49 protein-coding genes, 2 pseudogenes and 1 other annotated feature are annotated in these 54,064 nt (G+C 44.2%); of the genes and pseudogenes, 18 read left to right on the top strand and 33 right to left on the bottom strand.

The window, feature by feature from the left end; translation table 11 throughout:
* Nucleotides 1–343, top strand: a pseudogene (locus G519_RS44145) (transposase); the annotation flags it as partial.
* A 376-nt stretch (nt 344–719) separates the two neighbouring features.
* Here the strand turns inward: G519_RS44145 and G519_RS44150 are convergent.
* Complete coding sequence (locus tag G519_RS44150; protein WP_051253607.1) at nt 720–2,198, bottom strand: MFS transporter; 1,479 nt, start codon at nt 2,196–2,198, stop codon at nt 720–722.
* Between the two features lie 550 nt (nt 2,199–2,748).
* Between G519_RS44150 and G519_RS53085 the strand changes: the two genes are divergently transcribed.
* Entirely contained in the window at nt 2,749–3,066 is a 318-nt protein-coding gene (locus G519_RS53085) for a helix-turn-helix domain-containing protein (RefSeq protein WP_051253608.1), read from the top strand.
* 948 nt (nt 3,067–4,014) lie between these two features.
* On the opposite strand, the gene G519_RS49205 is transcribed toward G519_RS53085, so the two are convergent.
* The 9 genes from G519_RS49205 to G519_RS44175 form a co-directional block, all read right to left on the bottom strand.
* Nucleotides 4,015–4,239 (bottom strand): hypothetical protein, encoded by a 225-nt coding sequence (locus tag G519_RS49205; protein ID WP_244280188.1) that lies wholly within the window; start codon nt 4,237–4,239, stop codon nt 4,015–4,017.
* Between the two features lie 135 nt (nt 4,240–4,374).
* Nucleotides 4,375–5,028 carry a carbohydrate ABC transporter permease gene (locus G519_RS44160; RefSeq protein ID WP_307720105.1) on the bottom strand — a complete coding sequence of 218 codons (654 nt, stop codon included), beginning with the start codon at nt 5,026–5,028 and terminating at the stop codon, nt 4,375–4,377.
* Nucleotides 5,025–5,192: a hypothetical protein gene (locus tag G519_RS53305; protein WP_307720104.1), complete on the bottom strand. Its 168-nt coding sequence runs from the start codon at nt 5,190–5,192 to the stop codon at nt 5,025–5,027. Before G519_RS53305 ends, G519_RS44160 begins: the two co-directional genes overlap by 4 nt.
* Nucleotides 5,193–5,307: 115 nt before the next feature.
* Nucleotides 5,308–5,910 carry an extracellular solute-binding protein gene (locus tag G519_RS52325; RefSeq protein ID WP_268633700.1) on the bottom strand — a complete coding sequence of 201 codons (603 nt, stop codon included), beginning with the start codon at nt 5,908–5,910 and terminating at the stop codon, nt 5,308–5,310.
* Nucleotides 5,868–6,032 carry an extracellular solute-binding protein gene (locus G519_RS53090; RefSeq protein WP_268633699.1) on the bottom strand — a complete coding sequence of 55 codons (165 nt, stop codon included), beginning with the start codon at nt 6,030–6,032 and terminating at the stop codon, nt 5,868–5,870. Before G519_RS53090 ends, G519_RS52325 begins: the two co-directional genes overlap by 43 nt.
* An 11-nt stretch (nt 6,033–6,043) precedes the next feature.
* On the bottom strand, nt 6,044–6,496 hold the full coding sequence (locus tag G519_RS52330; RefSeq protein ID WP_244280189.1) for a type 2 periplasmic-binding domain-containing protein: 453 nt from the start codon (nt 6,494–6,496) through the stop codon (nt 6,044–6,046).
* Between the two features lie 244 nt (nt 6,497–6,740).
* Nucleotides 6,741–7,310, bottom strand: coding sequence for a 50S ribosomal protein L25 (locus G519_RS44170; protein WP_051253609.1), 570 nt, complete (start codon nt 7,308–7,310; stop codon nt 6,741–6,743).
* 98 nt (nt 7,311–7,408) lie between these two features.
* Entirely contained in the window at nt 7,409–8,350 is a 942-nt protein-coding gene (locus G519_RS0122990; RefSeq protein ID WP_029196694.1) for a DUF1861 family protein, read from the bottom strand.
* On the bottom strand, nt 8,331–8,615 hold the full coding sequence (locus G519_RS44175; RefSeq protein WP_244280190.1) for a helix-turn-helix domain-containing protein: 285 nt from the start codon (nt 8,613–8,615) through the stop codon (nt 8,331–8,333). The genes G519_RS0122990 and G519_RS44175 overlap by 20 nt, the downstream gene beginning before the upstream one ends.
* Before the next feature lie 207 nt (nt 8,616–8,822).
* On the opposite strand from G519_RS44175, the gene G519_RS44180 reads away from it, so the two are divergent.
* The 3 genes from G519_RS44180 to G519_RS0123010 are packed head-to-tail and all read left to right on the top strand — an operon-like array spanning nt 8,823 to nt 12,221.
* Nucleotides 8,823–10,043 carry a glycosyltransferase family 4 protein gene (locus G519_RS44180; RefSeq protein ID WP_051253617.1) on the top strand — a complete coding sequence of 407 codons (1,221 nt, stop codon included), beginning with the start codon at nt 8,823–8,825 and terminating at the stop codon, nt 10,041–10,043.
* Nucleotides 10,043–11,149 (top strand): glycosyl transferase, encoded by a 1,107-nt coding sequence (locus G519_RS0123005; protein ID WP_051253610.1) that lies wholly within the window; start codon nt 10,043–10,045, stop codon nt 11,147–11,149. The genes G519_RS44180 and G519_RS0123005 overlap by 1 nt, the downstream gene beginning before the upstream one ends.
* A complete protein-coding gene (locus G519_RS0123010) occupies nt 11,142–12,221 on the top strand; it encodes a mannose-1-phosphate guanylyltransferase (protein ID WP_029196696.1) in 1,080 nt (359 codons plus the stop codon). The genes G519_RS0123005 and G519_RS0123010 overlap by 8 nt, the downstream gene beginning before the upstream one ends.
* A 10-nt stretch (nt 12,222–12,231) precedes the next feature.
* Here G519_RS0123010 and G519_RS0123015 read toward each other — a convergent pair whose 3' ends face one another.
* Complete coding sequence (locus G519_RS0123015; protein ID WP_029196697.1) at nt 12,232–13,437, bottom strand: MFS transporter; 1,206 nt, start codon at nt 13,435–13,437, stop codon at nt 12,232–12,234.
* Between the two features lie 288 nt (nt 13,438–13,725).
* The gene (locus G519_RS44185; protein WP_064743508.1) at nt 13,726–14,343 is read right to left on the bottom strand and encodes an SLOG family protein; all 618 of its coding nucleotides are present in this window, start codon (nt 14,341–14,343) and stop codon (nt 13,726–13,728) included.
* 167 nt (nt 14,344–14,510) lie between these two features.
* On the opposite strand from G519_RS44185, the gene G519_RS0123025 reads away from it, so the two are divergent.
* Nucleotides 14,511–14,753: a hypothetical protein gene (locus G519_RS0123025; protein ID WP_029196698.1), complete on the top strand. Its 243-nt coding sequence runs from the start codon at nt 14,511–14,513 to the stop codon at nt 14,751–14,753.
* Between the two features lie 58 nt (nt 14,754–14,811).
* On the opposite strand, the gene G519_RS0123030 is transcribed toward G519_RS0123025, so the two are convergent.
* Together G519_RS0123030 and G519_RS0123035 are read right to left on the bottom strand one after the other, a co-directional pair.
* The gene (locus G519_RS0123030; protein ID WP_029196699.1) at nt 14,812–15,837 is read right to left on the bottom strand and encodes a dienelactone hydrolase family protein; all 1,026 of its coding nucleotides are present in this window, start codon (nt 15,835–15,837) and stop codon (nt 14,812–14,814) included.
* Between the two features lie 23 nt (nt 15,838–15,860).
* Entirely contained in the window at nt 15,861–17,144 is a 1,284-nt protein-coding gene (locus G519_RS0123035) for a Gfo/Idh/MocA family protein (protein ID WP_029196700.1), read from the bottom strand.
* 171 nt (nt 17,145–17,315) lie between these two features.
* On the opposite strand from G519_RS0123035, the gene G519_RS0123040 reads away from it, so the two are divergent.
* Complete coding sequence (locus G519_RS0123040) at nt 17,316–18,137, top strand: helix-turn-helix transcriptional regulator (protein ID WP_051253611.1); 822 nt, start codon at nt 17,316–17,318, stop codon at nt 18,135–18,137.
* Nucleotides 18,138–18,251: 114 nt separating this feature from the next.
* Here G519_RS0123040 and uxaC read toward each other — a convergent pair whose 3' ends face one another.
* The 3 genes from uxaC to G519_RS0123055 form a co-directional block, all read right to left on the bottom strand.
* Nucleotides 18,252–19,652 (bottom strand): glucuronate isomerase, encoded by a 1,401-nt coding sequence (gene uxaC / locus G519_RS0123045; protein WP_029196702.1) that lies wholly within the window; start codon nt 19,650–19,652, stop codon nt 18,252–18,254.
* Nucleotides 19,653–19,845: 193 nt separating this feature from the next.
* On the bottom strand, nt 19,846–20,778 hold the full coding sequence (locus G519_RS0123050; protein ID WP_029196703.1) for a VanW family protein: 933 nt from the start codon (nt 20,776–20,778) through the stop codon (nt 19,846–19,848).
* A 115-nt stretch (nt 20,779–20,893) separates the two neighbouring features.
* Entirely contained in the window at nt 20,894–21,703 is an 810-nt protein-coding gene (locus tag G519_RS0123055; protein ID WP_029196704.1) for a phytanoyl-CoA dioxygenase family protein, read from the bottom strand.
* Between the two features lie 265 nt (nt 21,704–21,968).
* Here G519_RS0123055 and G519_RS0123060 point away from each other — a divergent pair, with 265 nt between their 5' ends.
* Complete coding sequence (locus G519_RS0123060; protein WP_029196705.1) at nt 21,969–23,201, top strand: aminopeptidase; 1,233 nt, start codon at nt 21,969–21,971, stop codon at nt 23,199–23,201.
* Nucleotides 23,202–23,268: 67 nt separating this feature from the next.
* Here the strand turns inward: G519_RS0123060 and ileS are convergent.
* Nucleotides 23,269–26,351 (bottom strand): annotated as a pseudogene (gene ileS, locus G519_RS44190) (isoleucine--tRNA ligase).
* 78 nt (nt 26,352–26,429) lie between these two features.
* Nucleotides 26,430–26,688: a binding site (T-box leader), on the bottom strand.
* A 358-nt stretch (nt 26,689–27,046) separates the two neighbouring features.
* Between ileS and rocF the strand changes: the two are divergent.
* The 3 genes from rocF to G519_RS0123085 all read left to right on the top strand — a co-directional run bounded on the left by rocF (nt 27,047) and on the right by G519_RS0123085 (nt 29,268).
* Nucleotides 27,047–27,964, top strand: a complete 918-nt coding sequence (rocF, locus tag G519_RS0123075) for an arginase (RefSeq protein ID WP_029196707.1) — start codon at nt 27,047–27,049, stop codon at nt 27,962–27,964.
* 210 nt (nt 27,965–28,174) lie between these two features.
* Nucleotides 28,175–28,882 (top strand): DUF1361 domain-containing protein, encoded by a 708-nt coding sequence (locus tag G519_RS44200; protein WP_051253612.1) that lies wholly within the window; start codon nt 28,175–28,177, stop codon nt 28,880–28,882.
* Nucleotides 28,879–29,268, top strand: a complete 390-nt coding sequence (locus tag G519_RS0123085) for a glyoxalase superfamily protein (RefSeq protein ID WP_029196708.1) — start codon at nt 28,879–28,881, stop codon at nt 29,266–29,268. Before G519_RS44200 ends, G519_RS0123085 begins: the two co-directional genes overlap by 4 nt.
* 328 nt (nt 29,269–29,596) lie before the next feature.
* Here the strand turns inward: G519_RS0123085 and G519_RS0123090 are convergent, their stop codons facing one another.
* Entirely contained in the window at nt 29,597–31,015 is a 1,419-nt protein-coding gene (locus G519_RS0123090; protein WP_084160287.1) for an aspartate ammonia-lyase, read from the bottom strand.
* A 523-nt stretch (nt 31,016–31,538) separates the two neighbouring features.
* Here G519_RS0123090 and G519_RS0123095 point away from each other — a divergent pair.
* Nucleotides 31,539–32,738 (top strand): ornithine--oxo-acid transaminase, encoded by a 1,200-nt coding sequence (locus G519_RS0123095; RefSeq protein WP_029196710.1) that lies wholly within the window; start codon nt 31,539–31,541, stop codon nt 32,736–32,738.
* Between the two features lie 167 nt (nt 32,739–32,905).
* Here G519_RS0123095 and G519_RS44205 read toward each other — a convergent pair whose 3' ends face one another.
* The 3 genes from G519_RS44205 to G519_RS0123115 form a co-directional block, all read right to left on the bottom strand.
* The gene (locus tag G519_RS44205) at nt 32,906–33,535 is read right to left on the bottom strand and encodes a carbohydrate-binding family 9-like protein (protein WP_084160288.1); all 630 of its coding nucleotides are present in this window, start codon (nt 33,533–33,535) and stop codon (nt 32,906–32,908) included.
* A gap of 9 nt (nt 33,536–33,544) precedes the next feature.
* Nucleotides 33,545–33,991, bottom strand: a complete 447-nt coding sequence (locus G519_RS0123110; protein ID WP_029196711.1) for a DUF2663 family protein — start codon at nt 33,989–33,991, stop codon at nt 33,545–33,547.
* Between the two features lie 119 nt (nt 33,992–34,110).
* On the bottom strand, nt 34,111–34,344 hold the full coding sequence (locus tag G519_RS0123115; RefSeq protein ID WP_051253614.1) for a cold-inducible protein YdjO-related protein: 234 nt from the start codon (nt 34,342–34,344) through the stop codon (nt 34,111–34,113).
* Between the two features lie 156 nt (nt 34,345–34,500).
* Here G519_RS0123115 and G519_RS0123120 point away from each other — a divergent pair, with 156 nt between their 5' ends.
* The 5 genes from G519_RS0123120 to G519_RS0123140 all read left to right on the top strand — a co-directional run bounded on the left by G519_RS0123120 (nt 34,501) and on the right by G519_RS0123140 (nt 42,406).
* Nucleotides 34,501–35,766, top strand: a complete 1,266-nt coding sequence (locus G519_RS0123120; RefSeq protein WP_029196713.1) for an MFS transporter — start codon at nt 34,501–34,503, stop codon at nt 35,764–35,766.
* 123 nt (nt 35,767–35,889) lie between these two features.
* Complete coding sequence (locus tag G519_RS0123125) at nt 35,890–38,259, top strand: helix-turn-helix domain-containing protein (protein WP_036633650.1); 2,370 nt, start codon at nt 35,890–35,892, stop codon at nt 38,257–38,259.
* A 600-nt stretch (nt 38,260–38,859) separates the two neighbouring features.
* Nucleotides 38,860–40,512, top strand: coding sequence for an extracellular solute-binding protein (locus G519_RS0123130; protein WP_029196715.1), 1,653 nt, complete (start codon nt 38,860–38,862; stop codon nt 40,510–40,512).
* 72 nt (nt 40,513–40,584) lie between these two features.
* A complete protein-coding gene (locus tag G519_RS0123135) occupies nt 40,585–41,514 on the top strand; it encodes an ABC transporter permease (RefSeq protein ID WP_051253615.1) in 930 nt (309 codons plus the stop codon).
* Between the two features lie 16 nt (nt 41,515–41,530).
* Nucleotides 41,531–42,406, top strand: coding sequence for a carbohydrate ABC transporter permease (locus G519_RS0123140; RefSeq protein ID WP_029196717.1), 876 nt, complete (start codon nt 41,531–41,533; stop codon nt 42,404–42,406).
* Between the two features lie 137 nt (nt 42,407–42,543).
* Here the strand turns inward: G519_RS0123140 and G519_RS0123145 are convergent, their stop codons facing one another.
* From G519_RS0123145 to G519_RS0123170, 5 genes are all read right to left on the bottom strand, one after another.
* The gene (locus G519_RS0123145) at nt 42,544–43,359 is read right to left on the bottom strand and encodes a type II CAAX endopeptidase family protein (RefSeq protein WP_029196718.1); all 816 of its coding nucleotides are present in this window, start codon (nt 43,357–43,359) and stop codon (nt 42,544–42,546) included.
* 192 nt (nt 43,360–43,551) lie between these two features.
* Nucleotides 43,552–45,309, bottom strand: a complete 1,758-nt coding sequence (locus tag G519_RS0123150; RefSeq protein WP_029196719.1) for a glycoside hydrolase family 2 protein — start codon at nt 45,307–45,309, stop codon at nt 43,552–43,554.
* Between the two features lie 179 nt (nt 45,310–45,488).
* Nucleotides 45,489–45,767 (bottom strand): hypothetical protein, encoded by a 279-nt coding sequence (locus tag G519_RS0123155; protein ID WP_029196720.1) that lies wholly within the window; start codon nt 45,765–45,767, stop codon nt 45,489–45,491.
* A gap of 317 nt (nt 45,768–46,084) precedes the next feature.
* A complete protein-coding gene (locus G519_RS0123165) occupies nt 46,085–46,438 on the bottom strand; it encodes a Ger(x)C family spore germination C-terminal domain-containing protein (protein WP_029196722.1) in 354 nt (117 codons plus the stop codon).
* Between the two features lie 19 nt (nt 46,439–46,457).
* Nucleotides 46,458–46,847 (bottom strand): GerAB/ArcD/ProY family transporter, encoded by a 390-nt coding sequence (locus tag G519_RS0123170; RefSeq protein ID WP_029196723.1) that lies wholly within the window; start codon nt 46,845–46,847, stop codon nt 46,458–46,460.
* 132 nt (nt 46,848–46,979) lie between these two features.
* On the opposite strand from G519_RS0123170, the gene G519_RS0123175 reads away from it, so the two are divergent.
* A complete protein-coding gene (locus tag G519_RS0123175) occupies nt 46,980–48,662 on the top strand; it encodes a DUF2339 domain-containing protein (RefSeq protein WP_029196724.1) in 1,683 nt (560 codons plus the stop codon).
* A 303-nt stretch (nt 48,663–48,965) separates the two neighbouring features.
* On the opposite strand, the gene G519_RS0123180 is transcribed toward G519_RS0123175, so the two are convergent.
* The 6 genes from G519_RS0123180 to G519_RS0123205 all read right to left on the bottom strand — a co-directional run bounded on the left by G519_RS0123180 (nt 48,966) and on the right by G519_RS0123205 (nt 53,745).
* The gene (locus G519_RS0123180) at nt 48,966–49,886 is read right to left on the bottom strand and encodes an MBL fold metallo-hydrolase (RefSeq protein ID WP_244280191.1); all 921 of its coding nucleotides are present in this window, start codon (nt 49,884–49,886) and stop codon (nt 48,966–48,968) included.
* 24 nt (nt 49,887–49,910) lie between these two features.
* Nucleotides 49,911–50,939 (bottom strand): ABC transporter substrate-binding protein, encoded by a 1,029-nt coding sequence (locus G519_RS0123185; protein WP_029196726.1) that lies wholly within the window; start codon nt 50,937–50,939, stop codon nt 49,911–49,913.
* Nucleotides 50,940–50,974: 35 nt separating this feature from the next.
* Nucleotides 50,975–51,730 (bottom strand): ABC transporter permease, encoded by a 756-nt coding sequence (locus G519_RS0123190; RefSeq protein WP_029196727.1) that lies wholly within the window; start codon nt 51,728–51,730, stop codon nt 50,975–50,977.
* Entirely contained in the window at nt 51,663–52,502 is an 840-nt protein-coding gene (locus G519_RS0123195; protein ID WP_029196728.1) for an ABC transporter ATP-binding protein, read from the bottom strand. Before G519_RS0123195 ends, G519_RS0123190 begins: the two co-directional genes overlap by 68 nt.
* Nucleotides 52,503–52,527: 25 nt before the next feature.
* On the bottom strand, nt 52,528–53,193 hold the full coding sequence (locus G519_RS44210) for a Crp/Fnr family transcriptional regulator (RefSeq protein ID WP_051253616.1): 666 nt from the start codon (nt 53,191–53,193) through the stop codon (nt 52,528–52,530).
* A 291-nt stretch (nt 53,194–53,484) separates the two neighbouring features.
* Complete coding sequence (locus tag G519_RS0123205; protein ID WP_029196729.1) at nt 53,485–53,745, bottom strand: PHP domain-containing protein; 261 nt, start codon at nt 53,743–53,745, stop codon at nt 53,485–53,487.
* Nucleotides 53,746–54,064 lie beyond the last annotated feature (319 nt).

A 54,064-nucleotide genomic window follows, 5' to 3' on the forward strand; every position in this document is an offset into this window, starting at 1 on the left:
CGACATGAAAATTTCTCCAACTGGGATTCCCATCTGTCCGGCAGGTAAAGAAATGAAGACTTATGGATACGACAACACGCGAGACCGCCAGAAATGGATATGTCCTATGATGAAAGACCGAACCACCAACACGTGCCCCACTCCAAGCTCCGTTGCCAAGTACGGACGAACCTACCATACATGCAGCAAGGACAATTCTCGCTTATTTTCTGGTGTCGTCAGAGGCACTGAAGAGTGGAAGCTTGTTTACAAACGCCGAACCACCGTTGAACGTTCCAACAAACGAGAGAAGATTGACTACAAGCTAGAGGCCGGTCGCCATCGCTCTACAAAGATGTGGTAAATCCGCATTTACGGCATTACGATGTGCCAGCACATTGATGCTTGGTACTCGGAGAATCGCCAAACCCTCGAAGCCATGAGGGATGATATTTTGCCTCAAAACGCTTAGTTTTTTTGACGACCTCTTAAAAGGTCTCTTTGTCATTCACATTTTTGGAAACAGGATGAAAATACCCTCCTGGTTATTTTTCAATCCAAATTTCCAGTTATTTTACCGTAATTCCGCCCATTTCCCCCTCTGAATTCCGAGAGTCTATTATTTATATGTAATTAATTATACCCTTTCAGGCTCAAAAGTTGGTGAATGATTTACTAACTCCAAATTTTAAAAAGCATGCTGAGCGGCAACATTCTTCTTCTTTATAATACGACATCCCTCATATGCCTTCGCCGATAAAGAAATCTGGATAGGGCTGATTCGTTTGCTTTCTAGTCGCACTGATGATTAGAGCAGCTATTCCTAATAATGTCATCGTAAAATACGTATACCGGAATGCAGAAATCATTACCTGCTCTCCTGTCTTGTGAACTTGCGTATTCAATGAAAAGAATAATTGATAAAATAATCCACCGAACGTAACACCGAAGCCCATCCCGAATGTTCTAGCCATATTTAGAATGCCTCCTGCAACCCCCAGACGGCTAGATGGCGCACTCCCCATCACGCTGCTGTTATTAGGAGGGGTAAATGTCCCCATGCCTACTCCCAAAAGGAACAAACCTGCTATCAACAAAATATAAGTGTAGTTCCCGCCTATAAATCCCAGAAGCAAACAACCTGTGCTCGCAAAGCTCATCCCTATAACAGTAGGGACACGAATTCCAAACTTATCTGCGATCATGCCGGATATGGGAGTAAATAGTGTCATTCCAAGGGGAATAATAGTTAAAATCAATCCAGATGTAATCGTCGTTACATGTAATATGCTTTCAATAAAATAAGGCGTTAACAACAAAACCGCATACATGATTGTGAATGAAAGCACACCGGTTATATTTCCGTAAGTGAATGAAGAATTTCGAAATAACGCGAAGTCCACTAAAGGGGCCTTACATCGAAGTTCCTCTCTCACAAAACCCGCGAAGCCAATGAAAGCCATCACTATACAAAGCAAAATGGAAGGCGAAGTCCAGCCCTGCTTCGTTCCCATGTTCAAAACATAAATCAAACCAATCAAGCTTGGTGTCAAAAACAGAAAACCCCAATAGTCAAAATGTCTGGAACTGGATTTAGCCTTATCTTTAGGCAGTAGAAGAAAAGCTAAAATAGTCCCAATGATACCGATTGGAATATTAACAAAAAACAGCCATCGCCAATCGAAATAAGTTAGGATAGCTCCTCCCAAGGCAGGGCCCAAAGTTAACCCGATTCCTTGTGCACTGGCCTGTATTCCGATTGCTTTCCCACGATCGCCAGATGGCGTTATTGCAGTAATAATAGCAACACTATTAGCTTGCAGCATGGCAGCACCAACCGCTTGAAAGACCCTCCAAAGGAGTAATGCTGAAAGATCTGTGGATGCCCCGCATAGAAATGAGCTTATCATGAAGACCAGGAAACCTGAAGCATACATCCAGCGGCGTCCGAACATATCAGCGATCCGACCAAACGTCACAATAAGGGAAGCCAGTGTTAATAAGTAAACTAAGCTAACCCATTCTACAGCATTCATTCCAATATGGAATTGTTGTTGTAGGGCAGGGAGCGCAATATTGACGATACTAGCATCTAGAGCTGCCATGAAAGCACCTATACATACGGTAAATACAACAAACCAATGGTAACCGCTCTTTCTGCTGACTGCAGATAAAGGTAACTGATCCCATAATGAATTGCGTCCAAATACTTGTTGCATGGAAGTCCCCCCTATAAATTCGTTCATGACAAAATTGATCGATCTCATTAAGGAAATACCGTAAGCAGAAGAAAACTTACCATTTTCCAGAAAATGCAGGCTGCTTGTACGAAACCTCCTTCACAATTGGATCAATCTCAAGAAGTCTAGATATGCTCATACGTCTGTCTGCCTTCCACCAGTAATTTTCTAACAATGATTCATTGATATCGGTGTTTTAAATGAATCCTTAGTGCTAGGGGTTAGTTCTATCCAATTCAAAAGATCTTACATTTTGGATTTGAGGTCCTACACCCGGTCGACATTCGGATAGTGAAATAACGCCCCTAATAAGATCTGATTCTTATATATACTTATTATAACCAACTTTAATTCATAATGGAATAAACTCATGTGTAATTGTTAGGTTTTTACACTAGTATTTATATACAAACCTATAGGTTTTCTCGTCTTAATTCCTTATTGAATTTATGTGCTTAGTAGGATATTTGACCATTTCCCTTGCTAGAAATAAATTATTGACCTTCTTACCGTTGCAGTTTCATTCACATTGGCTGTTTTAGCAAATCTAGAATCCTTTGTTGAAAATAAAAAAGAGGATAGCGACCATTTTCTCCGCGACCCTCGCATCACAGAAATGGAAGCAGAGACAATCAGGGAGCGAACTCATGCTGGATTACAAGCTGCACGGGCTAGGGGCAGGAAAGGCGGTCGTCCGCCCATGGATAAAAATAAAATTGACATGGCTCTGACTCTCTACGATAGCAAAAAATATACAATTAAGGAAATCACAGAACGTACGGGTGTGTCTAAAGCGAAAATTTATCAAACACTGAAAAACCGGACTAATCACCACATCAAGGTTTGAGATAATCAAATGACCTTTATGTTAGGCGAAAGGTGTGAAGTCGTTGAGAGGAAAAGAATTATTAACCGTAGAGCAGCAAGAAGAATTTATGCAGATCCCGTCTTTTAGGCACGTACTATACGTTTCTCAACATGAATCCAAATCGATTACGCCAGTTGTCCAAAGTTGGAGCGAGATATGAACCTCATTCCTTATAGATGCCTTTTATGCGGCGGATCAAGGAGGCGGAGCGCAGGGTTGCACAAATCAGCGAGTCTGTGGGTTACTTGGATGGTCTCATCCCAACCGAGTGACAGCTTGGCATTTATACTAGCGGAGTCGAGAATATGGGAGGATGGCATTCATCCGGTCTAATACTTTATAGTGCTTGGTTCGATTCGTGCCCAATTCTCTTTCGGAACAAGGTATTCAACGAAATCTTTATGCTGACGGCTGCCGACAATGGAAACGTCACCGGAACGAACGACCACGAGGAGCCACGATGACGCCCACAGATCCGTTCACGAGCACCGGCCGATCCCTTCCATGTAGCGTATGGTCAGGTAGAACTGACTCTTCAAAAAGCAAGCGGCCCTGCCGCTGACGATGCGAACATAGCCACTAGATCACCTACTAGTTGTACAAGAGTGGGGACCGATAAGCCACCGCCTGTAGGTGATTCCGATGCGCCTGGAATAGTTCCACAAGCCAGTTGTGATCGTTCATGCGCAACATTCCTTCCTTCCTTCCTTCCTTCCTTCCTTCCTTCGTTTCCTTTTTACTTATATGTCGTACGAAAGTGCAACACGATCGTGACATCGGGTGAAGGTACATAGATGACGGTTAATTCCTTCGCCCGCCAAAGCTGGGCCAGGCGATAACCGCCGAATTGGCGACCGGCTCAAATGCAGTGTCATTTCGGAGTACGATATTCGGGTCTAATACTGGGATTTTCGATTCGTTAGCCCTTCACGCTGCCTGCTGTATCGCCCTGAATAATTTGCCGCTGCAAAACACTATAAATCGCAATGGCCGGAACGACATCACGGATGCGGTAAGAGCGCCATAGTTCATTTGAAATTTATCCATAAAAGAAACAACCGCTAAGAATGCTGCAATGACAAACACCGAGAGTGGGATACCGCAAGCTGTATAAGGAACATTCAAGGCAAGAGGCGTATTGTAGATCCCCATATTCTTGATCATGATATACAAAGGAATGAGCAGCGATGCCGGATGATGCCGCTTGCGCTTCTTCTCATATTAGTATTCGACCTCCTCTGACCCTTTGGTAATAAAATGGAAGATGAGTGTCAATAGGACAGTGAATTAGAAAATGATGATCGATATCGCATTGGCGTAACCAAACAAGGACATGGAATAGGCCTGCTTGTACATATAAGTTGCCATAACCTCAGAGCTGCCGAATGGGCCCCCTTTTGACATAATAAACACGATATCCAGTGCTTTCATCGCCCCCGTAATGGATAGCATCAGCACAACAAGAATGACAGGACGTATAAGAGGAACGGTAATATGGCGCGACTTCAACCAACCGACAGCACCATCGATCTCGCCTGCTTCTTGAACATCTTTGGATATCGCAAAAATCGCAGCCAAAACGAGAACGATATAAAATCCGGTCCACTGCCAGGCATTCGTAACTAGAATGGCTAGCATCGAATAGCCTTCTTCACCCAGCCATAGATGTGTCCATTTCTCAAGCCCCATCGCGCGTAACAACTGATTCACTAAACCCGCATCAGGATGATAGATGAATTGCCAGATCACGCCGACAATGGCCGTCGATAGCACGCTCGGCAAAAAAACGGTCGTTTTGTAGAAGTCCAGAAACCTGCGAGCTCCACTAATCAAAATCGAGAAAAAGATGATGATTGGGATTTGTACAAACACGGAAAAAAGTACGAAATAAATATTGTTCTTGAGGGCGATCCAAAACTTCTCATCATGGAAAGCCTTCATGAAATTATCCAAGCCATTGAAGTCGGATCGTTAATTCCGTTCCAGCTTGTTACCGAGTACTTCAAGGAGCTGACCATGGGTAAGATGTAAAAGATCATGTAGAGCACCACGCCCGGAACGATGAACAGCGCGTAGGCAAGCGGATTGCGTAATACTTTATTCATGTTATCCCCCATCTTTCGATAATAATGACTTAATCTGTCACGGAGGCGCAGCTTCAATGACCATAAATCAGGACACCACCGCGTACGTGTGGTGCCCTGCGCTTTTATTCAATCTTTATGATTTAGCATCTTGTGCAGCTTGCATTTTCTCTGCAGCTTTCTGCGGCGTTACTTTACCGCCCATCAACTCTTCCATCGTACCTTCCAGCGTTTTCTTAACAGCTGGTGAAACCAGTGCGTCGAATGCTGGGAAAGCGCCTTTCTTAGCGGAAAGCTGACCTTTCACGACTTCTGCGACTAAACCTGAAGCATCACCGATATCAGCTAGCTTCATGGCTGGAATGTTGCCGGATTCTTTCAAAGCGCGTTTCTGATTCGATTCTGTATAGAAGTTTTTGATAAACGCTTTAACCGCTTTCAGTTCACTGTCGTTCAGCTTGGAAGAGAAACCGTAACCGTTTGACCAACCGCCGTTGATCATATCATCCCCTGCACCGCCCAGGTTCGGGAAGTTAAAGAAGCTTGCATCTGCAGCGACAGTGGAGTTTTTACCCATGATTCCACCTGCAGCCCAGCTGCCATCGAACAACATTGCCGCTTGACCTGTGTAGAATTTAGCTTGGCCGTCCGAATATTTCGTTGCGATCACGTTTTTATCAATATAGCCTTTTTGTTTCAACTCATCCAGCTTCTTGAACGCCTCGACGACAGGAGCCACGTTTTTGGAACCTGAACGCCTGCATCCTCGAACATTTTTTTGTTATAAAATACACCTTCAACATATCCCGCTCTTGGAAGACCATAGATCTTGCCATCAACGGTGAACTCGTTCAAGTTCATGAATTTGTCTTTCAATCCAAGCTCAGCGAGAATCGGGTCAGATCAAGCAGACGACCCGCTTTGGAATAGTTCTGAGTATCCGCTCCACCGAAAAGGTCAAAAATAGGCGGCGGGCTGCCCGCTTGCATCTCAGCTTTGAGCTTCGTATCGCGGTTGACAACATCTTCCACGCCATCCAGCTCAAATTTCAATCCAGGTATCTCAGCTTCTGTTGCTTTTACAACATCTTGCAAGATAGCAAGATTAGCTTTCGCCGTATCTTTGATTTCTATGTGGCGCAGAACCATCTTGAATTCTTTCGGCTTTGCCGTTTCCGCCGGTTTAACCGATGCAGCGGGAGCAGCTGAAGCAGGAGCGGTTGAAGAGGATGCTGTCTTTGTGTCCCCGCCCGAACCGCACGCTATGGATGTTGCTGCCATTGCCATAACCATTGCCAAAGATAATGCACTTTTCGTCTTTTTCATTCTTGACCTCCTACAGTTCGTTAACGATTTGCTTACACTTTGATTATAGAAATGGGGACTGGTAAATTATAGTCTGACATTTCGAGACTGAAGGGATAAAATTCTCTATTCTGCCTCATTTGGCATATTGAGGGAAACCAAAAAATCCCCTGCAAGCTGAGGAGTCTAAGTTTCAAGAACGTAGACACTTCAGCTTGCAGGGGATTTAACTATATTCTATATTTAATGTTTTTATTGATTTCTATTAGGCTGTTGCTTCAACTTCATCGTGCACAGTTTTGATTTGAATCATAACCGTATTCGCATCCGTCAACACTTCAATGCCATCTTTGAAAATCAGGTCGGAAACAAGAAGCTTATCTCCCGTATCAAGGCCACTGATATCCACTTCCATGGAAGTTGGCAAATCACCAGGCATACAACGGACTTCTACTTCATAGATTTCGATCTGTAGAACCCCACCGGATTTGACTCCGATTGCTTCTCCAGAAAACTGGATAGTAACTTTACTGTCCATGATTTGAGTCATGTTTACATGATGAAAGTCGATATGCAGCAGATTGCCCGACATCGCATCCCTTTGGACGCTCTGAACAATGACCGGAATGACTTTTTCATCGGATGTATTGCCTTGCAGGATAGCTCGTGGATTTTTTTTCAAAATATCCAGCATTTCTTTTTCATTTACTTCTACGGATAAAGTATCTTTACCAATCCCATACAACACAGCCGGGATGCGCCCCTGTTTTCTTGCTTGATTCATGTGGGACTTTGTTTCACCAGTGCGCTTGTTCAATTGAATAAATTTACTCATTTGTTTGTTTCCTGCTCTCTTTGACCATAAATTCTTGTCAAACGAATTATAACATGACCATAAAATCTAGTCAAACTTTGATGAAAGCCTGCTCGTTCCTATTCATACTCCATAAATGGATCAGGGATTTCAATCTGATAAGCCTCTGCATCACTAACGCCAACAGAAAGGACGGCAAGACCATTGCCTGACCGTATAAGCCCACCGCTAAAAATAACATCTTCAAGATCCGGCCGTTTACCAGGACCTCTTGGAAAATCACTTCTTGCCGCAATAATTTTCATGGGTGTTTTCTCACAGGTCTCAGGGTCTATCGCAAAGACCATGGAATAATAATGCTTGTTTCCTACGGTATCAAAGCAAGCTACATGCCCCAGAACGCCCACACGGCCATTCCCCAGTAAATGTGCTTCGTTCGCACCTCCCCATTCTTCGGAGACAAATTGCTCTCTAAGAATTTCCGCATTGATGAAGGTTTGCTCATTGAGTTCCTCCAGCGAATTGATGATTGTAAATCCGATTTGCCCTCTTCCACCTCTTGCTCCTTGCGGTCTAGTAAATACACCTACTCGACCATCGTTAAGCTCAATTATACGAATATCTTTCATCGTACCAGGTCCAGAAGCGAAGTGACATAAGGAATCTATTTGAAAACCACGATAAAATTGGGTAACCCACGACACAATCTTACTCGGATTATCGACAGCCGTAATGACTTCAACTCCGCCAATTATTAGTTCCCCTTTGATGATGGTCATACATGGATCCTGCAAGTTATAGGTGTGAGTATGTATTCGTGGACTCCACACCTGATTCTTGCATGTAAAAAAGAAGACTTGAGAGAACTCGCTATCCCGTTCCTCAACTCTTCCTAATAGGACTTCCTCCCCGTCGTACTGAAACGGGGCCGTTATATTATATACATCACGATTTCCAACCCCAGAGAAAGCTAGTTTCTGCACTTTTGTTATTCTGGGGTTTGCATAAAAGGTTTCTAGATGCTGTTTACAGCTCTCCGTTTTAATCGATTTCCTTGTCATTGACGTCCTCCTGATAATCCATCGATGCATCTATCGTCCAATCACTTTCCACATCCATTTCGATGCCAATGAGCTGCCCAGGCTGGACATTAAAATACAGACAAAGCTTTAGCAATAAATCCCTAGGATACTGTACCATCTCATCCTTATACATACGACGAACGGAGTCAAAGTGGTAGTTAATCTCTTTAGCGAGCCTACGTATCGATAATTTAGGATCATGATTCTCCATGACTTCTTTTAGTTTACTGCGTATGACTGACACACATACACCCCCTCCATAAATATATAGGGTACGCGATGGAGAGTCAATGAATTGACAAGAAAAAATGGTCATGTTATAGTGAAAACAGGAAATAATTTGGAATTTTCTGAAAATAATATACCCTTTCCCCCAAAAGAATTAAAGACCTATCTTTATATTCTTTTTTTTGTGTTCCAAAAATCGCGAACCAACATGGAGGCTTATTATATGAAGTATACAAGCAGCAATCGGAATATCGTTTTTCTAGGTACTAGCCTGCCGAGAGAATGCGGCATAGCTACATTTACACAAGATTTATTAGATGAACTCCAGAACATCAAAGGCTTTAACAAGCCTCGTATCATTGCCATCAATAACAACGAAGCTTACGACTATCAAGAGCAAGTGATGAGGGAAATTGACCAACATAAGCTATCGGATTATATAGAAACGGCCGATTATCTTAGCTCATCAGACGTTGATCTTCTCGTTATCCAGCATGAATTCGGTATTTACGGCGGAGAAAGCGGTGAATACTTGATTCCATTCGTCGAAAGACTGACTATTCCGTATGTCGTCATTTTTCATACCGTGTTAACCAAACCTTCTCCCAAGCAGCACCACATCATGAACCGAGTTGCAGAGCTAAGTGTTAAAGTTGTCACGATGGCGCAGTCTACAGTAACCGATCTGATCTCCATATATGGCGTTGATGCTGCCAAAATCGCTTTCATTCATCATGGTGTACCCCATGTCCAAACCGGATCAAGATCAGAACTTAAAGAGCAATATGGCTTTGCAGATCGAAAAATATTATCCACCTTTGGGTTTTTAAGTCCTGGTAAAGGAATTGAATACAGCATTGAGGCCATGCGCGGAGTGGTCAAACAGCATCCGGATTCTCTCTATATCATTTGGGGGAAAACACATCCGGTCGTTAAACAAGAAACAGGCGAGGTATACCGACAAAAGCTGATGAGTCTTGTGGAAGAATTTGATTTAACTCGTAATGTTCGCTTCGTTGACAAGCTTTTGACGCAGGATGAAGTCATTCAATCGCTAGTCATGTCAGACATTTATATGACTCCTTATTTAGGCAAGGATCAGGCCGTTAGCGGAACTTTGGCGTACGGAGTCGGTTATGGAAGGGTTATTGTCTCCACGCCTTACCGATATGCCGAGGAAATGCTGGCAGAGGGCAGGGGCTTACTTGCAAATTTCCACGATTCAGCCTCTTTGGAAGCTTGCATCCTTCAATTACTGAATGACCCTACTAGAATAGCTGAAATGGAAAGTCGTACGCTCGAACTCGGAAGAACCATGTTGTGGAACGAAATTGCCAAAACCTATGCCGCCATCTTCCAAGAGAAAATAATAGATTCAGAGTCTACTAAAGTAAAGAATCACGATGCCAGTTTCGCTAAAGTAAAACACATAGGAGTGATTTAATGCAAGTACAAAAGATACGGCAGTTTAAGTCCGATTATATGCGCAGGATAACGGATGATACAGGCATTTTTCAACATACCAAATTTGGCGTACCCGACCGCTCGAAAGGTTATACGACGGATGATAACGCACGGGCATTAATCGCAGCCATTTTATTGTACAGCAGTAATAAAGATTCCAGCACGTTAGACCTCATTCATACTTACGTTTCCTTCATTCACCATGCACAGAATACAGATGGAAATTTTAGAAACTTTTTAGATTATAACCGTTCATTCACGGAGGATAGCGGCTCTGAAGATTGTCAAGGACGCACACTATGGGCATTAGGATTCGCGCTCGCCCATTCCTCTTTGCTGCCCGATAATGTACTTAATACCTGTCGTTATTTAATCAATCAGGCATTACCGCATATCGAGAAGCTAGGTTCTCCTCGTGCTGGAGCTTATGCAGTAATCGGTCTAAGTTATTTAATAGAAACCCCTGGTGCTTTAACTTACTCCTTCCCCTATCTCCACACGCCAAGCACCGCAGAAGAAAAGGCTTTTCTACCTAGGGCATTCATCATCAATTTGATCGAAAAAATAGCGGTCCGACTGCACAATCAATATATTCGCAATAAGGGAAACGGCTGGAATTGGTTTGAAGACAGCCTTACCTACGGAAACTCCATGCTTCCATGGGCACTTTTAAAAGCATCACATATCTCTGATAACGTTAGTTTGAAGGAAACGGCTAAGGAAAGTCTGGAATTTCTAGTATCCAAAACCTTTGCAAAAGAAGGATATTATAAGCCGATTGGCAGCCATGGTTGGCAGTTGCGTGACGAAAAGGCCGCTCCCTACGATGAACAGCCGATTGAAGCCTGTGAAATGCTTCTTGCGTGTAAAGAAGCCGCGATCGTGCTCCAAAACCCAGCTTATCTGAAGATAGCAGCCTCATGCTATGAATGGTATTTAGGCCATAATTCATTAAAAATGTCTCTCATTGATCCTCAAACAGGAGCTTGTTACGATGGCATCCATGCCACAGGGCTTAACCTTAATCAAGGCTCTGAGAGTATCATTTCCTTCTCCATTGCTCATTTGGTGATGCATCATGAATAAATTTGCTACCATCCTTGCAGGAGGGGGCGGAACCCGCTTCTGGCCGCTGTCTAGACAAGAGATTCCAAAGCAGCTTCTAAATATTAGTGGAAATGATATTATGCTAAATGATACGATCGAACGCTTCAAAGGCATTATCCCTCAAGAAAATACCGTTATTGTTACGAATCGCTCTCAAGCGGTTCTGCTGGAAAGTATCATGCATAGCAGTGTATCGAAAAGTAACATTTTGATCGAGCCCGTTGCCAGAAACACGGCTGCAAGCATACTTTTCGCGGCGTTATCTATAGAAAAATCACACGGTGATTCCTTAATGGTTGTATTGCCTTCCGATCATTATATAACCGATGAAGAACAATTTCGGCTTACATTAGACGAAGCTTGTACGGTCGCAATGAAGACGGACAAAATCGTTACCATCGGAATTAAGCCGACATTCCCATCTACTGGGTACGGTTATATCGCCTTTGATAAAGAACCCATTTCTTCCAATCCTGTTGCCGTATACGAAGTAGCTGAATTTGTAGAAAAACCGAACTTTCAGAAAGCACAAGGCTATCTGTCATCCGGTAATTATTTATGGAATAGCGGCATTTTCATTTGGAAAACTTCCGTCATTATTGATAATTTCAAGCGTTACCTGCCTCGGCTGTATAAGACAATGCTTCCAATCAGCGATTATCTAGGCACGGATCAGGCAGAAGAAATCATTAATAACATCTATCCAACGCTTCAAAACATTTCGATTGATTACGGAATCCTTGAGCGGTCAGATGAAGTCGTTGTTCTGTCTGGTCAATTTGGCTGGAATGATATCGGCAGCTGGGATGCGCTCGGCGCGATCTTCCCTCCGGATCCATCAGGAAATATTATTAAAGCAAATCATATGGGCATAGATACACGAAATTCCATCATATACGGGAATGGCAGACTAATCACAACAATTGGCGTTGACGGCTTCATCATTGCGGACACTGGGGATGCACTTTTAATATGTCCCAAAGACAAGGCGCAATCCGTTAAAGATATTGTCGACCTGCTGAAGGAAAAAGGAATGACGGAGTATATTTAGCCCTTCTGCCTTACTCTGGTGAAGATAATGGAGCAGCCACCACTTTGGGACCGCGATATTTGAAGAAGAAGGCCACACAGATAAGCGCCAAGCCGTTGATGGCAAAAACGAGCGGAATACCGATCCAACCGCCCAAAAAACCACCGATAATTGGACCACTCATGGTTCCGAGCTGTGTAGCGGACTGATTTAAACTAAACGCTCGTCCTCTAAAGCTGGAGTCCGTAAATTTCACGATGAGCGCGTTTAATGCCGGATAGACGGCAGCAAAAAACAACCCATAGCTAAACCTCAGAATGCCAAACGCCAGCAAATGATGAGTACCCAACTGAAGCAGATTCCCTATTCCTCCGCCAATTAGGCCGATGAATAGGGTTTTGGAGTAGGTGATTTTCTGTCCGAGTTTCCCCCATCTCGGTGCTGCAATGACGGTTGCGATGCCCACCGCAGAGAAAATAATGCCTGAGCTCAGCGAAGCCGAGCTTTTGTTGCCGCCCATTTGCAGCACATAGATGGTAAGCAGCGGCTCGACAATCATGACCGAAGTTGCCACCAGCATGGTGACCCCTAGTATTATCATGAAAGGGCGATTATGAGCAGCCGACTTCAAATCATCCATAACACCCGACCTCACAGCCGAGCGATTAAAGTTCGTTTCCTTCGCCCCAAACAGCGCGATAAAGGCTGCGACTAAGACGACACAGCCGGAAACTAGGAACGATTCTCGGTTTCCCACCCAGTGGCTGACGAATCCGCCTACCAGCGGACCGATGACACTGCCGGCGGCTCCTGCCGTTGACATGACCCCCAGCGCATAACCAACTTCTTTTTCAGGCGTGTTCGTGGCCACTAAAGCGATGGAAGCAGGAACAAAACCGGCAAGCAGCCCCTGAAGAATCCGGACGACAAGAAATATGTAAGGATCATGAACGAAAAAAGTCGCAAAATAAAGCACGCTTAAGCTGAAACCCGAGCGAATCAACATCGGTTTACGGCCATACTTGTCCGCCAAAGAGCCCCAAAAAGGCGCAATTAAAGCACTAGCCAAAAAAGTGATGCCAAACGTAATACCAGACCAAGCTTCCAGGCCATTATCAATACCGAGCTCCGTATGTAGGAAGATAGGTAAGAAAGGAACTGAAATCGTATACGCCATGCCGCAGAAAAATACACCGATCCATAAAGTGATGAGATTACGTTTCCAGGAAAATGCCATGTGTTTACCCCCTGATGCTTAACGACTGAACGACCAAATACGAAAAACTCCCGACAACCGTGCTATGATATGTATATTTTATCATATTGTTTGAAGATTAGAAATTACATCGTGATTTATGAGAAAACCTCTATCGAGGCCATTCAAAGATGAGCGACCGCGTTTAGAGGTAAGTTTTATCGCCAATAAGAAAGCGGGTTTCGTGATCCGAAAACTTATACTTTCTTATGTGGTGAAAAAATAGCCGTTTCCCAAGGTCGATCACCTTTTGAGACGGCCATTTATTGTTTATATCTCATCAAAATCCGTATGGTTACCGTTGTCGGCGAAGTCGAGATCACCAGCAAGATCTCCCGACTGGTCACCTTGTTCATCTTCGGCGATATTTTGCAAATCATAAGCATTAATCGTGATAATCGGGTAAGCATGATTCGCAGCAATCTGCGCTGCCTGTTGTTTCATAAACTTGGGTGAACCCTCTGTATCTTCATCATAAACAAGAATGATGCCGTCCGAATTACGCAGCAGAAACTTGTCTCTTTCCTTGAACTGCCACGGTCCTTCGTATTTAGTCTTCGTCACGCTGTTCACGTAATTCGCGCGTTCCATGACGCTATTATAGCTATTTTTCTTATCATCGCTCCATTTTTCTTCTTGCTCAAGAAAAGGGGTAACGACAGCTAATTTCAGCTCTGGATAGGCGCCATCTCGAAGTTCAAGCACAGCCTCAGCCGCCCACAATTCAACCCCCCATTGTCCGCTGACAACGACCCACTCAAGTCCTTCTTCCATAAGTGCGATGAGTCTCTTCTTGATCGCTTTTTTGATAATTGGAATGCCTGGGTGCTTTAAAGAAAAAATGCCCAGCTCAGATGCTTTATAACCCGTTATTAAGACTCGTTTCAAAAGAGGTACACCACCTTGTTGACTCTACCTAACAGGTTAGCATAGTTATGCCTCGATAGAAAGATGAGGGGTATAAAATACAATTCCAAATCAATTGATCTAGCACACACTCATATAAGTCGGAAACGCATATAATAGATTACCACTACTTGAGAGGAGGAAATTAGTTGAACACTTCAAATAAATATCGGGTTTGTAAAAATTATGTTGGGCGTAAAGTCATGATAAAAACGACTCAAGGAACCTACCAGGGTACAATAGTAAAGGTAGATAAGAGTAGAGTTTATTTAAAAACAACTCGCAACAAAAATAAGGCTCAAGTCTCGTTTATCCCATTTATCTTACCGCTTGTACTTTTCGATTTATTAGCCATAATTCTGTTGGATACAAAGCCAAGACCATATATTTAATATCAAAAACCCCATCTTTTGATGAGGTTTTCTTTTTTTACAAGCTTAAGTTTTTAAATTAAGATTCTAAAGCCTCAACCAACCAAGGGTAGGCCTGACTCCCATTCACTTCATGAACACCTTCAAAGAGATGAACCCCCAGCTTCTCACCCGCACCCGCTTCATCATACACATTTCGCAAATACTGAATCGCCACTTCCACTGTTTCTATCGGAAAAATAGGATCCTGCTGGCCAGATGCAATGAACAGCGGACGAGGAGCAAGTAACCCGAGTAATTCGGGGAGCTCCGAATATTCCAAAACCCCAGGTAAGTAATTATCAATGCAGTGGTGAACATGCATAATGCTTCCTTTGAACGTATTCACAAAGGCGCAGAGTACCGTGGCTTTGATTCGTTCATCTATCGCTGCGGTATATGCGGCGATAAGCCCGCCTCCCGAAAAGCCAAAGGATCCCACTCTTGCTGGATCAACATCCTCTCGAGACAACACATAATCGAGCGCCCGCCGCGCCTCTTGAACACGTAACCCCGCCAGCGAGATGCCATATAAAAACAGATGTGATGCAAGTGTTTGACAGGATGAATTCCCGACTTTCCCATCCTTCTGATCCGCAGCCAGTCTTCGATCCCCGAATCCGATCATCTCAGGTACGACCACGATGAAGCCGCGTCTCACTAATTCCAAGGCATAATTGCCATGAAGATCCGGCTTACCTGTGTTATCAGTTCCATCCGGATGGAGTCCAACAATCTGGCGACTACCGTAACCATGTCCGTGCAGAGCCAGTACCGCTGCAGTTCGCTCGGTCAATCTTTTAGGTAATAACACATAGGCCGGAACTCGAAATCCCAAGACCGTTCCGAATTCGATACGCTCTCGAAAATGATCTTCGAGCTCAATGCGCTCTAAGAGAACAGGACGAAGCTCATCCTTTTCTTCCAAAGCTATATCTAGCGACTTGATCAGGCGCTGCTTCAATTTAATCTTAGTCTGTTCGGCATTCTCGGCCTGTTTCTGCTGCCAACGTTTAATCTCGTAGGAGTGATAGAGATTTTCCATGATTGAATCTGGATTCCACAACCAACCCCACCTCCATCTATTTTTTAAAAAGTAACAAGCTTATCCACCGCAACCGGTTGCCCCGTACGCATGGAAATATTACCTGCAATACCGGTCAAAATCGACATCGCCCCGTCAACATGAGAAGCAGCTCGCTCGAAGCGATCATTGGATGGCTGATCAAAAATGTCTTTCAAGAGGACAGGATCCCCGCCGCCATGACCGCCGACGCCTTCTTCAATTTCCACTTTATAAGGAGCCGCGAACATTGGAAATACCTTGATCGTCTTTTCCTTCAAAGCACCTTCGTCCTCTTTAAGACCACCGGAATTGACGTATGATTTCTCGACAACTCTCATTTCAATCCGCCCCTTGCTGCCATTGAATTGCACATTGAAGCCTTCCCAAGGCATATAAGCATTAAGCGAGTAGGTGAGAATGGCTTTGTTTTTATAGCGAACCATAACGCCCATTGTATCTTCAATACTAATTCCATCGCCAAAAACGCTTTGATCGCGTTGGTAGCCATCCTCGTGTTCCGCATCCAAATACAGACCCTTGAGATGTTCATTTTCATCTAAATGAAGCGCAAAAGGATCACCCTTCGCATTTTCATTCCCTGTCGCACGTTGATAAAAGTTAGTCACGCCGCGCTTCTCGGCATTTTCCCTGCCATAGAACATCAAGCCGCCCATAGCAAAAACAGTCTCAGGACGCGTCCCTAACCAGAAGTTCACAAGATCAAAATGATGCGTTGATTTGTGCACCAGCAGACCCCCGCCATTACGTTTATCGCGATGCCATCTGCGGAAATAGTCTGCCCCATGCTCCGTATTCAGCAGCCACTCAAAATGGACAGAATGCACATCACCAATCGCACCGTCCATAATTAACTCACGAATTTTCGTATTATGCGGAGCGTAACGGTAATTGAAAGTCACGCGAAGCTGCCGCCCTGTGCGTTTAATCGCATCAAGAATTTCTTGACATTTCTCTTCATCCACTGTCATCGGTTTCTCCGAAATGACATCACAACCAAGCTCCATCGCTTTAATAATGTAGGTATGATGTGTGCGATCAACTGATGTGACAATGACATAATCAGGCTTTTCTTTACGAATCATTTCCTCGAACTGATCCGCTTTATATGTGGGAACAGCATTATATTCATATTTATTGACGAGTAAACCATTCGTGAAATTCATTCTCGTTTGATTGATGTCACAAATCGCAACTAGCTCTGATGTTTCTTGAAAATCCTTCACGATAGCGCCATAGAAAAACTCCGCTCTTCCTCCGGTACCGACTAGTGCATAACGCTTTTTCATAAAAGTGAACCCCTCTCGCGTATATGGATATGTCTTCCTGTTCGAACGTCCTATTTCAAGATTAATACAATATTTGTTGTGTTTCTAATCAAATCTTGCTTATTGACTTTTATTCCTTGCATATTTTGCTATATAATTCGTATTAAAAGACCGAACGAAGAGGTGTCCACTTTGCTACTCTACGAAATTGAAAGACTGCGCAGAGATCAACCCTTCTCAATGACAATGAATCATTTTCATGATCACTATGAAATTTATTATTTACTCAGAGGGAAACGCTACTATTTCATACAGGACCGTTCCTACCTGATTCAAGAGGGCGACCTCGTCTTTATCGATAAAAACGAGCTTCACAAAACACGAAATGCAGATATTCACCTTCACGAGCGTATTCTACTTAACTTTGATGATAGTTGGATACGTTCCATTGATGAGAAAGCATCAACACATTTACTTGTTCCTTTTCAACAGAAACAGCATATTTTTTCCCTAACTGGTGCGAATCGCACTTTTGTTGAGAACCTTCTTTTCAGCTTATTGCGCGAAAAGCACCAGGCACTAGGCGGCTGGCAGCTGAACAGCAAAGCTCTGCTCACGCAGCTACTCTTCTTCTGCTCGCGTATCACTGATAAGATAAGCTCCGCTCAGGAAGACCCGCCAGCGTACAATCCCAAAATATTCGAAATCGTCGCTTATATCAACGAACAGTATAGAAACCGCCTGACATTAGCTTCGATCTCCGAAAGCTTTCATATCAGTCCAAGCTATTTTTGCCGTACTTTCAAAGAAACGACCGGCTTTTCGTTCATCGAATACTTGAACAACGTTCGCATCCGAGAGGCCCAGCGGCTGCTGCGGGAAACGAAGTTGAAAGTCATTCACATCGCTGAGCAATCCGGCTTCGATAGCGTCGCTCACTTCGGCCGCGTGTTCAAACAAGTGACCACACAGACTCCGCTGGAATGCCGCAAATTTATACGCCATAACGTGTAAAAAGCTCAGTTTCCGAGCTTATCTCACTCTGCCGTCCCTCTCAGCAGCCAACGCTGCACTGCCCCATAACAAAAAAACCTTCGAGCAGGCACAACCTGCTCGAAGGTCTCTATTTTAAAACCCGAAATATTGCTTAGCATTATTATACGAAATCCCTTGAACCAGCTGTTTCAGCAGCTGTTCGTCGTTCGGGAATTCTCCAGCTTCAACCCATTCGCCTAACATGTTGCAGAGGATTCTGCGGAAGTAATCATGTCTTGTATAGGACAAGAAGCTTCTGGAATCGGTCAACATACCGACGAAGCGGCCAAGCAGACCAAAATTCGCCAGCGATTTCATCTGCGAAACCATACCATCTTTGGTATCGTTGAACCACCAAGCGGATCCTAATTGAATTTTGCCGGGAATACCATCGCCTTGGAAGCTGCCCATGAGGGAAGCGAGAATTTCATTGTCACGTGCGTTTAACGAGTACAGAATCGTTCTAGGCAGCGAATCAGCAACAGCCAGAGAGGATAACAAACCTGTTAAAGCGCTTGCTACCGGGCTATCGTTAATAGAGTCGAATCCGGTGTCCGGGCCCAGCTGCGAGAAAGCTCGTCCGTTATTATTGCGGGAAGCATTAATATGGTACTGCATCGCCCAATCCAGCTTCTTGTACACGCCCCCTAAGAATAACAACGTGAACGCCTTATATTTCTTTTCGTCTTCCAGACTAACCGCGTTGCCAGCCAGAGCTGCTTTAAAAATCTGATCCACTTCTTCTTTGGTAGCTGCAGCGTAAGGCACATAATCCAAGGCATGGTCAGACACCTTACAGCCAACTGAATCAAAAAACTGCGCTCTACTTTCTAATCCAGCCAGCAGGTCATCGTAGGAACTAATCGTGATGCCAGCGGATTGCTCCAATTGGCCGATCCATGGAAGGAAAGTGGCGCGATTGATTTCAAGCGCTTTGTCTGGACGGTAGGAAGGCAGAACTTGTGTGTTAAAATCTGTAAGCTCTTTAATTTTGATGTGATATTCTAGCGAATCCACCGGATCGTCCGTTGTGCAAATGACCGTTACTTTGGAATTCGTAATGAGATCTCTAGCACGGGAACCGCCTTCTGCGAGCTTTGCGTTCACTTTTTCCCAGATGGCAGGCGCATTCTGCTCGTTAATGATGTCATAAACACCGAAATAAGTACGAAGCTCCATATGAGACCAGTGGTACAGAGGGTTGCCAACAGCCATAGGAACCGTTCCAGCCCATGCCAAAAAGCGCTCGTAATCGCTAGCGCCACCAGTGATTTTAGCTTCCTCCACACCGTTGGCACGCATCATTCTCCACTTATAATGGTCGCCGTACAGCCAAGCTTCCGTGATGTTATTGAATTGTTTATTTTCATAAATTTCCTTAGGACTTAGATGGCAGTGATAATCAATAATCGGCAGATCTTTGGCAAATTCGTGGAATAGATGAACCGCGGTATCGTTCGTAAGCATAAAATTCTCATCTAAAAATGTTTTCATAAAGCTAAATTCCACCCTTCTCAAGCTGAATGATCTGCCCTCTATTCTAGCGAAAGGCGACTCGAAAATCTTGTGATTTTTTGCTTTCATTTTGTAAAATATGCATATATTGACCTCAAATTCGCCATAACTCGATCCTAGGCAAACAAAAAGCCCCATACACCAACAATCACGTTGGAACGGAGCTTCTCATTTATGGAACAGACTGACCTACATTGGTCCCCGCTTGTATTTCCTCTGGCAGATCATCAGATGCACTCGGAACATGCCGCGGCTTATAATTTATGACATCGGAAGACGAAATACTAACGAAAACCCGGCCAGGTAAAGCCTGAGCCCTTATCAGAATAGGTTGATTGTAGTTGTTCTTAAAGCTGAAGTCAGGACCTCCCCAATTCACAGTAGCATCCCTACCTGGCGGAACATAGGGGACAGATCGGCTGTGCGAATATCTTTCTACAATTTTGAGACCAGCGCGATCCACCGCGTTAAACAAAGTAGAAGAAATTTGGCAAATGCCGCCGCCAATCCCTTCCGAGAATTCACCCCTTACAATGATCTTTGCCGGCATGTACCCCTTGCCTCGCGTCCGAACACCAACAACACGGTTGAAGGAGAACGTCTCATTCGGTTGAACGACATAATTATTAATCGCTTGGGTGGCAAGCTTGATGTTCGTAAAACGATATTTATTATTCGCATTAAAATAGGTCACATAATAACCGATGGGTCGCACACGTATATTCGCCAGCAACTCGCTGTCCACTTTGGGATATACAGATAACTGAGGCACTTCAAATCTCATCGGACCCTCTCGATAGTAATGTTCATAAAATTGCTCCACAAAAGCTTGACGATTCAGCCTTGCGCCTGCAATCTCCTTCACGATTCCTCCCTCATCATTAATGGTTGCATTAATCGGTTTGCGATACATATTCTTATCGATCACGTCCGTAAGCCGCTCTAATCGTTCGTTATCAATGATCGGCACATCAAGAAGATTGACCGTATACGATTCCCGCTGCACATTTGCTATGTTATGACCCATATTATCATTCGTTATTCGAAATGGTACATCACTCTGCTGCGCAAGAAGCAACAAACCCATTATCCAACTATAACTCATACATTCAATCACCCCTCCTCTAGTGTAAACAATTGAAATGATTCCATACTATGTAAAATGGGACCAGCCAACACCCATGGATGTTAGACTGATCCCTTATGGCTAAACGAAAAGATTAATGAGGATAAAACGCTTGGAATTCTTCGCCGCAAGGCCCCCCATTAGGGTTGACCTCTAAATCTACGATCGTTCCATTCTGGCGATGCAACGGTCGATAGTGATTGCTAATATGGGTTGCCGATTCGTTCACATAATGGCAGATGAACGCCCGACGAAATCGGTCCTTCGTTTTGTTTCGATAGGAGCCATGGATGAGATTCCCGTTAAAAAAGAGAACGTCGCCTCGCTGCATGATGACTGGCATGGCTTTTTCATCCTTCGGCGGCTTCACGTAGTGATTCGTGAATGATTCATTGGCATCCGCGATATCCGGACAAGCAATTTCAAACGTATTCGTTTTGGGCACAACAAGTAAGCCGCCATTCTCATCATCTGCGGCATCAATTGCTGTCCACGCCGCTATGCAATTACCAGGCTCGACCTGCAGGTAGAAATTATCCTGATGAAGCGCTTGGCCGCGAGAGCCCGGTGGCTTATAGTAAAACATGCTTTGCGCGGCTAAGGCCTCTTCATCATACAAATCTGCTAACACTTCCATGACCGGCTGGTGCAGCATATATTTCTTCGCCGTCTCATTAAAGCGGTGCGGATGCATAACTCGCGGATATCTTTTTAACGGATCAGACCCATCCGCTTGTAAATCCGGCTCAAAAAAGCCTGGTACCGCATGATGGCTAATTCCCTCAAAAGTATCATCGATTTCGGCCAAATTTTGCTCAGAAAACAATCCTTTTACAATTAAATATCCTTCTGATTCGAAGTGCTGTTTTTGTTCTTTTGAAAGCTTAAGCATTGTCCGTGACATGTTGGTCCCCTCCACGATTAAGTTAGGATGTATTCCCTTATGACATCATCATATCGAAAGCGCCATAGACATTGAAGTAAGGATGATGCTAAATACTCATACAATCCTGCTATTTCCGGATATATTTAGAGTTAATTGCCACCAGTGACGAGAGGGACCCTTTGATCATGACTGGGCAGAGCGCTTCGACTGTAAAATTTATTTGACAGTTGACTCTTGGCAGGATAAACTGCTAGCAAGTTCAAGAATAAAAAGGAGGTTTCCTATGACTTTTGAAAGTAATCTGGATAAATATGCGGAGCTAACCGTTCGCGTCGCTGTGAACATTCAATCCGGCCAAACACTTTGGATTAACGCACCCATTCATCTTCCCGAATTCGTTCGACTCATTGCCCGTAAAGCTTATCAAGCTGGGGCCAAACACGTACATATTGAATGGCAGGATGAAATCTGCACCCAAATTAAATATACCTATGCGCCTGATGAAGCGTTTCATGAATATCCATCATGGAGAGCGCAGGCGCTCGATGAGCTAGCCGATAATAACGGCGCCTATTTATTTATCGATGCCGATGATCCTGAATTGCTGAAGGATATCGATCCAGCTCGCATTTCCGCAAATTCCAAAGCCGCAGGCGCGAAATTAGAGAAATGGAGAGAAAGCATGTCCTCCTATCGGATGACATGGTCGATCATCGCGGCACCTTCTTCTGCTTGGGCGAAGAAAGTCTTTCCTCATTTGGAAGAGGAGGCCGCGATTACTGCTCTATGGGACGCCATATTTCAAGCTACACGCGTAGATCAAGAAAATCCAATCCAGAATTGGATGGAACACAACGCGACGCTTCGGAGCAAAAGAGAACAGCTTAACGAGAAGCAATTTCGTAAGATCCATTACCGTGCCCCAGGAACCGAGCTTACTGTCGAACTGCCAGACAACCATATTTGGCGAGGTGGTTCCGCCACCAACGAGACAGGAGGCTTCGATTTCAACCCGAATATCCCGACGGAGGAAGTCTTTATTTCTCCTCATCGAATGGGTACTCAGGGTACAGTGCGCAGTACGAAACCCTTAAGCTATCGTGGTAATTTGATCAACAATTTCACGATCACTTTCGAAAGCGGGCGTGTCGTTGACTACACCGCTGAACAAGGCTTCGAGTCTCTTAAAGCCATGATCGAAATGGATGAAGGAGCACATTATCTGGGTGAAATCGCACTTGTGCCGCACATATCACCAATTTCGAACTCCAACCTGATCTTCTTTAATACGCTGTATGATGAGAATGCCTCAAATCACTTGGCACTAGGCAGAGCCTTCCCTACATGTATAGAGGGCGGAACTTCGATGTCCAAGGAGGAGCAAGAAAGCGCCGGCCTTAACAACAGTTTGATCCACGTTGACTTTATGATCGGCTCTGCTGAAATGGATATTGACGGCGAACATGCAGACGGCACGATTGAACCCATTTTCCGTAAGGGGAATTGGGCATTCTAGAAATGAAAAAGGGGCAGTACCTAAAGTCATGATCATCATGTCTCTAGGTGCTGCCCCTATTTTTCGATTATTCGATAAGCAGGCGTAAATGGTTATCCCCAATCAAGATGGATTCCATTTTTTTTTCTTTCGCATATCTTACACTAGCAAGCAGTACGTTCTCTTGCAGAACATGATCAAAACGCTCCAACGCTTCTTTCAACGTTAAATTGACATCGAGAACAAGATGGACTCGTTTATCAATCGGCAGCTCCAGCTTTTTACGGTAATCCTGAATAGCGCGTATGATTTCCCGTACTAGTCCTTCTTGTTCCAACTCTTCTGTTATTGCTGTGTTTAAGGCTACCGTGATCTGGTTACTGGAAGCCGAAGCAAACCCTTCTTTGGCTTGTTTTTCCACGAGCATCTCATCAAGCGTGATATGAAACTCCTCTCCGTCGATCATTACTTCAAGCAAACCGTTATCGACCGCTCGCTTGGTTTCTGTTGTAGACAATTGTTTCAAGTGGTTTTGCAGCGGACCAACGAATTTGCCATACTTTTTCCCGGCGACCTTAAGATTTAGCTTCACGTTGAAGTCAACAAAGCCGCTGTCGTTTTGTTCTATGCGGATTTCCTTGATGTTTATTTCATCTTTAATGATTTCTCCAAAACGGCTTATGTCGAAATGACGATCTAGCGAAACGATTAACTCCGAGAGCGGCTGACGGGTCTTGATGCCTGTATCATTCCGAATCGTTCGAGCCAACTCAACAATCTGCCGTGCGGTTTCCATTTCACCTTCGAGCTTTGTATCGATAGCTAAATGGTTCTCTCTCGGATAGTCAGCCAAATGTACGCTGCCTTCGCCGCCGAGGTTACCGTATATGTCCTCAGCAATGAGCGGCGCATACGGCGCTATCATCCGCGAGACTGTCAGCAGCACTTCACGCAGTGTTTGATAAGCAGACACTTTATCAACGGTCATTTCACTGCCCCAGAAACGGTCGCGAGAGCGACGGATATACCAGTTGCTCAGCTCGTCGACAAACAATTCGATTTGCTTCGCCGGGTTTAAGAAGTCGTTAATTTCCAAGCCCTTACCTACATTTTGCAGCGTGCTGTTCAATCTTGATAAAATCCACCGATCCAATTCGTTCGCGTGCTCTTGAGGCGGATGATCTTCATGCTTAAAGTGGTCAATCGTTGCATATAACGCATAAAAAGCATGTGTGTTATTGATCGTATCCACCACTTTGGATTTCGCTTCGGCAACAATTTGCTTAGAGAACCGCTTGCTGTTCCAAGGTGCGCTGTCCGACAACAGAGCCCATCGAAACGCATCCGTGCCAAATTCATCGATGATTTCCCATGGATCGATGCCGTTGCCTTTGCTTTTAGACATTTTTTGCCCATTCTCATCCAACACATGTCCGGTAGAAAGAACGGCTTTGTATGGCGATTTACCGTTATACAACGTTGAAACAGCAAGTAAACTAAAAAACCAGCCCCTTGTTTGATCAATCCCTTCGCAGATCATATCCGCTGGGTACTGCCCACCAAACAACGACGTCTCGTCTTCGAATGGATGATGATACTGCGCAAAAGGCATAGAACCGCTATCGAACCACACGTCGATCACCTCAGGAGTTCTTTCCATGATGCCGCCACATGAGCAGCGCAGTTTCACTTCATCAATGTAAGGCTTATGCAGCTCCAAGCTTTCGTCAATTGGTGTAATTGATTTTTCCCGCAAATCTTGATGGCTTCCCGGCGCATATTCTCCTCCGCAATCCCCGCATGACCAAACGTTAAGCGGGGTACCCCAATACCGATTGCGGCTGATGTTCCAATCGACAAGCTCTTCAAGGAATTTGCCGAAGCGCCCTTCGCGAATGTGAGAAGGATACCAGTCGATTTTACTGTTGTTTTCGATCAACTGCTCTTTGATCGCGGTCGTTTTGATAAACCAGCTCTCCATCGCGTAATAAAGCAGTGGAGATTTACAGCGCCAGCAGAAAGGGTAACTATGCTCATAGCGCTCTTTGGAAAATAGCAGGCTGCGTTCCGACAAGTTTTTCACGATATCAACGTCACAATCTTTGACGAAGCGTCCGGCGAAGTCAGTGATTTGATCATTGTAACGTCCTGCCAAGTTCACAACATTCACAAAATCCAGCTCGTGTTGGCGGACTGTTCGGTAATCATCTTCACCATGAGCAGGAGCTATATGGACGATTCCCGTACCACTCGTATCCATAACATAGTCAGCGTCTACGACGATATGCCCTTTGTTTGGGCTAATATAGCCGAAAGGAGGCTCATAGGCCGTGCCGACGAATTCCGATCCCTTATGCACAGTTAAAATTTCGAAGTCTTCTTTGAAGACTTTTTCCGCGAGATTTTTCGCGACGATGTACACTTCGCCTTTATGTTTCACTTTGACGTAATCCAAATCTTTATTTACCGCCAACGCTATGTTCGCAGGCAGCGTCCATGGGGTCGTCGTCCAAGCCAGAAAGATTTCACTCGCACTTTTACTTCTGAATTTCACGTGGCGCTTAAATCCTTTACATCTTCATAGCCTTGAGCCACTTCGTGAGAACTGAGCGTTGTTTGGCAGTCTGGACAATAAGGGCTTACACGGTGCCCCTTGTATAACAGTCCTTTGTTATGGATTTTGGATAAAATGTGCCAAACACTCTCGATGTAGCCGTTATCCAATGTAACATAGGGGTTATCCATATCTGTCCAGTATGCGATGGCTTCCGTTAGCTCACGCCACTGCTTTTCATATTCAAATACACTGCTTTTGCATTTCTCAACAAATTCGGCTACTCCGTATTTTTCAATCTCTTGTTTCCCCGAGATGCCCAGCTGCTTCTGCACGCCAAGCTCGACGGGCAAGCCATGCGTGTCCCACCCAGCTTTGCGGATGACTTGGTACCCGGACATTGTTTTATAGCGGCAGATGAAATCTTTTACAACACGACCAAGCACATGTCCGATATGGGGTGATCCGTTTGCCGTCGGCGGTCCTTCGTAAAAGACGAAATTCGGTTTGCCTTTTCGATTGTCGATCGACTTGCGGAACGTACCATTCAATTTCCATTGCTCAAGAACGCGCAGTTCGCGGGTTCTCGCTTTTTCTTTCACATCAATTTTTCTCATGCGCAACACACACTCCTTTAATAAAATGATAGAACTAGTCGGAAATCATCGTTATTGAAAAACAAAAAATCCCGCCCCGTAAGGGACGAGATTACATCTCGCGATACCACCCTAGTTCCGTAACGATCATAAGAATATGATCATTATAGCTCTCGATCTACGTACTATCATACGCGGCCCTTGTAACGGCGGGATCCCGGGTCAGCTTACTAAACTTCCTTCAGCTTACCTTCTCGGAGGGGATTTTCGGCTAAGTCTTGAATATTGGCTTTCAGCACTAGGCCAACTCTCTGGAAATCAAGGGGGATAGCGTACTCGTTCTCGTCAGTGAATTTAAAGTTAATTAAAATCCTCAGTTCATTTATTTTCACATCAACTTCATGGAATGTCAAGTTTACTTTGTTTTATAACGACACCATTTCCAAGCCTTCACAGCATGGGTACCCTTCGCTTCTTCAAAGACAAGATTCCCTCTGCTCCAGGCAACCAGCACTTTGCACCCTAATTCCTTCCCTATATAAGGGGTATGCTTATGGCGATACAATAAGTGCTCCGTTATTGGGTAAAATAAGGACCTGTTCTCCAACCCCATGAGCCACAGGAACCAAATTAAAATCTCCAATAATGAGCTAGGTTATGATAATCTAATTACAAGCGAAGCTTTATCTGAAGCCCGACATAGAGGAGCTGATCGAATGAGAACCAAGCCAACAATTGCTGCGATTACTGTGCCATTTGATCTTGGAGCAGGTCGACGCGGAGCGAGCAAAGGGCCAAAAGCCATATTACAAGCAGGATTAATTCGAGGTTTACAGCAAATGGATATCACGATCGATCACGTTGCTGATATCCGTCTGCCGAACGATACAGCGACTCCCTTGGCGGCTGAAGTTGATCAAACCAACCTCAAGTATTTGGCGGAAGTAATCGAGGTAAATACACGTCTTGCTGAGCAAGTCTCTCAGGTTGTGGAGCAAGGACGCTTTCCACTCGTCATCGGCGGTGATCATAGTATAGCGATCGGGACATTAGCAGGGTTATCCAGCCACTATCAAAACTTAGGCGTCATCTGGATCGATGCACATTCCGACTTAAATTCAGCCGATACAAGCCCGTCGGGTAATATTCATGGCATGTCGTTGGCCGTCAGTCTAGGGATGGGGCACCCCTTATTAACCAGCATTATGGGTAATCATGACAAAGTGAAAGCAGAGAATATCGTCCTTATTGCAGCGCGTTCCCTTGATGAGGGCGAGAAGAAGCTCATTCGCTCTTTGGGGATCAAATGCTATACCATGTATGACATTGATCGCAAAGGGATGGCTTCCATTATGCAAGATGCTATTGACTATATAAGCAGTAAAACAGACGGCGTACATGTTAGTTTTGACGTCGATTCTCTAGATCCGCTTGAAGCACCTGGAACAGGCACGATTGTAAAAGGCGGACTTCATTACCGCGAAGCTCATTTGGCCGTAGAAATGCTGCACGAAGCAGGCATTGTAACCTCAGCCGAATTCGTTGAGGTGAATCCTCTTCTCGACGACAATAACAAAACGTCCCAATTAGCCGTCGGCTTAATTAGCTCCTTGTTGGGCAAGCAGATTCTATAGGTAGATACTTTTGAAAGACGAAAGACGATAGACGAATTGGCAAGGCTAACAAATGTCCGAATAAACAAAACCCGTTACTCTCCGCTTTACTGTGAGGATAACGGGTTATTTGCTTGTTACACGCAGTAAATAAATGTAAGATATAGACATCATCTTGGATGGGGCAGCATCACTCACTGCCAAATACATAGACCAAGTGTGGAGCCTATAATGAAGAACTTAAATCAATGGTACCTGCATCTCTTTCTGATCTTGCTCTCACTTTCCACAGTTGGGGTCTACTTTTTGTTCAAAAACCAGACCTATTTTGCATTTCTAATTTGGAACTTATTTCTCGCTTGGATTCCGTACATCCTTGCCGTGATAGCCCAATTTATACACACTAGTACATATATGATTTTGAGAAAAATCATTTTAATCGCGGTCGGATTAGCTTGGTTGTTATTCCTGCCTAACTCTCCGTATGTCTTGACGGACTTCATTCATTTAACGATTTTGAAGGACTCCTATGTAGAAAAAGGAGCGCTCTCCTTTACCTATTGGTATGATTTTTTCGTCATCTTCTTATTTGCATGGAACGGTCTATTGCTAGGATGCAGCTCCATGTACATCATTCAAAAAATATGGAAAGAGCGATTCAATCCCTTTGTTTCATGGTTGATCATAGTATTGACCGCGTTGCTATGCGGGTACGGCATACTTTTGGGAAGAGAATACCGCTTAAACAGCTGGGACGCTTTCCACACGGAAAGAATATTGGAAATCCTGAGAGAAACTCTGCATCAAGAAGCCTTCGTTTTCTGCTTATTAGTCGGATTTGTTATCATGACAGTCTACGTAACCTTTTATGTACTCGTAAATAGCATAGGCAGCTCAAGACATTCAAGTCCTTACACAAACGAAAAATCAAGGAGATGATTGCTATAACAACTGTTAAAGGCGTCACGCCGATTTTTAGAATGTTCGATGAAAAGAAAGCAAAGGAATTCTACCTAGATTACTTGGGTTTTTCGTTAGAGTGGGAGCATCGTTTAGAGAATGATATGCCGCTTTACATGGAGATACGATTAGGCGAGTGTAAGTTGCACTTATCCGAGCATTATGGGGATTGCAGCCCGGGTGCAGCTGTTCGAATAGAAATCGTTGACATAACAGCATTTCATACTGGTTTATTGAAAAAGGAATATAAGTATTCTCGCCCCGGTATTGAAACGAGCCCCTGGCATACCAAAGAAGTCTGCGTCACGGATCCGTTCGGGAATAAGCTAACCTTTTTTGAATCGATGAACGACCGTTTGGATTAAGTCGTCGCAGTTAGTGTAGGAAGATGATGTAAAAAGTGCAGCTAATCCAAGCTGTTCCTCAACGTTTTCTTTGGATTTACTGCAAAAAGTGCATCAAATCAGGTACCATTTAGACAATATTGGTTAAAATGAACATATTTGATGCACATAATACATCATCGCTCGTCTAAATGAAAAAAAGACTGAGATTTGCTGCACTTTTTGCATCTTCATCCTCGAATGTTAAAAACGCCCCTAACTCATCTATCGATGGGTCGGGGGCGTTCGTTTTTATGAGCAGACTTTAGCCAACTGTTGTAGACTGCACAGGTTACTTCATCCAGCAGCCTTAGTCGGCAGGCTGCAGCAATCTCTCGCCAGCGATACCCGGCGTGGTCATCTGAATGGGATTGAGGATTTCTTCAATCTCCTCAGGAGTAAGCAGCCCGCGCTCTAGGATAAGCTCTTTGAGCGTCATGCCTGTGCGCACAGCTTCTTTCACTAATTGCGCGGCGACTTCGTAGCCGAGATGCGGGTTCAAAGCTGTGACGATGCCAAAGCTTTGCTCGACATAAGTTGCGCAGCGCTCGCGGTCGGCTTCCAAGCCCTCAATCGCAAAGCGCTCGAAAACGTCTGCCGCGTTCCGCAATATTTTCAGCGATTGTAGAAGGTTGAACGCAAGTACGGGTCCCATTACGTTAAGTTCAAATTGTCCTGCTTCGCAGGCCAAGCAGATCGTATGATCGTTGCCAATGACTTGGAACGCCACTTGATTCACAACTTCAGGCATAACAGGGTTTACTTTACCTGGCATAATGGAAGATCCCGGTTGTCTCGGCGGCAGTTTCAGTTCCCCTAAGCCTACGCGAGGACCTGAAGCCATTAATCGGATATCATTGCATATTTTTGAAAGGTTAACGGCGCATACTTTCAAGGAAGCGGATAGCTCCGTGTAGGCATCCATGTTTTGGGTACCGTCGACCAAATGCTCGGCTAGTTCAATGGGGATTCCCACTTGCGCTTTTAGATGAAACATTACGCGTTCCACATACTCAGGCTTCGCATTAAGCCCTGTTCCTACGGCAGTAGCTCCCATATTTACAGTCAAAAGCCCTTTAGAAGCATGACGGATACGATTGATATCACGCTGGATGACACGTGCATAAGCGCCGAATTCTTGGCCCATACGAATAGGAACTGCGTCCTGGAGATGCGTTCGCCCCATTTTAATAACATCATCAAATTCCGTTTCCTTACGGGCAAAAGCACTTTGGAGTGAAGTCATAGTCTCTGTCAATTGCTCAGATAAACGGTAGGCGGCAATTTTGATGGCAGTAGGGATAACGTCGTTTGTGGATTGCGACATGTTGACATGATTGTTCGGATTACAATGAAAATAATTGCCTTTTTCCTCGCCCAGCAGCTCCAACGTCCGATTAGCAAGCACTTCGTTCATGTTCATATTGATCGAAGTTCCCGCTCCGCCTTGAATAGAATCAACAATAAATTCCTCAAGTAACTGACCTTGTCTCACTTCTTCGGCTGCTTTGACTAATTGTTCGCCGATTTTTTTGGGCAGCATATGTGTTTCCATATTCGCTATTGCAGCTGCTCTCTTTACTTCTGCCAAAGCTGTAATGAGCTCTGCATGAATTTTAACTCCCGTAATTGGGAAATTCTCTAATGCACGCATCGTTTGAATGCCGTAATAAGCTTGGGTTGGAACTTGTTTTTCACCAATAAAGTCTTTTTCAATGCGATGAGTCATCGTAGACACCATTCCTTTTTTCTACAAAGTATATAGCTCGATGTTGCGAAGTAGGTGTTTCGAAAATCCTTCTAACTCTCTGCCGCTAGACCCATTGCATGCCATGCAATGACATTCATAAGCGCTCATCTGAAGAATTCGCGACCGCTTTCAATAATCCTGCAATATCTGACACGTTCTGTAATATTTTTTTGACCACTGATCAATTTTGACCGCTTCTCTTAATATTTCCTATTTTGATAATTCAAGTCTTCTCATCTATGCAACAACTCATAAGGCTTTGCACATCATGATTGAACTTGGCCAAATTGGCTAAGACTTGTATCAATGTCTAAAGCTATGTATTTATATATGCTAGGAGCAGCACAAACGCAAAGGGATTTACCTCATAGGATTTATATTGCAACGTTCAGGAGTTGAAGAATACAATGGATTATACAAGCTCGCTATGTGAAACAATTAAAAGGATACAGGGAATGCCGGCGAGTTTGGCTTACAAGCTGCACGTCAGGGAGGGATTCTTATGGATACAACGAGTTCGATGATTATTGAAAAAACGGAAAAATACGGGGCCCGCAATTACAATCCGCTGCCTATCGTGATATCGAGAGCGGAAGGCGTATGGGTCGAGGATCCGGAAGGCAACCGCTACATGGATATGCTTAGCGCTTACTCCGCCTTAAATCAAGGACATCGTCATCCTCATATTCTGAGAGCGCTTCTTGAGCAAGCCGAGAAGGTTACACTGACATCTAGAGCTTTCCATAGCGAGACATTAGGTTCGTTTTATGAGAAATTAGCGAATTATACCGGTAAGCCGATGATTTTACCGATGAATACCGGAGCCGAAGCGGTCGAGACCGCTGTAAAGGCCGTTCGTCGTTGGGGCTACGATGTGAAAGGAATCCCGGCCGATCAAGCAGAAATTATTGTCTGCCAAGGAAATTTCCACGGTCGGACGGTGACGATCACTTCCTTCTCATCGTCGCCGGAATATAGGCGTGGCTTCGGACCTTTTACGCCAGGGTTCCGCATCATTCCCTATGGGGATACGGCGGCGCTGCGTGAGGCTATCGGGCCGAACACGGCGGGTTTCCTGTTCGAGCCCATTCAAGGCGAGGCTGGTATAGTGATTCCGCAGGCCGGTTACCTGCGGGAATGTTATGAGCTATGTCAGGCGAATAACGTGTTGTTCGTCGCGGACGAAATCCAGACGGGATTCGGCCGCACGGGTCGCCGCTTCGCCTGCGACTGGGAGGGCGTAACGCCGAACCTGTACGTCATGGGCAAAGCCCTCGGCGGCGGTGTGTTCCCGATCTCGGCGGTCGCCGGCGATCGAGAGGTTCTTGATGTTTTCGAGCCGGGCTCCCACGGCTCGACGTTCGGGGGTAATCCGCTCGGCTGCGCCGTCGCAATCGCGGCGCTGGAGGTCATCGAAAACGAGCAGCTCGCAGAGCGCTCGGATGAGCTTGGCACTTATTTCCTGAAGCGGCTTCAGGAAATCCAATCTCCGCAGATTACGGAGATTCGCGGCCGCGGGCTGTTCATCGGTATTGACCTTAAGGTTTCAGCTCGTCCATTCTGTGAAGAGCTGAAAGCGAAGGGTCTCCTGTGCAAGGAGACACATGAGCACATTATACGTTTGGCTCCGCCCCTCACGATTACGAAGGAAGAGCTCGATTGGGCTTGGCAGCAAGTCAATGACGTACTGAGTGAAGCTTAGCAATTAAGTAGAATAGGCTAATAAGCCCTCTAGCTTTTGTTGAAGCTAGAGGGCTTTGTTTTAATTTGTTTTAGATTGTTTTTCATCGTTACGAAGCCACTTTTGCGCGCCTCTGCCACTTTAGCGATGAAAAACATCGTTACAGCCCTCCGACTATTCTGCACTATCTACTCTTTTACAAAAACAAGTGTCCCAAATCGATGCGGCATATGGAAATCGACTTTGCCTGTAGGGGACCAAGCCCAATAGTGTCGATTCCCATCGATATCATCATCAATTCGATATAAATTCCAACGCCACTCAGTGCCATGATGTGGTGTCTGGTTTTCTCCCAACTCCCAATCCAAATCAGCAAAAGGAATCCTTAGATCGTAAGTCTTCCATCCATCGGTCCCATCCAAAACCTCGGTATGAAATCCCTTCGCATCCCATGCAACATCCACTTCTTTATCCCCGCCATTGTAGTGGATCAAAGCATCGAAAACGACATTGCGCGGACTCACTTCGAACTCGTAATAAACCTCTCCGGTACCGGTTTTATCGAGAAATACCTCAACCACATCTTCCAAATAAATAGGATCATCTCGCCGCTCCATCGTTGCTACGACGTGATCATCCTCACATTCGAATCGGATATGCAGAGCATCAGCTGTCCAACACGCGCGAAAGCGAGTCTTGAGCCGAGGCTTCTCCCCCGTGACAACTTCCCTTAAATCATTGCCTATGATCTCTTCCCATTTCACAATTCCGTTCAATGCATCAACATAGCGGCATTCATACCTCATCCGTTCTGTCATCCTCGCTCCCTACTTACTCTTATATATTATATTAATATCATATTCGTTATCTAGAAAGCTAGAAATTTGATCCCGAGATTCCGACTTCACGTCCTTTAACCAGGAAGCGTCAAACTTCTCGATGACTTCTATTCTTAAATTCTCGTATTTTGTCTTTGCTTTTTCAATCCTAGACACACGATTTTGTGTAAATAGGAACAAGGATATACAAGCTAGAAGCGAACCTGTTAGAAGCTTATTAGAAATAAGCAAATCGAGGATGGCTAATGCATTGCCGCCTGAAACTAATATTACCTTTCGATAGAAAGAGATCATAAAATAAAGAATCAGGCCGCCTGTTAGAATGGCGAATAAAGGCTGCGTATTTTTGAGCTTGTCCCATTCTTGCTTCCTATCCCGAAGTTTGTAAAGCATCTTGGTCGCATCGTCACTTAGATTAAGTTCAGGCCATTGCATTAGATATTCCCCCTCTCTACCATCCTATGCTTGGACACTTCTATTCTTTCCAAAAAAAAAAGACCAAGAGCATCTCTCTTCACGCTAGGTCGAAGATGCTATTGATCTTTTGAATTTTACTAGAAACGTTTTTTTCCAACTAAAAACTTTTTATTTCCTTTTTTAGCTGTCACAGGCACATGCTTATAGCTGCGCACCATCGGATTTTTACATAATGGACAAGTTGGTAAAGCTTCCGTAACGAATTCTTTGCGAACCCATGCTTTACAATCTGTCTCTTTACATTTCCAAATTTCAATCTGTTCGACTTCTGGCTTGTTATCTTCGGTCACGGTACTCGTTGGTGTAGACATTTCAATTATGTGCTCCCTGCTTCGTAGATTAGACTACTTATTATTATACAGATCAGATCGAATATCAAGTCTTTCCCGTGTTCAAAATTATTTACCGGTGGTAGAATGGATAAGGCGGTTACAATTTAGACACAGAATACAAAGGCAGGAATACTAATGACAAACTTATTACGTGAATGGAAGTCACAATTTCATGGCTACAGCCGAAATATTCTGCTCTTTTTTTGGTTTAATTTTGTATGGAACTTAGGTTTAGGTATGTTTGGACTCGTCTATAACCTTTATGTCAGAAGTCTTGGCTATGACCAAACGACGGTTGGCAGCATGGTTGGCATGGCGTCACTGGCAGCGGCAATTATTCTTATTCCTGCTGGTCTAATGAATGATCGTTTCGGACCTAAGCGTGTCATTACATTTGGTCTCATTTTTACTATCGTAGCATTGACGTCTCGCTCTCTAATTGAAGTCAAAGAGGGTATGCTCATCTCATCATTCTTGGGCGGCATGGCTCTCTCTGTTGTTTCTGCAACCATTCTACCGTTTATGGCCAACAACTCAACCCCACAGCAGCGCGTTCACCTGTTCAGCTTTAACATGGCTCTTGTCATGTTAGCGAATGTAGTTGGTATTGCACTGGGGGGCGTTCTTAGTGACTTATTTCAATTTATTATCGGTTTAGACGAAATTCGCAGCTTGAGATTTACCTTATTAATTGGAGTCGGTATCGCAACACTTGGTTTTATACCTATCGCTTTTTTTGAGAAAAGTGAGCAAGAAATACAGCCCCGTGGCGAATCACTTAAGTGGAAGCAAGTGTGGAGCGTACATAAACCATCTTTACAGGTTATTGGTATTTTTTGTTTATTAGGCTTGTTGTCATCCATTGGCGGGGGTATGATTGTCCCCTATCTAAATGTGTACTTTGAAGATCGTTTTGACGCTTCGAAATCCGCAATAGGCATCGTGGTAGCTTTAGGTCAAGCCGCAACTGCGATTGCTTTTCTGATTGGCCCCATGATTGTGAAGAGATTCGGAGAAGTTAAATCTGTCGTATACCTGCAGTTATGTTCCATTCCTTTCCTCCTCCTAACCGCTTTTTCTGCTAACTTTTACCTATCATCGGGTGGATACTTGTTCCGGCAAGCCTTAATGAATGCTGCTAATCCTTTTTATAATTCGATCAAAATGAGTTACGTCAACCGATCGCTCCGGGGATTAGCGTCCAGTTCGGGTGAAGCCGTTTTTAATCTAGGTTGGTTCCTTGCTTCGCCAATAAGTACGGGCCTTGTTTTCCGCTATGGCTCTTACTACGGGTATGCTTATGCTTTCTGCATTACAGCAGTAGTCTATACAGTAATCTCCTATTTATTCTACTTCTTTTTCGGGAAAAATCGGTTTAAACCCGTTGAGGAATCTGCCTAAAAAAATGCTTCTTTCTATCGTTGACTTAAACGATGGAAAGGAAATACAATACATGAGAGCGCATTCATTTCAAGATCCTAGTGCTCCTTATCGATGATCGATTGTGAGGGGATGGATTTGTTTATGCGGAATAAACTCTTCTTTAATGGACAAAGTATCGTCTTAACGTGGATGATCTCCTATATCGTCATTCTGCTTTTACCCGTGGCAATCGGCTTATTATTGTATGTGGAATCCAGTAAAACACTGAAGGAAGAAATCCAGCAAGCCAATGATTCGCTTTTAAAACAAGTTCGGGAAATTATGGACAATCAGTTTAAAACCATGGAACAGCTGAATTTCGAGATTACTTGGAATGTAAGCGTCCAGGAGCTGCTCTATTCGAATAAGTATGAAGCATTTCCCAAAGAATATAGATATGACGCTTATCAAATCTCACGTATTCTTTCTATGTACAAAACCTCCTATCCCTTGATCGATTCTTTTTATATTTATTTGAATAATGATCAGTCTGCTATTCTTCCTACGACCGTTAGAACAAATAGCTTTGCCTATGAAACTTTACATATGAGCGATGCTTTCTCGTTCTCAGCTTGGCAAGCTATTGTGACCCGAAGCAATTTCAAAGGCTTTATTCCTATGTACCGGATTGGCGACGATAATAAGCTGCGAAAAACGGTAGCCTACGTCAGCACATACCCCGAAGAGCATAATAAACCACTTGCTACCAATGTCATTATGGTCGATCAATCTCGCATTATTGGCGCCATTCAAAATATGGAAATTTTCAACAAAGGTCACGTACTCATCCTAAATAGTGAAAATCAAATTCTAGCTTCCAACTCTACAAACTCGCTTCCTGCCGATTTTCCTTTCGATCAATTAGAGGGCTCATCCAATTTCTTTTACACGGACTCTAGTGGCGAAAATTATGAAGTTTTCAACATTCAATCACCACGTTCCAAACTAAAATATGTGTCTATGATGCCCAGCACCGTATATTGGAAAAAAGCCGCTCACATCCGTAACCTCACTTATATGAGCATGGGGATCAGTTTGCTTGGCGGAGGTATCCTGACTTACGTATTTCTCAGAAGAAATTACAACCCCGTTCGTCAGTTGGTACATGCATTTTCCAAAAAACAGACCTTACAATCTCGTAAACGATATAATGAATTTCACTTTCTACAAGAAGCCGTGGACAGTACGTTGATCGAAATTGCCAATTTCAAGAGTAAAATGGAGCAGCAGCGGTACATTGTCCGCTCCCACTTTATCGAAAAGCTGCTAAAAGGAAAACTGGACAGCCAGCTTCCTATCGATGAAGCTTTAACGACCTTTGAAATGAAATTAGATCGGCAGGATTTTGCCGTAATGCTATTTGTGGTTGATAAGAGTACACCCTTCTTTGAACGAATTAACCATACGTCTGAAGGGGATAAATGGAAGCTTCTTCAATTTATTATTATGAATGTCGTGGAGGAGCTCATATCGGAGCGGCACCGCGGCTATGCAGCCGAGATTGATGATACCCTCGCCTGTTTAGTCAATTTAACTATGGAAGATGGAAATAGCGCCAAGCTGGAGTTACTTAGAATCGCAGACAAAGCACAAACTTTCCTCTCTTCCACCTACGACATTCATCTTACAATTTCAATTAGCAGTATCCATGATCGTATCACTAATGTACCGCAAGCTTTCTTAGAAGCTTTAGATTCCATAGCCTTTAAGCTTGTTATGGGTGGACCAGAGATTCTATCCTATGACGATTTGCAGGCAAATGTCACTTGCGAGTCTACTACCGGCTATTATTATCCAACGCAGATTGAGCAGCAATTCATGTATGCCGTGAAGCTAGGGGAGCTTGAAGAAGCGCAGCTAATTCTTACTGATATTATGAATAAAAATTTTGATCATCCTGGTATTTCGGTCTCCTTAACGAAGTGCCTCATGCTCAATCTGGTAACCACCATGATGAAAAGCATTAGCGAAACCGGTGATATCCAGGAAAGCTTCTTTATCCGCAACCCTAAGCTCCTCGACCGCCTTCTTTGCAGTAAAACCGTTCAAGACATACAGCTCCAGCTGAGTGATATGCTCAAGCAAGTGTGTGCCTATACGTCCGCCAAACGGCAGCATACGATTTCACTTACACGTCAAAAAGCGCTGCAGCAATTAGTAAATGAAGTGACGGACTACATCGAACATAATTACACAGATGCTAATTTGAATGTCACGATGATTGGCAGCCACTTTAACCGCAAAGCCACCTACCTATCGAAGCTATTCAAGGATTATGTGGGAGAGGGGCTGCTCGATCGCATCAATAAAGTCAGAATTGAGAAATCCAAGCAGCTGCTAGGGCGGCAAGAACAATCAGTCGGCGATGCGGCTTATGGGGTTGGCTTCAATGATATTAATGCTTTTATTCGTGTTTTCAAAAAGGTGGAGGGCATCACACCTGGGAAATACAAAGAGCTGATTGAAAAATAAATGCTGTGATGCAGTAACTTTTGATTGGGGTAGTCGCGAGGCCGCCCCTTCTTTAACATTATGGAAGTTGTACAGCGTATAACAATTTCACTGTGCTGCATGCCTCCTTCCTCCTCACAACTGGTAAACATACCGCAAAAATAAAGTCGTTCATGCGGCTTCATGAGGGTATATAGGCTATAGCGCCTGCCAATGTTGCGTTTTCTACAACAATTCACTCGCAGAAAGGCTGTTTTGCAAGGTAATGTTGTAGATTCTGCAACAATTCTAACCTATCCTACAGCGACATTATGCCGTGCAACAAGCGTAAATTGGCTAATTTGATGAAGCAATTGGACATTTTGTTGAGTCTACGCGCAGAATTCGAGAACCAATTGGATATTTTGCTGATAGTTGAATTGGAAGCGCTGTCATATAGTTAGGTTAGACATAAGGTTCCTCAGCTCGCACAAATCACAACTGTTTTCCAGGGAACCACAGTAACGCTTCTATGCCAGGTTTCTAAACACAGCAATAGTTGCACTGGGAGTTTTTCTTCGAAAAACTCACTACCACTTCGATGCCAGTTTTTCTGGCGAAAAACGCTTAGGAGGTCAAGCTATGAAAAAGAACAAAAAAAAAATGTTCACCATGCTGGTTGCAACATCATTGATGGGGAGCTTAGTCGTTGCATGCTCATCCAATACCCCGACAGCAGTGAACAGCGCTAGTCCCAAAGCAACGACTGAGGGCACGACTGCTCCGAGTGGAGCCGCTGTTACTTATCCGCTCAAAGTGGACAAAACATTGACCTACTGGGGCGAAGTAACAGGCAACTTAACAGGTGTAAAAGCAGCTCATGCGGATGTCCCTTTCTTCCAAGATTGGCAGAAGAAGACAGGCGTCAATTTGAAGTTCAGTGCTCCGCCAACGAATCAAGCTGCACAAACCCTAAATGTCATGCTAGCCTCCGGAGAGCTGCCGGATATGATTGAGTTTGATTGGCAGGGTGCATTCCCAGGCGGACCTGAAAAAGCGATCAAAGACGGATACATTCTTAAATTAAATGATACCATAGATAAATTTGCTCCGAATTTGAAGAAATACCTCAAGGAGCATCCGGAAGTTGATAAACAAGTAAAAACCGATAATGGCAGCTATTATTCTTTCCCTTTCATCCGGGGTGATGATTACCTGCGCGTATTCCAGGGGCCCATTGTACGGAAAGATTGGCTCGATGATCTTGGACTGCCTGTTCCGCAAACCATCGACGAGTGGTACACAACACTCAAAGCCTTTAAGGAGAAAAAAGGCGCAACGGCTGCCTTCTCTGTCGTAAGTGTTCCTAGACCTTTCAACGAGTTAGCAAACGGCGCTTTTGCCGGCGCCTTCGGTGTGACGCGTGATTTCTTCATCGACAATGGCACAATTAAGTTTGGTCCAGCTGAAAAAGGCTACAAAGATTTCCTGGCTACCTTTCACAAATGGTACGAAGAAGGGCTGATTGATAAAAACTTCGCAACAGCAGATGGCAAAGCCTTAGACGCCAACATGGCCTCAGGTGCTACAGGTGTGACTGTACAAAATGCCGGTGGCGGCATCGGGAAATGGCAGCCGCTAGTTACAGCCAAAGATCCTAAAGGCGTTCTCATCGGGGCTCCATACCCGGTTCTCAAAAAAGGCGACATCGCGATGTACGGCCAAAAGGATCCGGCTAATGCGCCGGGAGGAATGGTGGCCATCACAGCATCTTCCAAAAACATTGAAACCGCAGCGAAACTTCTAGACTACGGCTACTCCGAAGAAGGTCACATGTTCTTCAATTTCGGAACAGAGGGCGTATCTTACAAGCTAGAGAACGGCTACCCCAAATATACGGATCTGCTCATGAAAAATCCGGATAAATTAGCTCCAGCGCAAGCTCTTTCCCTTTATATCCGTGGTAACTACAATGGACCTTTCGTGCAGGATAAACGTTATATTGAGCAATATCTTGCCTTGCAGTCACAACGTGATGCTGTTTCCACATGGCAGAAAACAGATGTTGATAAACACAAACTACCGCCAATTACCGCTACACCGGAAGAAAGCACAGAGCTTGCCAAAATCATGACAGACCTCAATACATTGGTCGATGAAATGACTCTTAAAATAATTTTAGGAACAGAGCCCGTTGATAGCTTTGATAAATACTTGGATAAATTCAAATCCGTTAAGCTAAGCCGCGCTCTTGAGATTAAAAAGGCATCTTTGGATCGTTATTCCAAAAGATAGATGACGCTTGGGGGAGAGCAGCAGACAGCTCTCCCCGCTTTACTAGAACCCCGTGGCGAAAGGAGAGATATCATGCGTCATGCAGCGGAAGCCACCTTCCAAAAACGCTTCAAGCGCGATTTTCTACTGAATAAATATTTATATCTGATGATGGTTCCCGTTCTCGCTTACTACTTGGTCTTCCATTATGCCCCCATGTATGGTGCCATCATTGCCTTTAAAGAATATACCCCTAACAAGGGTATTCTTGGCAGTGCGTGGGTCGGATTCCAGCACTTCAAGGATTTCTTCGGCAGCTATTATTTCTGGCGAATCCTCAAAAATACCGTCGTCATTTCCCTATATTCCTTATGCTTTGAATTCCCTGCTCCAATCGCTCTGGCGATTATGATTAACGAGCTAGCCAATAAACGCTTTCAACGTTTCGTTCAGACCGTCACTTACATGCCGTATTTTATTTCGCTCATCGTCATTGCCGGGATGGTCAAAGATTTCACGAACAACGGCGGTTTAATCAATACCTTCTTCACTTATTTTGGTGCTAATGACACCGCCATGCTGCAGAAGCCTGAATTGTTCCGAACGATCTATATTTTATCTGAAATATGGCAAAAAATTGGCTGGGAATCGATTATTTATTTAGCCGCCCTAATGAGTATTGATCAAGAACAGTACGAAGCGGCGAAAATGGACGGCGCCAGCAGGTGGAAGCAAATTTGGCATATCACCTTGCCCGGCATTCTACCGACGATTGCGATTATGTTCATTCTACGCATGGGAAATTTATTGAACGTAGGGTTTGAGAAAATTATTCTGCTCTATAATCCCAGCACCTACGATACAGCGGACGTTATCTCTTCTTTCGTTTATCGCAAAGGGCTTATCGAATTTGGTTGGAGCTACAGCTCCGCTGTTGGTTTGTTCAATTCTGTCATTAATTTAGCCTTACTCATTGCAGCTAACAAACTAAGTAAAAAGATAAGTGAAAACAGCTTATGGTGATGAAGGAGGTGCTGATTTGAGAGCGAGTTATTCGGATCGAATATTCGTTACGTTGATTCATGTCTTATTGCTTATCCTTGTCGTTATTACCTTGTATCCGCTCCTCTATGTCACCTTCGCTTCAATCAGCGACGCTGGCCAATTAATTACGCACAAAGGATTTTTATATAAGCCTCTGGGCTTCAGCATCGAAGCTTACAAAAGCGTATTTCATAATCCTGCTATTCTAAAAGGCTACCAAAACACGCTGTTTATCCTCGTATTTGGAGTCATAACGAACCTAATCGTAACCTCTTTGGGTGCTTATGTCCTTTCCCGCAAAAATGTCATGTGGAATCGTGTATTCATTTTCATTGTCGTACTTACGATGTTTTTCAACGGTGGACTCATCCCTCTCTATCTCGTTGTTAAAGGCGTCGGGCTCATTGACTCTTTATGGGCGACGATATTACCTTTTGCCATTAACACATTTAATTTGATTATCATGCGTACAGCCTTCATGGCTGTTCCTGAAAGCTTAGAGGAATCAGCGAAAATGGACGGCGCCAATCATTTTGTGATTCTTTTTCGCATCATCATTCCACTCTCCATGCCTGTCATCGCCGTGATGATTTTGTACTATGCCGTTGAGAAATGGAATGGTTGGTTCTATGCTTCTATTTTCCTGAGAGAGCGGGATCTGTACCCGCTTCAGCTCACCATACGCGAAATATTGATTGCGAATAATACGGATTCCATGTCGTCTGGCGCGAATGCGGCCGAGCAATTTCAAATAGGGGAAACGATTAAATATGCAACGATCATGGTGGCTTCGGTGCCAATTCTGATCTTATATCCATTCGTGCAAAAGTACTTCGTCAAAGGTGTCATGATTGGCGCCGTCAAAGGGTAAAAACAAATCGCCGTTCGCCTCTTAAACGAGGTGACGGCGATACGTCTTTTCAGCTGAGCGGTCGTTTTAAGACCTCTCAGACCAGCCGACGAACATTCTGGACGGCCTCACCCGCTGAGCGGTCGTTTTCGGCTCGCTCAGCGGGAAGAGGCCCGTCGTCTTCTTTGATACATCCATAAACCGGCAAGTGCCGTTAAAACAATGGCGATGACTCCTTCCGGACTAGGCATAGCCACATAACTAAATTCTTCATGCACAAGTACGAACTTTTTAAGAATCAAAGTATCAATGAAGGCATTTCCTGTAGTGTGCATGAGAACGGCTGGCCAAACGCTTCGAGTCATTAGCAGAATCTCACCATACAGAACCGCCATAATGATCACACCAAGCATCATGCGAGGGATATAGGTGATCATGCTCTCCGTCGTATCCACGAATAGAAATAAATAAGGAAAATGCCACATACCCCAAATTAACCCCACGGCAATATGAACGATAAAACGGTTATAACCAAGCGTATAAAGCTTTGGAGCCAAATAACCCCTCCATGCAAATTCCTCAAAAATGTTTTTGATGAGGCTGGGTATAAGAGCTATGCCCACTGCCGTTACATAGTGAGAAGACATTGGGGAGATGTCCATCCACCCTAAACTTGAACTGATTCCAACAATCACCATTGTCATGAAGGGAAAGAACAACAGGCTGAATAGATAGAGAAATATGTTTCCTCTAACTCGAGGGTTAATGCCTAAATCTTTCCACCCATCTCCCATCCAACTGCGCAAAATGACCATCGTCAGGAGGGGAGATATAATCCAAATCAACTGTCCCAGACTGCCATTCGCATCCGTTCCGGCCTTCAAATCTACCAGTCGTCCGATCCAGCCGCAGCTTAACGCAACAAGCGAGAAAATAATCACATTCCTCAGTGTCTTGTTATCCTTCTTTTTCAATGTCCCAGCTCCTTTTTTATTTTCTGTAGATACTTCCCATACCACGCCTTCAAGAAATTGCCCATTCTGAACGAGTTTCTTTAATTTTGCTGTATGCTTCCTTGGCTAGAATCATTACCATTATTTTCTTCTGTCAACAGCAAACAAGGGAATCCCGAAGGATTCCCTTATCTTTTAATCCTTATAAGTCAATTACTTACGATCATTAATAGCTTTAATGATTTCAACAGGGATCTTTGGCTTTCTATCATATGTTAAAAGTCCGTTAATTTCCTGCTCAACGTCCGTTAATTGCGTGTAGCAATAACCCTGGACAACGCCGGAGTTTAGCAGTGGACGTATGACGGCACGCAGCTTTTTCTCATAATCCTCGTCATTATCCGCCCCTGAATATCCCCAGCCCTCCCATTCGCTTTTCTTATAAGCAATACCGCCAAATTCGGTAACAAGAATCGGCTGATCTTCATAAGGGAAGCCCTCAACAAATAAGCGGCGATTCGATGGCATCGCATGAACAGCTTTATCGTTAGAACTATAGCGCTCTTCCAGCACATCTTCACGCCACTCATAGTCATGAATGGTGAACAGATCCGTTTTCACAAGCTCCCACCCATCGTTAGACACAACTGGACGCATCGGATCTAGCGATTTGGTCAAATGATACATAGTCAGAGCATGCTGCTGCTGCAATTTATCGATTTGAATATTAGGTACTCCCCAGCTCTCATTGAGGGGAACCCATGCAATAATTGAAGGATGGTTATAATCGCGCTCGATAGAAGCTATCCACTCATTCGTAAATCGACTAACATACTTCTCTGTATATTCATACGCATTCGCCGCCTCACTCCAGACGACCAATCCGAGCTTATCGCACCAGTACAGAAATCTTGGATCCTCCAGCTTTTGATGCTTCCGCGCGCCGTTAAAGCCCATAGCTTTCGTTAACTCAACATCTTGCTTGATCGCTTCATCACTTGGCGGCGTCAAATTGCCATCTGGGAAATATCCTTGATCCAGAACCATTTTCAAAAAATAAGGGCGGTTGTTCAAGCATAATTTGCCATTTTCGATGGATACTTTGCGCATCCCGAAATAGCTAGTTACCACATCTACAGCTTTATTATCCACCAGCAGCGTAATCGTGACATCATATAAATTTGGATGCTCCGGTGTCCACCATGCACCCAGCCCATGATCGTTGAAATCATTCAGACGAATTTTTCTCGCCCCAGAGCTGCTTCTCATCCCATACGTATCTTCCGAAACGAGTTCTCCATTAAAAGAAATCTCTACTTTCAGCTGTGTCTTGGCATTGGAATCGGAACCTTGGATAAAGAATTGGAATTCGACTTGCTTCTCATCGATATCCGGGGTAATTTTCACTTTGTCCAAATACCCCTCGGCAGCTACCGCTTCCATCCAGACGGTTTGCCAGATACCTGTCGTTCTTGTATAGAAAATACTTGCGGAATCTGTATGCCAATACTGCTTCCCTCTTGGCAGCGTGACATCTCTGCTATAATCGACTGCTTTGACAACCAGCTTGTTCGTTCCAGCTTGAAGCGCATCCGTGATGTCCGCATGGAAAGGGGTATGCCCGCCTTCGTGCTTAGCAACCAGCACGCCATTCACCCAAACCGAGGCTTCGTAATCCACCGCTCCAAAGTGAAGCAAAATCCGCTTATTCTGAAAAGCTTCGGGTAAAGTTAGATCTCGGCGGTACCAGACAACATCGTGGAACTCATTGCTCCCAATGCCACTCAACTTACTTTGAAAGGCGAAGGGCACTTGAATAGTCTTAGATAACTTTCTATTCCCCAAATGCCACTTCTCTTTACTACCCACACGGTCATCATCAAATTCAAATTCCCATTCGCCATTCAGGTTGATCCAGCTATCTCTTACAAATTGAGGTCTAGGGTACTCAGCTCGTGGTTGGTTGGTCATCAGTAATCATTGCCTCCATATAATTAATTTAAAAGTTAACTAAATAACATGAATAACTCTTAGATTATTATCATATCAAGCTCCTATAATGTCAATACGCGTTATTTAATTAACATTTAAGTTACACAAAAAAAAGAACACCTCATCTCAGAGGTGTCCATTTCCTTTTTATCACATAGTTAATCGATGTATCCGGCAAATCCCTTTTTCATTAAATAGTCCATCTCAGCTTCCAAAATGGTATCTACCGCGAGTTCTGTCAATTTCACATCGGGTCTGCTTAGAATATGATCGATTAGTTCATCGCTGTCAATATCAACTTCCCCTTTGGCATTTTCTTCTGCTTTGACAATAAAATCCTTCTCATACTTCAATATCAATTGAATTTGCTTAGGATCAGCCTTCGTTTTGTCTACGATAAATTGTAATAGCTCTTGTTCGTTTAATTGCTCAGTCATGTGATGTCATCTCCTAATGGTTGTTTATGACTATTGTAGCATAGTTGAAACTGTTTATTTTATACCCTCTTTCGAATTTCATTGCAAAAGCGCGAGTATGAACTTGCTAAAAGGTTGAAAAACAAAAGTGATGAAATCTAAAGGGTTTGGTAGCTTCATATGCAAACTTTGAGCAATGCTCAGAAATGTACCGAGCATTAATAAACAACATACAGTAGCAAATTCTTTATACTGCCTTTTCTTCATAAGAGATGGAATCTCCAGTATCGCGATAGCTGCAGCGGCCAAAAGTATCGCAGCAATAGTCCACATTTTGATCATTCCTTTGTTTTTTGTACCAGAGAATCACTTACGGTGCCTAGACGACGAATCTTCACTTGCGTATTCACATGTACAGGTAAGTCTAAGAATTGCTCCTTCCAGTTGTCTTTGTTTTTATTCCAATATTTAGGGTCGGCACGATAAATCGCTTCACCAAAGCCGAAAATATCCGCATCATATTTTTTTGCTTTTTGAATAGCGGATTCAATAATAGCTTCCACCTCTTTTTGCGCTATTTTCTCCAGTTTATCTATGCTTTGAGGATCGATAAGATCAATCTTGCATTGGACTTCCCCCACATCATCCTCAAGAAAAACATCTAGAAAGATTTGCGGGTTGCCGTTATCCACTCTTCCTCTCATTCTCGTTTTAGATCGCACCACTTCTACGGCTAAAATGCCATGGAAAAAAAATCTCTGCCGCTCGGATTAAGGTTTCCAGTCCGAGACGCACTCCCATGACAACAACTATGGCAAATATAAGATTGATGGATTGAATCGGCGTCTCGGGCATGACTTGTGTATTTACAAAATTCCCCATATTAAATAAGACTGTGGCAGCTCCGACAAAAGAAAAGAAAATAAAGAATAGGCATACGATTAACAAATTTAAGCCAACCCCAATAATAGCGGCGAGCCAGGCATCTTGTTTAGCATCAGCAGCAAGTCCCGATGGAATAACCAAGATTGTAGTCCCAATCGTGTATATCATCACAAGTACAGCGAATTGGCGCACGGATATTTTAACGTCATTCAACATACGTTCCCTCACCTAGTGATTCCATTTAATGATACTATTCCCATATTCCCATTAATCATTTACAAGATATGGATTTTCTAATTGTTTCTCATTGTGATTAGCATTAAAGTAGAGTTAAAAAGGGGGGATTGTATGAACTTGGATTTACGTGTTGAGGCACTGGAATTGAAGGTCAAAGAACTCGAGGAACAACTGAGCATCTTGCTTGAAAGAACGACGAAATCACAAGCTCAGCAAGTACATACGACGCAACCAACATTTGATCAAAAACCGCAATCCACACAGCAGCACCGTCAACATGAGTTGACTAAACCTAGCAAGCAACCGGCGCCCCCAAGAGATTGGGAGCATTTGATCGCTCGCGTCTGGCTGCCGCGGATTTTCATCGTCGTCTTCCTGTTAGGTGTCTTATGGGGCTTTACCGCAGCCGTTAATGCGGGGATTATCACCGAACCTGTTCGCTGCCTACTTGGCGTAATCGTCGCTGGCTTTATGTATTGGCAAGGAGAAGTCCAAATTCGCCGCAAACGCATGGCTCTGGGGCAAGTTCTGCTCGGCGGATCCAGCGGGGTCCTTATTCTATCTCTTTTCGCAGCGCATATGCTATTCGCATTGATCCCGTCCACACTCGCGTTCTTTCTATACGTCGTTTCGATTGCAATAAGCGTATTTACGTCAATCCGTCACCGCTCTCAGACACTTATGATCATAACCCTGCTCGCCGGTTATCTTGTGCCTTTCCTAGTCGACTCGGCCCATCCAAATATTTGGGTATTTGCCGGATACGAAGGGTTATTTTCAATGCTTATGATCGTATTATCGTTACGTTATTCCTTTCGCGGCGCTTATTTTACAGCGTTTGGGGTCCTGCATCTTCCCTTACTCTTCTCAACTCTGTTTGCCTATGACCTCGGCAGCCGACCTGCGATCCTTACCGTCGTTATTTTGCAGCATTTGCTCCTGTTTGCGATCTCTATTCTCCGTTCCAAAGACAGCTTGATTGGGCAGCGAATCACTTTATTCCTAAGCTTTGGCCTGCTCGCAGCGTGGACGTATGGCCTATATGGCGGTTCAAAAGACCGCATCATCTATGAATGGATGCTAGCGATATGGTCACTTCTTTATAGCGGTGCTTCTTTCTGGCTGTTTCATCAAAAGAGAGCCTTTTCCGTTCAGCTATCCATTGCAACGTTCAGCGTTTTCCTTTGGCTCATCTACGTGCTGCACGCGGATCAAGCCGGCTCCGCCATTCTTGTAGAGGGGGCAATTGCGCTATGTTTAGGAGCTAAATTCAAAAGCAAACTGCAGCAAATCAGTGGAACCATCACTTATTCCATCGGGATCATGTTCGTCTTAACCCATCCGATACGTGATCTACTATCAGCCGAATCCTTTGCGTGGCTTGTTCTTGTGGCAACCATTGGCGGTCTGTATGCTTTCTACCGTGCCCTACTTGAAGAAGGCCGCGCTAGAACTGAAATCAGCCTCCTCCTGTTATGGATGGAGTTAATCCTCTTACTTATCTATCTATCACAAGTGACCAATTCCCTGACACGAACGCTCACTTACGATTACCAGCATTTGATCCTTTCAGCCGTGTGGGTCGTTTACGCCATTCTACTCATTGTATTTGGGTTCATTGTCCAAAAGCCCAAAGCAAGGCTAGTGGGCATCATCTTCTTATTCGTTACCTTACTCAAAATTATTTTCATCGATTTACCTGATGTTTCTACAGCTGTTCGCGCTATTCTGTTCATCGGACTTGGAGCCATTGGTGTTGGTATTTCTAGATTGTTTTATAAGCGGAAGGACTAATGGGCTAAAATGGTTGCCAATGTTGTAATTTCTACAACAATTCACACGCTCAAAGGCGATTTTGCAGCTTGAAGTTGCATTGCGTACAACATTTCGAGCCCATTTATTGCAAAATCGCCTTTATCGGGCCTAATTGTTGTACATTATGCAACAACGGAGGGAGAAAGGCGCGAAATGGGCAGTAATTGTTGCACATTCTATAACATCACTTCAACTGAGTATATAGATTCATTCATCCTGCACCTCAATTTATATCAAAAAAGGCCGTCCCGAGCCAATACTCGAGGCGGCTTTCCCATATAACTATGCAAGATCAAATGCCATTAAATCTCTAGCCATCGTGATTCGCCCAGAGTAGATATCTCGCATGCCTTCCGTGTAATCGGCCTCGGCCTCAGCATTAGCTGCAGGCGCTGGTATATGATGGGTGAGCACCAGATGGGCAACCCCAGCTGCTCGAGCGATTTCTGCTGCTTCCAGCGTCGTTGAATGATACTTCGCAGGATTGGACAAGCCAATCGTCTGCTCGGGGAATTTGGCAATAAGCGCGTCCAGCCACGTTTTATTGTAAGATTCATGCACAAGCAAATCGACACCTTGGCTATGTTTAACCATATTTTCAACCGGGATCGTATCCCCCGAAATAACAACCGATTTGCCGTTGTATTCGAATTTATAAGCAATAGCTGGATAAACAGGCTTATGATCCACTTCAAACGCTGTGATTTTAACGCCACCCTGATCGTAAACAATACCTTCGTTGCTTTCAAAATAGTGAATGTCCGCCCCTGCCCCGGTCGAGAAATTATAATTCAATCGAAGATTCACGTCGAAGTTGAAAGACTCTCTCATTTTACTAATAATCGCCTTCGTCGTCGTTGGTCCGTACACATTCATTGGACCTTTTCGCCCCTCAAATACCCGATCCGTAATCACATGCGTACGCCAACTCGTAATGAAGACATCGAAAAATCCAGAATTATGATCGCTATGATGATGGGTGAAAAAGACATCCGAAATTCGCTGCGGCATTATCCCTGCCTTAATCAGTTGATCAACGGTCGCGCCACCGCAATCGAACAGAAAGGTTTTATCCCCTGTGAGAATGGCGACACCTGCTTTGGCTCTGCCATAAAAGGCCCGCGGTGTACCCGTACCTAGTATCACTACTTTGATATGCTCATGGAAATCGGGCAATAGATTTTCCTGCGGTTGTATGTGCAAATGAATGACCTCCTAAGTAAACGACTATTTTTCTTTTTTCTCTTCATTCAAAAGCGTTAGATCCAGGAATTTGCTGAAGTCCAGTTCTTCCGCTTTCACTTTTAAATACCCAGCGTCAAAAGAGGCTTTGGCCTGCTCGTTAATATCCTCTAAAGTGATATCTTCCGTTAGTTTCAAATGATCGATGGCCGCTTTAATGAGCGCCGGATCCATCCCTTTGCCCGTTAACTGCTTCAATTCATCGCTAATCAGGCCATAGGCTTTGCTCTGGTTTTGCTGAATGAATTCAATGCCTTGTCTGTTTGCTTTCACAGCTTTTTTGGCCAAATCACGGTGTTCTTTGAGAAATTTATCGCTCGCTACGAGAATCGTTAAAGGGTAATTCCCGTCTTTTGGAGGAATTTTATTCCAATCGACTAGAATTGTTCCAGAACCTTCTTGTATGATCTGTGTCCCCCAAGGTTCTGCAATTAATGTAGCGTCCACCTCTTTCTGCCGTATCGAAACCAAAGTATCTGCCGGAGCTCGTGTAACGATTTGTACACCGGAAGTATCTGTGGATACTTTTAATCCTTCTTGTTTCAGCAGCAAGCGAAGAGACAGATCAGGCGTGCCGCCTTTGGCCGCAACAGCCACGGTTTTACCTACGAGATCCTTAACCGATTGGATGCCAGCATCCTTGCGAGCCACCAATACCGCTCCACCGTTGTTCGCTCCAGCGATCACCTTGATATTTTTACTTTTCAAATATTGATTGATGACCGGTCCCGGACCTACATAACCAAGATCAATCTGCTCAGTCGCAATCGCCGTTGCGAAGTCCGCTCCGTTGTCAAAAGCCGTGACTTCAATTTTGGCATTTTGGCCAAAGTCTTGCTGGAAGTAGTTATTTTGTAGTGCTACAAATCCCGGAGCGTGTGTCACATTTTTCAAAATACCAATTTTCACTGTTGTACTGGCTGCACTTGAAGCTGTTTCTTTACTCTGTCCGCAAGCTGACAATAGCAGAGATCCGGTTAATACCAAGCTAATGACCCAACCTAATTTTCTCAAAATGACTCCCCCTGATTTGTTCGATGAAACGCCATTTATTTCTTAAGCTGAAAGCGAAGCACGATTTTATCCTCTAGCTGTTTGAAACAAAAATGATCCGAAATCGTGCCAATAACGGCGATAATAATGACCACGCACAGAATGGATGCCGTATCCCCAAGGCCGCGTCCATCTTGCAGCATTTGCCCAAGACCCACTCCCTTGGCAATAAGCTCCCCAGCTACTAATGCCCGCCATGCAAAGGCCCAAGCCACTCGGATGCCTGTGATCCAATGGGGAAATGCCGCCGGCAGCTGCACTTGGAAGAACAATCGGTAACCGCTGCCTGTTCCTAGCATTTGCGCAGCTCTCAGATGAATCGGTGAAATGTTCAAAATCCCAGTCCTGCTCGCCATCGACATCGTCCACGTCGCACCTATCGTTGTAATGAAAATGACGGAAGTATCATTTAGACCGAACCAGATAATCGCGAAAGGCAGCCAAGCTATACTCGGAACCGTCTGAAGGGCAACAACCACAAAGCCAAAGGTTTCGTCAAAATACCGATAACGTGCAAATAAATAGCCCAAAATCGTCCCAAGCCCAATCGAAATCGCGAATGAAATGAGCAAGCGACGAAGACTAGCTGCAATCGCGTTTAGGAGATGCCCTTGCGCAAAACCATCATAGAACGCTTGAAAGGTTTGCAGAGGTGAAGGAAACTTCCACCCCCATTGAAAAATCCTAAATCCCAACTCCCATATGATCAGCAGAAGAATTAGAAATAGGGTTCTTCTTAAGGCTGTATGCATGACCGAGCTCCTCTCTGACTACCTTCTCGAGCTCATCCGTCAGAGCTTCCATAATTTTATTTTCCAAGGCATGAATGAGCGGATCGCCGCTTTGGTGAGGTCTTGCTGTTTGGACGGCAAATTCCTTCTTGACCCTGCCTGGCTGCGTCGCCATCACGATAACCCGATCGGACAAAATGACGGCTTCGCGAATGTTATGTGTAATAAACAAAATCGTTTTACCTGTTTGAAGCCAAATTTCTTCCAAATCCTTCAGTAAAATAAATCGCGTTTGTTCATCCAAAGCCGCAAAAGGTTCATCCATCAACAGGATGTCGGGATCCATAACGAGCGCCCTGGCAATAGCTACCCTTTGTTTCATTCCTCCGGACAGCTCATGTGGATACCGATCGACAAATTTGCTCAAATGAACGGCTTTAATCTGTTCAAAAGCGAGTGCATACCGTTCTTTCTTCGATAACCCCTTTTGCTTCAAACCGAATGCCACATTATCGAGAACCGTAAGCCAAGGAAACAGGCCGTGTTCTTGAAAAACAACGATCCGATCAGCCCCCGGGGCCGTAACCTTTTGCCCACCAACGGTAATGGTACCGCTGCTCACTTTTTCAAACCCTGCTATCAGGTTCAAAAGCGTTGACTTCCCACAGCCTGAGGGTCCTACAATGGAGACGAATTCCCCTTTCTTAATCGTGAGCGAAACTTGATCCAACGCCGTGTAGGAAGTGCCTTTTCGCTGCGAAAAGGATTTATTCACATTGTTTATCGTAATCATTTGAATTCCCTCCAGGCAATATCCGTCATATGTCTGTGAAAAAACGGTTCGGATGAAAAATAACGATCTTCTTTTTGGCGTAGTCGATAAGCCCCTTATCGCGCCATTTATTGAGTGTTTCTGTGACCGTTTGTCTGCTGCAGCCAATGACATAAGAGATTTCTTCATGACTGAGCGGCACCTGAACCTCAAGCTTTACATCCGTCGGTTTGCCCAGCTGCATGAGGAACCAAGCTAGCCTCCAAGCTACGGGGCGGGAAATGAGTGTTTCAACCATCTTCTGGGTTTGTAGAAGTCGGCGAGCACCTAGAACGGCAACAGAATAAGAAAACTCGGCATTTTCCTTGGCTAATTCGAGAAATTTCCGCGCGTCTAGCGTAATGATTTGGCTGTCTACCAAACACTTGGCGTAACGCTTCCGGGGAATGTTCGTCAAAACTTCCGCATTACCGAATATTTCCCCCTCGTAGCGTAAAAATAAGGTAATCCCTTGCCCTTCTTCAGAGGACTGGGATATCTTAATTAATCCCGAGTCAACATAATAAGCACCGCTGGGTTGATCATTCTCCTGAAAAACAAACTCATTTTTCTTGTAGGTTTGGATAGCCCCATGTTTACGAAATGCCTCAATCATGATTTCCTTGGTAGGGTCCTTCTCCTGGAGATCGGCAAGTTCATTGAATTGGTCCATATGTGAAAACCCCTTTGCCAAGTTCATTTGATGCTATATTTTTAATGTTGACTATTCCGATGTGTTATTGTCATATTATCACAAGATACCGAGTTAGAATGTCGGATTCCCGACAAATCCAAAAAAATTCTTAGGCTATGCGCGTCAAAATGCAAAAAGAGACCCACAGCAACGGGCCGTGGGTCTTAAGGTATATATATTTTAAAGGGGGTCGACTTTTATTATAAGCCTGTTTCATTAAGCCCAGATGAATAACACATTTCTTTTTGATTACAAATTATAACTTCCGGCTCATTTTAACAAAGTCTCCAGATGCTGAAAACCCGGACTTTTGCTTCCCAAGGGGAAACCTGGTGTATCGGTGTAAAAGCCATGAAAATCAGAGCCGCCTGTTTGCAAAAGGTTGTAGGCAGCCGCAGCATCTCTAGCCTGCTGTTCCAAGCCAGCATCGTGGGAAGGATGCCAAACTTCAATTCCTTGAAGTCCTGCAACTAGTTCCTCTATCCATTGCTTCCATGCCCCCCAAAATGGCTTCTGGGACTCCAGCGGCAATCTCGGTTCGCTCTCTCATATCCAAGCTCTTTTCCTCCTTGGCCAACATGTGTGTGTTTTCTTGTGTATCTTGCTTACTCACACTCAATATACATTGAAAACAACTAAAAACACGTTAATTTTGTGTAAATGTTAAGGTTTATTGTGTTTTCAAGTAGTAATGTTGGATGTTCGTGCCGATTTCGCGGACTTTACTCGGATGGTAATATCGGTGCAAAGCACCGCTTTTGCGGACTTAAGGATGTTTTTCATCGCTACGACGCTGATTCCACGCGTTTCCCACACTTTAGCGATGAATTTCATCGTCTCAGCCGCTAAT

Source organism: Paenibacillus alginolyticus DSM 5050 = NBRC 15375 (assembly GCF_000422905.1).
GTDB lineage: Bacteria > Bacillota > Bacilli > Paenibacillales > NBRC-103111 > Paenibacillus_E > Paenibacillus_E alginolyticus.

Excerpts from the sequence above, each read along its gene's own strand:
- G519_RS44150 (WP_051253607.1), bottom strand. The coding sequence starts at position 2,198 with ATGCAACAAGTATTTGGACGCAATTCATTATGGGATCAGTTACCTTTA.
- G519_RS49205 (WP_244280188.1), bottom strand. The coding sequence starts at position 4,239 with ATGGGGATCTACAATACGCCTCTTGCCTTGAATGTTCCTTATACAGCT.
- G519_RS44160 (WP_307720105.1), bottom strand. The coding sequence starts at position 5,028 with ATGAAGGCTTTCCATGATGAGAAGTTTTGGATCGCCCTCAAGAACAAT.
- G519_RS53305 (WP_307720104.1), bottom strand. The coding sequence starts at position 5,192 with ATGAATAAAGTATTACGCAATCCGCTTGCCTACGCGCTGTTCATCGTT.
- G519_RS53090 (WP_268633699.1), bottom strand. The coding sequence starts at position 6,032 with ATGAACTTGAACGAGTTCACCGTTGATGGCAAGATCTATGGTCTTCCA.
- G519_RS52330 (WP_244280189.1), bottom strand. The coding sequence starts at position 6,496 with ATGAAAAAGACGAAAAGTGCATTATCTTTGGCAATGGTTATGGCAATG.
- G519_RS44170 (WP_051253609.1), bottom strand. The coding sequence starts at position 7,310 with ATGAGTAAATTTATTCAATTGAACAAGCGCACTGGTGAAACAAAGTCC.
- G519_RS0122990 (WP_029196694.1), bottom strand. The coding sequence starts at position 8,350 with ATGACAAGGAAATCGATTAAAACGGAGAGCTGTAAACAGCATCTAGAA.
- G519_RS44180 (WP_051253617.1), top strand. The coding sequence starts at position 8,823 with ATGAAGTATACAAGCAGCAATCGGAATATCGTTTTTCTAGGTACTAGC.
- G519_RS0123005 (WP_051253610.1), top strand. The coding sequence starts at position 10,043 with ATGCAAGTACAAAAGATACGGCAGTTTAAGTCCGATTATATGCGCAGG.
- G519_RS0123010 (WP_029196696.1), top strand. The coding sequence starts at position 11,142 with ATGAATAAATTTGCTACCATCCTTGCAGGAGGGGGCGGAACCCGCTTC.
- G519_RS0123015 (WP_029196697.1), bottom strand. The coding sequence starts at position 13,437 with ATGGCATTTTCCTGGAAACGTAATCTCATCACTTTATGGATCGGTGTA.
- G519_RS0123035 (WP_029196700.1), bottom strand. The coding sequence starts at position 17,144 with ATGAAAAAGCGTTATGCACTAGTCGGTACCGGAGGAAGAGCGGAGTTT.
- uxaC (WP_029196702.1), bottom strand. The coding sequence starts at position 19,652 with ATGAAAACATTTTTAGATGAGAATTTTATGCTTACGAACGATACCGCG.
- G519_RS0123050 (WP_029196703.1), bottom strand. The coding sequence starts at position 20,778 with ATGAGTTATAGTTGGATAATGGGTTTGTTGCTTCTTGCGCAGCAGAGT.
- G519_RS0123055 (WP_029196704.1), bottom strand. The coding sequence starts at position 21,703 with ATGTCACGGACAATGCTTAAGCTTTCAAAAGAACAAAAACAGCACTTC.
- G519_RS0123060 (WP_029196705.1), top strand. The coding sequence starts at position 21,969 with ATGACTTTTGAAAGTAATCTGGATAAATATGCGGAGCTAACCGTTCGC.
- rocF (WP_029196707.1), top strand. The coding sequence starts at position 27,047 with ATGAGAACCAAGCCAACAATTGCTGCGATTACTGTGCCATTTGATCTT.
- G519_RS44200 (WP_051253612.1), top strand. The coding sequence starts at position 28,175 with ATGAAGAACTTAAATCAATGGTACCTGCATCTCTTTCTGATCTTGCTC.
- G519_RS0123085 (WP_029196708.1), top strand. The coding sequence starts at position 28,879 with ATGATTGCTATAACAACTGTTAAAGGCGTCACGCCGATTTTTAGAATG.
- G519_RS0123090 (WP_084160287.1), bottom strand. The coding sequence starts at position 31,015 with ATGACTCATCGCATTGAAAAAGACTTTATTGGTGAAAAACAAGTTCCA.
- G519_RS0123095 (WP_029196710.1), top strand. The coding sequence starts at position 31,539 with ATGGATACAACGAGTTCGATGATTATTGAAAAAACGGAAAAATACGGG.
- G519_RS44205 (WP_084160288.1), bottom strand. The coding sequence starts at position 33,535 with ATGACAGAACGGATGAGGTATGAATGCCGCTATGTTGATGCATTGAAC.
- G519_RS0123110 (WP_029196711.1), bottom strand. The coding sequence starts at position 33,991 with ATGCAATGGCCTGAACTTAATCTAAGTGACGATGCGACCAAGATGCTT.
- G519_RS0123115 (WP_051253614.1), bottom strand. The coding sequence starts at position 34,344 with ATGTCTACACCAACGAGTACCGTGACCGAAGATAACAAGCCAGAAGTC.
- G519_RS0123120 (WP_029196713.1), top strand. The coding sequence starts at position 34,501 with ATGACAAACTTATTACGTGAATGGAAGTCACAATTTCATGGCTACAGC.
- G519_RS0123125 (WP_036633650.1), top strand. The coding sequence starts at position 35,890 with ATGCGGAATAAACTCTTCTTTAATGGACAAAGTATCGTCTTAACGTGG.
- G519_RS0123130 (WP_029196715.1), top strand. The coding sequence starts at position 38,860 with ATGAAAAAGAACAAAAAAAAAATGTTCACCATGCTGGTTGCAACATCA.
- G519_RS0123135 (WP_051253615.1), top strand. The coding sequence starts at position 40,585 with ATGCGTCATGCAGCGGAAGCCACCTTCCAAAAACGCTTCAAGCGCGAT.
- G519_RS0123150 (WP_029196719.1), bottom strand. The coding sequence starts at position 45,309 with ATGACCAACCAACCACGAGCTGAGTACCCTAGACCTCAATTTGTAAGA.
- G519_RS0123155 (WP_029196720.1), bottom strand. The coding sequence starts at position 45,767 with ATGACTGAGCAATTAAACGAACAAGAGCTATTACAATTTATCGTAGAC.
- G519_RS0123170 (WP_029196723.1), bottom strand. The coding sequence starts at position 46,847 with ATGTTGAATGACGTTAAAATATCCGTGCGCCAATTCGCTGTACTTGTG.
- G519_RS0123175 (WP_029196724.1), top strand. The coding sequence starts at position 46,980 with ATGAACTTGGATTTACGTGTTGAGGCACTGGAATTGAAGGTCAAAGAA.
- G519_RS0123190 (WP_029196727.1), bottom strand. The coding sequence starts at position 51,730 with ATGCATACAGCCTTAAGAAGAACCCTATTTCTAATTCTTCTGCTGATC.
- G519_RS0123195 (WP_029196728.1), bottom strand. The coding sequence starts at position 52,502 with ATGATTACGATAAACAATGTGAATAAATCCTTTTCGCAGCGAAAAGGC.
- G519_RS44210 (WP_051253616.1), bottom strand. The coding sequence starts at position 53,193 with ATGGACCAATTCAATGAACTTGCCGATCTCCAGGAGAAGGACCCTACC.